Origin of the sequence: Rhizobium sp. BK008 (assembly GCF_014197345.1) — a bacterium.
Lineage (GTDB): Bacteria > Pseudomonadota > Alphaproteobacteria > Rhizobiales > Rhizobiaceae > Rhizobium > Rhizobium anhuiense.
This window is the reverse complement of record NZ_JACIFK010000007.1, coordinates 276515-333641: the sequence shown is the minus strand read 5'-3', so window position 1 is coordinate 333641 and position 57127 is coordinate 276515. Positions and strand designations below refer to the sequence as shown.

Annotated in this window: 52 protein-coding genes, 2 tRNA genes, 1 pseudogene and 1 riboswitch; of the genes and pseudogenes, 27 read left to right on the top strand and 28 right to left on the bottom strand. The window is 61.4% G+C overall.

The genetic code is table 11. The features are described 5' to 3' along the window. Positions 1-219 precede the first annotated feature (219 nt). Positions 220-498 carry a hypothetical protein gene (locus FHT69_RS25760; RefSeq protein ID WP_003556229.1) on the top strand — a complete coding sequence of 93 codons (279 nt, stop codon included), beginning with the start codon at positions 220-222 and terminating at the stop codon, positions 496-498. Between the two features lie 136 nt (positions 499-634). Here FHT69_RS25760 and FHT69_RS25755 read toward each other — a convergent pair whose 3' ends face one another. After that, a complete protein-coding gene (locus FHT69_RS25755) occupies positions 635-1783 on the bottom strand; it encodes a helix-turn-helix domain-containing protein (RefSeq protein WP_183903791.1) in 1149 nt (382 codons plus the stop codon). A gap of 353 nt (positions 1784-2136) precedes the next feature. Between FHT69_RS25755 and FHT69_RS25750 the strand changes: the two genes are divergently transcribed. From FHT69_RS25750 to FHT69_RS25730, 5 genes are read left to right on the top strand one after another with little or no spacing between them, the layout of a single operon-like run. Further along, positions 2137-3183: a UDP-glucuronic acid decarboxylase family protein gene (locus tag FHT69_RS25750; RefSeq protein ID WP_183906141.1), complete on the top strand. Its 1047-nt coding sequence runs from the start codon at positions 2137-2139 to the stop codon at positions 3181-3183. Next, positions 3183-4169, top strand: coding sequence for a UDP-glucose 4-epimerase GalE (gene galE / locus FHT69_RS25745; RefSeq protein WP_047617040.1), 987 nt, complete (start codon positions 3183-3185; stop codon positions 4167-4169). The genes FHT69_RS25750 and galE overlap by 1 nt, the downstream gene beginning before the upstream one ends. After that, positions 4166-6073: a glycosyltransferase family 2 protein gene (locus tag FHT69_RS25740; protein WP_183906140.1), complete on the top strand. Its 1908-nt coding sequence runs from the start codon at positions 4166-4168 to the stop codon at positions 6071-6073. Before galE ends, FHT69_RS25740 begins: the two co-directional genes overlap by 4 nt. 19 nt (positions 6074-6092) lie before the next feature. Further along, complete coding sequence (locus FHT69_RS25735) at positions 6093-7031, top strand: glycoside hydrolase family 26 protein (protein WP_183906165.1); 939 nt, start codon at positions 6093-6095, stop codon at positions 7029-7031. 17 nt (positions 7032-7048) lie between these two features. After that, on the top strand, positions 7049-7558 hold the full coding sequence (locus FHT69_RS25730) for a DUF995 domain-containing protein (protein WP_063474739.1): 510 nt from the start codon (positions 7049-7051) through the stop codon (positions 7556-7558). A 232-nt stretch (positions 7559-7790) separates the two neighbouring features. Here the strand turns inward: FHT69_RS25730 and FHT69_RS25725 are convergent, their stop codons facing one another. The 6 genes from FHT69_RS25725 to FHT69_RS25700 form a co-directional block, all read right to left on the bottom strand. Next, on the bottom strand, positions 7791-8612 hold the full coding sequence (locus FHT69_RS25725; protein WP_097594932.1) for an oxidoreductase: 822 nt from the start codon (positions 8610-8612) through the stop codon (positions 7791-7793). A 257-nt stretch (positions 8613-8869) separates the two neighbouring features. Next, positions 8870-9616, bottom strand: coding sequence for an NADPH-dependent F420 reductase (locus tag FHT69_RS25720; protein ID WP_183906139.1), 747 nt, complete (start codon positions 9614-9616; stop codon positions 8870-8872). Positions 9617-9652: 36 nt separating this feature from the next. Next, positions 9653-10096 carry a MarR family winged helix-turn-helix transcriptional regulator gene (locus FHT69_RS25715; RefSeq protein ID WP_097594934.1) on the bottom strand — a complete coding sequence of 148 codons (444 nt, stop codon included), beginning with the start codon at positions 10094-10096 and terminating at the stop codon, positions 9653-9655. A gap of 76 nt (positions 10097-10172) precedes the next feature. Next, a complete protein-coding gene (locus tag FHT69_RS25710; RefSeq protein WP_028757375.1) occupies positions 10173-10832 on the bottom strand; it encodes a TetR/AcrR family transcriptional regulator in 660 nt (219 codons plus the stop codon). Beyond that, entirely contained in the window at positions 10832-13960 is a 3129-nt protein-coding gene (locus FHT69_RS25705) for an efflux RND transporter permease subunit (RefSeq protein ID WP_183906138.1), read from the bottom strand. The genes FHT69_RS25710 and FHT69_RS25705 overlap by 1 nt, the downstream gene beginning before the upstream one ends. Beyond that, positions 13960-15075: an efflux RND transporter periplasmic adaptor subunit gene (locus FHT69_RS25700; protein WP_127430983.1), complete on the bottom strand. Its 1116-nt coding sequence runs from the start codon at positions 15073-15075 to the stop codon at positions 13960-13962. The genes FHT69_RS25705 and FHT69_RS25700 overlap by 1 nt, the downstream gene beginning before the upstream one ends. Before the next feature lie 98 nt (positions 15076-15173). On the opposite strand from FHT69_RS25700, the gene FHT69_RS25695 reads away from it, so the two are divergent. From FHT69_RS25695 to FHT69_RS34360, 3 genes are all read left to right on the top strand, one after another. Beyond that, on the top strand, positions 15174-15761 hold the full coding sequence (locus FHT69_RS25695; RefSeq protein WP_127430984.1) for a TetR/AcrR family transcriptional regulator: 588 nt from the start codon (positions 15174-15176) through the stop codon (positions 15759-15761). A 165-nt stretch (positions 15762-15926) separates the two neighbouring features. Further along, complete coding sequence (locus FHT69_RS25690; RefSeq protein ID WP_246780760.1) at positions 15927-16631, top strand: hypothetical protein; 705 nt, start codon at positions 15927-15929, stop codon at positions 16629-16631. After that, entirely contained in the window at positions 16573-16956 is a 384-nt protein-coding gene (locus FHT69_RS34360; RefSeq protein ID WP_312862884.1) for a helix-turn-helix domain-containing protein, read from the top strand. Before FHT69_RS25690 ends, FHT69_RS34360 begins: the two co-directional genes overlap by 59 nt. A 52-nt stretch (positions 16957-17008) precedes the next feature. Here FHT69_RS34360 and FHT69_RS25685 read toward each other — a convergent pair. Together FHT69_RS25685 and FHT69_RS25680 are read right to left on the bottom strand one after the other, a co-directional pair. Beyond that, a tRNA-Gly gene (locus FHT69_RS25685) sits at positions 17009-17082 on the bottom strand. A gap of 59 nt (positions 17083-17141) precedes the next feature. Next, complete coding sequence (locus tag FHT69_RS25680) at positions 17142-18236, bottom strand: 2'-deoxycytidine 5'-triphosphate deaminase (RefSeq protein WP_183906137.1); 1095 nt, start codon at positions 18234-18236, stop codon at positions 17142-17144. Between the two features lie 73 nt (positions 18237-18309). Further along, positions 18310-18388, top strand: a riboswitch (SAM riboswitch). Positions 18389-18430: 42 nt separating this feature from the next. Here FHT69_RS25680 and FHT69_RS25675 point away from each other — a divergent pair. Together FHT69_RS25675 and apaG are read left to right on the top strand one after the other, a co-directional pair. Continuing rightward, on the top strand, positions 18431-19615 hold the full coding sequence (locus tag FHT69_RS25675; RefSeq protein WP_132573625.1) for an O-succinylhomoserine sulfhydrylase: 1185 nt from the start codon (positions 18431-18433) through the stop codon (positions 19613-19615). Between the two features lie 266 nt (positions 19616-19881). Beyond that, entirely contained in the window at positions 19882-20274 is a 393-nt protein-coding gene (apaG, locus tag FHT69_RS25670; RefSeq protein WP_183906164.1) for a Co2+/Mg2+ efflux protein ApaG, read from the top strand. A gap of 135 nt (positions 20275-20409) precedes the next feature. On the opposite strand, the gene FHT69_RS25665 is transcribed toward apaG, so the two are convergent. From FHT69_RS25665 to FHT69_RS25650, 4 genes are all read right to left on the bottom strand, one after another. Next, positions 20410-20949, bottom strand: a complete 540-nt coding sequence (locus tag FHT69_RS25665) for a hypothetical protein (RefSeq protein WP_409527535.1) — start codon at positions 20947-20949, stop codon at positions 20410-20412. 180 nt (positions 20950-21129) lie between these two features. Next, positions 21130-22122, bottom strand: coding sequence for an Hsp33 family molecular chaperone (locus FHT69_RS25660; RefSeq protein ID WP_028756984.1), 993 nt, complete (start codon positions 22120-22122; stop codon positions 21130-21132). An 89-nt stretch (positions 22123-22211) separates the two neighbouring features. Further along, entirely contained in the window at positions 22212-23126 is a 915-nt protein-coding gene (argF, locus tag FHT69_RS25655; protein ID WP_028756221.1) for an ornithine carbamoyltransferase, read from the bottom strand. 40 nt (positions 23127-23166) lie between these two features. Continuing rightward, a complete protein-coding gene (locus tag FHT69_RS25650) occupies positions 23167-24366 on the bottom strand; it encodes an aspartate aminotransferase family protein (RefSeq protein WP_048338255.1) in 1200 nt (399 codons plus the stop codon). Between the two features lie 423 nt (positions 24367-24789). On the opposite strand from FHT69_RS25650, the gene FHT69_RS25645 reads away from it, so the two are divergent. Continuing rightward, positions 24790-25323, top strand: coding sequence for a GcrA family cell cycle regulator (locus tag FHT69_RS25645; protein ID WP_028756986.1), 534 nt, complete (start codon positions 24790-24792; stop codon positions 25321-25323). A 260-nt stretch (positions 25324-25583) separates the two neighbouring features. Here FHT69_RS25645 and phoB read toward each other — a convergent pair whose 3' ends face one another. From phoB to phoR, 7 genes are all read right to left on the bottom strand, one after another. Next, positions 25584-26267, bottom strand: a complete 684-nt coding sequence (gene phoB / locus FHT69_RS25640) for a phosphate regulon transcriptional regulator PhoB (RefSeq protein WP_003545181.1) — start codon at positions 26265-26267, stop codon at positions 25584-25586. Between the two features lie 147 nt (positions 26268-26414). Continuing rightward, positions 26415-27128, bottom strand: coding sequence for a phosphate signaling complex protein PhoU (gene phoU / locus FHT69_RS25635; RefSeq protein ID WP_028756987.1), 714 nt, complete (start codon positions 27126-27128; stop codon positions 26415-26417). 44 nt (positions 27129-27172) lie between these two features. Further along, positions 27173-27988, bottom strand: coding sequence for a phosphate ABC transporter ATP-binding protein PstB (pstB, locus tag FHT69_RS25630; RefSeq protein ID WP_003556197.1), 816 nt, complete (start codon positions 27986-27988; stop codon positions 27173-27175). Positions 27989-28003: 15 nt separating this feature from the next. Next, the gene (gene pstA, locus FHT69_RS25625; RefSeq protein WP_047617053.1) at positions 28004-29323 is read right to left on the bottom strand and encodes a phosphate ABC transporter permease PstA; all 1320 of its coding nucleotides are present in this window, start codon (positions 29321-29323) and stop codon (positions 28004-28006) included. Continuing rightward, a complete protein-coding gene (gene pstC / locus FHT69_RS25620; RefSeq protein WP_028756989.1) occupies positions 29320-30801 on the bottom strand; it encodes a phosphate ABC transporter permease subunit PstC in 1482 nt (493 codons plus the stop codon). The genes pstA and pstC overlap by 4 nt, the downstream gene beginning before the upstream one ends. Before the next feature lie 162 nt (positions 30802-30963). Beyond that, complete coding sequence (locus FHT69_RS25615) at positions 30964-31998, bottom strand: substrate-binding domain-containing protein (protein WP_028756990.1); 1035 nt, start codon at positions 31996-31998, stop codon at positions 30964-30966. 361 nt (positions 31999-32359) lie between these two features. Continuing rightward, complete coding sequence (gene phoR / locus FHT69_RS25610; protein WP_028756991.1) at positions 32360-33583, bottom strand: phosphate regulon sensor histidine kinase PhoR; 1224 nt, start codon at positions 33581-33583, stop codon at positions 32360-32362. Positions 33584-33825: 242 nt separating this feature from the next. Between phoR and ppk2 the strand changes: the two genes are divergently transcribed. After that, a complete protein-coding gene (gene ppk2, locus FHT69_RS25605; protein ID WP_028756992.1) occupies positions 33826-34707 on the top strand; it encodes a polyphosphate kinase 2 in 882 nt (293 codons plus the stop codon). A gap of 19 nt (positions 34708-34726) precedes the next feature. Here ppk2 and FHT69_RS25600 read toward each other — a convergent pair whose 3' ends face one another. Continuing rightward, positions 34727-35914 (bottom strand): regulator, encoded by a 1188-nt coding sequence (locus FHT69_RS25600; protein WP_183906135.1) that lies wholly within the window; start codon positions 35912-35914, stop codon positions 34727-34729. A 287-nt stretch (positions 35915-36201) separates the two neighbouring features. Here FHT69_RS25600 and FHT69_RS25595 point away from each other — a divergent pair, with 287 nt between their 5' ends. The 4 genes from FHT69_RS25595 (at position 36202) to FHT69_RS25580 (ending at position 39887) form a co-directional block, all read left to right on the top strand. Further along, on the top strand, positions 36202-37161 hold the full coding sequence (locus FHT69_RS25595) for an NAD(P)H-dependent flavin oxidoreductase (RefSeq protein WP_028757465.1): 960 nt from the start codon (positions 36202-36204) through the stop codon (positions 37159-37161). Positions 37162-37282: 121 nt separating this feature from the next. After that, positions 37283-37358 (top strand) — tRNA-Thr (locus FHT69_RS25590). Positions 37359-37534: 176 nt separating this feature from the next. Continuing rightward, positions 37535-38008: a hypothetical protein gene (locus FHT69_RS25585; protein WP_028757466.1), complete on the top strand. Its 474-nt coding sequence runs from the start codon at positions 37535-37537 to the stop codon at positions 38006-38008. Between the two features lie 388 nt (positions 38009-38396). Beyond that, positions 38397-39887, top strand: coding sequence for an MDR family MFS transporter (locus FHT69_RS25580; protein ID WP_028757467.1), 1491 nt, complete (start codon positions 38397-38399; stop codon positions 39885-39887). Between the two features lie 149 nt (positions 39888-40036). On the opposite strand, the gene FHT69_RS25575 is transcribed toward FHT69_RS25580, so the two are convergent. Next, positions 40037-40414, bottom strand: a complete 378-nt coding sequence (locus FHT69_RS25575; RefSeq protein ID WP_028757468.1) for a nuclear transport factor 2 family protein — start codon at positions 40412-40414, stop codon at positions 40037-40039. Positions 40415-40541: 127 nt separating this feature from the next. Here FHT69_RS25575 and FHT69_RS25570 point away from each other — a divergent pair, with 127 nt between their 5' ends. Further along, positions 40542-41003 carry a MarR family winged helix-turn-helix transcriptional regulator gene (locus FHT69_RS25570; RefSeq protein WP_028757469.1) on the top strand — a complete coding sequence of 154 codons (462 nt, stop codon included), beginning with the start codon at positions 40542-40544 and terminating at the stop codon, positions 41001-41003. A gap of 22 nt (positions 41004-41025) precedes the next feature. Here the strand turns inward: FHT69_RS25570 and FHT69_RS25565 are convergent, their stop codons facing one another. Together FHT69_RS25565 and FHT69_RS25560 are read right to left on the bottom strand one after the other, a co-directional pair. Beyond that, positions 41026-43023, bottom strand: coding sequence for an ABC transporter ATP-binding protein/permease (locus tag FHT69_RS25565; RefSeq protein WP_063474750.1), 1998 nt, complete (start codon positions 43021-43023; stop codon positions 41026-41028). Positions 43024-43089: 66 nt separating this feature from the next. Next, positions 43090-44055 carry a GlxA family transcriptional regulator gene (locus FHT69_RS25560; protein ID WP_097543248.1) on the bottom strand — a complete coding sequence of 322 codons (966 nt, stop codon included), beginning with the start codon at positions 44053-44055 and terminating at the stop codon, positions 43090-43092. A gap of 74 nt (positions 44056-44129) precedes the next feature. Between FHT69_RS25560 and FHT69_RS25555 the strand changes: the two genes are divergently transcribed. Further along, the gene (locus FHT69_RS25555; protein ID WP_168332503.1) at positions 44130-44807 is read left to right on the top strand and encodes a DJ-1/PfpI family protein; all 678 of its coding nucleotides are present in this window, start codon (positions 44130-44132) and stop codon (positions 44805-44807) included. A gap of 82 nt (positions 44808-44889) precedes the next feature. Here FHT69_RS25555 and FHT69_RS25550 read toward each other — a convergent pair whose 3' ends face one another. Next, a complete protein-coding gene (locus FHT69_RS25550) occupies positions 44890-45789 on the bottom strand; it encodes a GntR family transcriptional regulator (RefSeq protein WP_047617273.1) in 900 nt (299 codons plus the stop codon). Positions 45790-46129: 340 nt separating this feature from the next. On the opposite strand from FHT69_RS25550, the gene FHT69_RS25545 reads away from it, so the two are divergent. The 7 genes from FHT69_RS25545 (at position 46130) to FHT69_RS25515 (ending at position 54143) form a co-directional block, all read left to right on the top strand. After that, positions 46130-47632, top strand: a complete 1503-nt coding sequence (locus FHT69_RS25545) for a UxaA family hydrolase (RefSeq protein ID WP_132573635.1) — start codon at positions 46130-46132, stop codon at positions 47630-47632. Between the two features lie 94 nt (positions 47633-47726). Then, positions 47727-48746 (top strand): aldo/keto reductase, encoded by a 1020-nt coding sequence (locus tag FHT69_RS25540; protein WP_127430993.1) that lies wholly within the window; start codon positions 47727-47729, stop codon positions 48744-48746. Between the two features lie 9 nt (positions 48747-48755). Continuing rightward, on the top strand, positions 48756-49202 hold the full coding sequence (locus tag FHT69_RS25535; RefSeq protein ID WP_063474752.1) for an RbsD/FucU family protein: 447 nt from the start codon (positions 48756-48758) through the stop codon (positions 49200-49202). A gap of 208 nt (positions 49203-49410) precedes the next feature. Beyond that, positions 49411-50400 (top strand): ABC transporter substrate-binding protein, encoded by a 990-nt coding sequence (locus FHT69_RS25530; RefSeq protein WP_048338243.1) that lies wholly within the window; start codon positions 49411-49413, stop codon positions 50398-50400. Positions 50401-50504: 104 nt separating this feature from the next. Further along, a complete protein-coding gene (locus FHT69_RS25525; protein WP_048338242.1) occupies positions 50505-52058 on the top strand; it encodes a sugar ABC transporter ATP-binding protein in 1554 nt (517 codons plus the stop codon). A 27-nt stretch (positions 52059-52085) separates the two neighbouring features. Further along, positions 52086-53060, top strand: coding sequence for an ABC transporter permease (locus FHT69_RS25520; protein WP_028757718.1), 975 nt, complete (start codon positions 52086-52088; stop codon positions 53058-53060). 63 nt (positions 53061-53123) lie between these two features. After that, a complete protein-coding gene (locus FHT69_RS25515) occupies positions 53124-54143 on the top strand; it encodes a zinc-binding alcohol dehydrogenase family protein (protein ID WP_047617080.1) in 1020 nt (339 codons plus the stop codon). 159 nt (positions 54144-54302) lie between these two features. Here the strand turns inward: FHT69_RS25515 and FHT69_RS34705 are convergent. Next, positions 54303-54386 (bottom strand): annotated as a pseudogene (locus tag FHT69_RS34705) (copper homeostasis protein CutC); the annotation flags it as partial. Between the two features lie 126 nt (positions 54387-54512). Here FHT69_RS34705 and FHT69_RS25510 point away from each other — a divergent pair. Continuing rightward, on the top strand, positions 54513-54890 hold the full coding sequence (locus FHT69_RS25510) for a hypothetical protein (RefSeq protein WP_183906163.1): 378 nt from the start codon (positions 54513-54515) through the stop codon (positions 54888-54890). 71 nt (positions 54891-54961) lie between these two features. Here FHT69_RS25510 and FHT69_RS25505 read toward each other — a convergent pair whose 3' ends face one another. Together FHT69_RS25505 and FHT69_RS25500 are read right to left on the bottom strand one after the other, a co-directional pair. Then, entirely contained in the window at positions 54962-55687 is a 726-nt protein-coding gene (locus FHT69_RS25505) for a copper homeostasis protein CutC (RefSeq protein WP_063474755.1), read from the bottom strand. Next, positions 55684-56928 (bottom strand): LysR family transcriptional regulator, encoded by a 1245-nt coding sequence (locus FHT69_RS25500; protein ID WP_183906134.1) that lies wholly within the window; start codon positions 56926-56928, stop codon positions 55684-55686. Before FHT69_RS25500 ends, FHT69_RS25505 begins: the two co-directional genes overlap by 4 nt. Positions 56929-57127 lie beyond the last annotated feature (199 nt).

Sequence of the window (57127 nt, the reverse complement as noted above, 5' to 3'; positions counted from 1 at the left end):
AGCAGACAGCACCGGTTTCAGCAATGGATGGGTCGGCGCGTCTGGAGGAACGGGATTCTCACCCTATTATCCATAGGTGGACGTCGCGTCCGGCCGCTCGATCACGACGTCCCCCGGGGTGCTTCCCAAAGGATTGAAGAGCGGCATGGGCATTCGTGTCGGGAACTCTCTCCGGCAAGGGGTAGAGTGACACTATTCACGGCATTGGGAGGGATGGACATGAAACCTGCAATCATCGGCCTTGTTGGCACGCTCGTTCTGGCGGGATGCAACACGGTCAGCTACAGCGGACCGGGCCTCGAACCCATCCCCGGAAGCATCACCTATAGCGGCCAGCCGCGCACCAAACTCACCAAATCGCCGGTTGGTTCCGCCTTTCCGCATGATTTCATCGACCAGTACGGCCGGCAGGTGGAGGAAACCTACATCATCCAGCCCGACCGGAGCCTGATCATCGCGCACCGGCAATATAAGCCGATCCGCTTTTTCGGGGATTAGGCTTGGTCGGCGTGGTCTAGATACATCGCCCAGACGGTTTAGAGGCCATGGGTCTGGATCAAGTCCGGGGTGTCTTCGGCAAGCGCGCCGACCGCCGCTTGACGGACTTCGAGTCTGGATTTCAGTCCGAGCCGGATCAACCCGTCAGGGCCAGCCAATCACCGATCGTTTTTCCGTAACGCCGCGTGGAGCGGATGGCCGGAGCCGGCCGCTGTTGGGTTGCCACCGTCCTTCGGATTTCACGCGGGCTCAGCTTGAATTCGTGGATGAAGGCGCGCGTAAAATTGGCGGCGACCTCGAAACCGGCGGCTTCCGCGATTTCTGAAATCGGCCTGTGGTCGGCCGGATTGCTGAGATCCGCATAGGCCTGCAGCAATCGCCGCTTGCGAATATAATTGAGCACGCCTCCGTTCGCCTCAAACAGCTGGTAAAGCCGCGTACGCGATATCCCCAGCGCGCGGCACATCATGTCCGGTGTCAAGTTTTCCGAATGGAGATTGACGTGAATGTAGCGGTGCGCCCGCTCCATCAGTCCCATGTTGGCCTGGTTTTGACCGGTATCAGTCCTTGTGGACGATGCGGCGCCCGCAACGACCATATCGCCGATAGTTTGGATGATCCGGGGCACTTCCTCTATCGTCAGATTGCCGAGGTTCGTTTCGAGGCCCGTGAGATAGCCCGTGAGCAACTCGGCGTGGCTGCCCGAAAAAACCGTGTTGCCGGCGCTCTGGAGAAGGCCCGCATCGCGAGCCAGCAACTCATACGGCAGGAACACGAGCAAAGCTTCGGTATCGGTCATCCGTCCGCGATAGGGGCTGCCGAGAGACATGAAAAAAATCTCGCCAGCACCGGTCTCGGTGACACGACGGTTGACCTCGGTCCAGGCTTGGCCGCTGCGCTGCAGGCCGACGTTCCAATGGTCGATGGGGCTCGATCGAAGCATGGCCTGATCGCGGATATATCTGTGGGCATGCGCACGCTGCTGGACGACGAGGATATCGCCGAGATGCCAGCCGATCTGCTCCGCGAGGAACCCGTCTTCCGGTGATTTTCCCTCCGGCAGATGAACATCCACGAGCGGCGCCATATGTGCCCGCCAGGCCTCGAATTGTTCTGCCGGCGGCAGGTCCTGCGTCGAGAATCGCAGCGGCACGAGTGCAGGGGAGGCATGGAGTGGGCGTTCCTTGCGCATGGCCGGTTCACGCGGCCAGCGCCGCCGCTCCATATGCGCCGGCCGTTCCTGTTCGGCGGCAGCATCATCGTCGGTTTCAGACCCTGTAGCCATCCAATTCCTCCAGCGCATAACCCGACCCGAGCCATGGAAACTGAGAAAAGCAATTGTTTTTGCGGCTGAAATCTCCGCAGAACTACGTCTGAAAAAGCGGAAGCGCTCGAAAAGTATCCTCCATAAGTTGTTTACCATATTCCTTTTCGCTCTGAAATGTACGGAGCGATAATTTCCAGGACGCGAGGATAACGACAATTGCCTCCCTTAGCTGTATCTAAATAAACATCGGTTCTCTCCAGAAGAAAAACCGGATGAATAAAATATTCGCATGATCGAACGACTTAATGTCGCGGTATGTCGAAGTAAAAATCGAAGATTTCACAGCAAAATCTGAAACACGGGAGGTGGTCGTGAACTATCTTGGTAAGATTCGTGCGCGCTCTGTTCTAACTTCGGCTCGTGATGCAAATGATCCATGCGGAACATCTCGTACTCCCAAGAGAATTCTTGTCACCGGTGGTGCAGGTTTCCTCGGATCCCATCTGTGCGAGACGCTTTTGGCCGCCGGACACCAGGTGATCTGCCTCGACAACTTTTCCACCGGCATGCGGCGCAATATCGCCCATCTGAAGGGGGTCGATCGCTTCAACGTCATTGCCCACGATATCGTCCACCCGCTCGACCTGGAAGTCGACGAGATCTATAACCTCGCCTGCCCGGCATCGCCGCCGCATTATCAGGCCGATCCGGTCCATACGACAAAGACCTGCGTGCTGGGCTCCCTCAACCTTCTGGAACTGGCCGCGCGCACCGGCGCACGCATCCTTCAGGCATCCACCTCCGAAGTCTACGGCGACCCGAACGTCCACCCGCAGGTCGAAAGCTACTGGGGCAACGTCAATTCGTTCGGGCCGCGCTCCTGCTATGACGAGGGCAAGCGGTGCGCCGAGACGCTGTTCTTCGACTTCCACAACACGCACGGCGTCGAGATCAAGATCATCCGCATCTTCAACACCTACGGCCCGCGGATGCGTCCGGACGACGGCCGCGTCGTCTCGAATTTCATCGTTCAGGCCCTGACGGGGCAAGACATCACGATCTATGGCGACGGTTCGCAGACCCGCTCGTTCTGTTTCGTCGATGATCTCATCGGCGGCATGGTCCGCATGATGGCCTCACCGTCGTCGCTGACGGGGCCTGTCAATCTCGGCAATCCGGGCGAATTCACGATCCGGGAGCTGGCCGAGCAGGTGATCGGATTGACCGGCTCGCGGTCGCAAATCATCCATCGCGCTCTGCCGGTTGACGATCCGCGTCAACGTCGCCCCGATATTTCGCTTGCCATGCAGGAACTCGACTGGCGGCCGAAGATCGAGCTGTCGAGCGGCCTGCGTCAGACGATCGACTATTTCGATGGCCTTCTCACCCGTCCGGCACGCGAACTGGAGGCGGTCTGATGGATGCGCCCCGGGTCCTTGTCACGGGCGGTGCCGGCTATATCGGCAGCCACACCGCCAAGCTCCTCCGCTCGGAGGGGATTGAGCCTGTCGTCTACGACAATCTCACGACCGGAAACCGTTCCTCCGTGCGCTGGGGCCCTTTCGTCGAAGGTGACGTCCTCGACTCGTCATGCCTGATCGAGGTCATCGAGAAATATGCTCCCGATGCCGTCATCCACTTTGCCGCCTCGGCCTACGTGGGCGAGTCCGTGCAAAACCCAGCGAAATATTACAACAACAATGTCGGCGGTGCGTTGTCGCTTATCGATGCCTGCCGGCAGACCGGGCTTCGGAACGTCATCTTCTCATCGAGTTGCGCCGTCTACGGCGTCCCCTCGGTGCTGCCGATCGATGAGACGTTGCCGAAGGCTCCGATCAATCCCTACGGCAAGACCAAGCTTATCGGCGAGCATATGCTCGCCGATTATGCGGCGGCCTACGGCCTGCGGTATGTTGCCCTGCGTTACTTCAATGCCTGTGGCGCCGATCCGGACGGCGATCTTGGCGAATGGCACGTTCCGGAAACTCATCTCATTCCGCGGGCGCTGCTGGCCGCGGCCGGCCGGATTCCGCATCTGGAGATATTCGGCGATGATTACGATACTCCCGATGGGACCTGCATAAGGGACTATATTCACGTCGCAGATCTCGCGCGCGCCCATGTTCAGGCCTTCACCCATCTCGCCAAAGGCGGAGCAAACCTCGCTGTCAACCTCGGCACCGGGCGGGGTTTTTCCATCAGGGAAGTCCTGCGCGTGATCCAGGAAACGACCGGATGCGCAGTCCCGGTCGTCATCCATCCGCGCCGGCCGGGCGATCCACCCAGCCTCTACGCCGACGCCAGCCTGGCCCGCGAGACGCTCCGCTTCCAGCCTCGTTATTCCGACCTCCAAACCATCGTGCGGACAGCGGCTCCGTTCTTCGGACTGGAGGCGCGCGCGTGACCGAACTTGCGATTACCCAAGCGACGCATGCTCCGGAACTCTCCCACGAGCCGCTTCTTGTCCCGGTTCTGACCGGACATCGGCGGGCCGAATATCTGTTCTCGGCGGCCGTATGGCTCTGCGCCTTCGCCTATTTCTGGATCTGGTGGCTGGAGCCGCGCCATCACGTCGATGCTTTCGGGACAATTACGGTGAGCCTCGTTCTTGCCTGGGTGACCGCTCTGCCGGCCTATTTCATCGTCGTTTTCTATCGGGCGGCAAGACCGAACGGCCCCTTGCGCCTGCCGGCGGGCAGTCGCGTGGCCATGGTCGTGACCAAGGCGCCGGCGGAACCCTTCTCGGTCGTCAGTGAAACCCTGCTGGCAATGCTTGCCCAGGAGGTGGAACACGACACCTGGCTTGCCGACGAAGACCCTTCCCCCGAGACTCTCGACTGGTGCTCCAGGCACGGGGTCTTCGTCTCGACCCGCAAGGGGCGATCCGATTATCATCGGACGTCGTGGCCCCGACGCACGCGGTGCAAGGAGGGCAACCTCGCCTTCTTCTACGACCAATGCGGCTACAACCGCTACGATTTCGTGGCGCAACTCGATGCGGATCATGTTCCCGCGCCCGACTATCTCTTCCACATGCTGCGTCCGTTCGCCGATCCAAAAGTCGGCTATGTCTCGGCCCCCAGCATTTGCGACAAGAACGCTTCCGAAAGCTGGTCGGCACGTGGAAGGCTCTATGCCGAGGCCAGCATGCATGGCTCGCTCCAAGCCGGTTACAATGGCGGCCTGGCGCCGCTGTGCATAGGCTCGCACTACGCGGTGCGTACCGTCGCCCTCAAACAGATCGGCGGCCTCGGTCCGGAGTTGGCTGAAGACCATTCGACGACATTGATGATGAATGCCGGCGGCTGGCGGGGTGTGCATGCGCTGGATGCCATCGCCCATGGTGACGGCCCCAGAACCTTCAGCGATCTCGTGACGCAGGAATTCCAGTGGTCGCGCAGCCTGGTCATGGTGCTGTTGCGGTACTCGCCGAGCCTGGTCGGCCGGCTGCCGCGGCGGCTCCAGTTCCAGTTCCTCTTTTCGCAACTCTGGTATCCGCTTTTTGCGTTCTTCATGTTGCTCATGTTTGCGCTGCCGATCATCGCGCTCGTGCGCGGCCAGAACTTCGTGACGGTGACCTACCCCGATTTCCTGGCGCATTTCGCACCGCTTTCCATCGCTCTGGTGGTGATGGCTTATCGCTGGCGCGCCAGCAACTCGTTCCGCCCCTACGACGCCAAGATCCTGAGCTGGGAATGCATGCTCTTTCTCTTCGCGCGCTGGCCCTGGGCGCTCGCCGGCACGCTGGCTGCGGTGCACGATTTTGTGACAGGCTCCTTCGTCGATTTCCGCGTCACGCCGAAAGGGCGGTCCGAAGTCGATCTGCTGCCGGTGCGTGTCCTGGCGCCCTACGCTTTGCTGGCGCTCATGGCGGTATTGCCCGCCCTGGCAATCGACGATGCCGGCGCCTCCAAGGGGGGTTACTTCTTCACCGTCCTGAACGCGGCAATCTACTGCGCGCTGCTGTTGGTCATCGTCGGGCGCCATTCGAAGGAAAATACGGTTGCGGCGGCCCCGCGTTTCTACCGTCCGGCGATGGCGACCGCGCTTGTTGCGCTCGTCGCGCTGCCGGGGGTTGCCACCATCATGCGCGGAAAGGATGCGACCGAGGCACTCGCCTGGGGCAGCGGCCGCCTTCAGCTGTTCGAAGAGCGCTATGCCGTCTCCGGTGCAGGCCGGGGCGGGACCGCGCTGCGCACGATCTTTTTCAAACCACGATGGATTTCCGATCCGGAGGAGATCCAACTGAGAACCGATGCCGCTCACCCGGACGTGCGGCCGAGCGTGGAGGAACTACACAATGCATAGCCCATCCAAAATAGCCCTGTTGTCGTTAACCGGCCTGTTGCTATCGGGAGTCGCGGTGCTGCCGACCGCTCTGGGCAGTTCTGCCGAAGGGCAGCCGCTTGCCATGACGACATCGTCCATCGCGCCGCCGACCAAAATGCCGGTTGTCACGAAGGAGTCGATCACGTTCGGCGCCTATGATCCGCACGGAGATTTGGGCGCCTCGCCCGATTCGAAGATCGAACACCTCTTCCTGCCCTGGGAAGATGTCGATCTGCGCACGCTCGTCCTCGCCGACAATTATGCGCAAGCGCGTGGTCGCACCCTGCTGATCTCGGTCGAGCCCTGGACCTGGTCACGCGATTGGCGCCAGACCTCGCAGGAACTACTGCACAGCATCCTGGACGGTTCGCGCGATGCGAACATGGCCGCGGTCTGCTCGACCGCTGCCACGCTGAAAAGTCCGGTCATCATTCGCTGGGGACAGGAAATGGACGAAACCGACAGCCAGTTCTCCTGGTCGCATTGGCAGGGCGCCGATTATGCCAAGGCCTATCGCCGGATGGTGGAGGTCTGCAAGGTCCACCTGAAGACGGCCAAATACATGTGGTCACCGAAGGGCAATGAGGGGCTTCAGGCCTTTTATCCCGGCAGTGATGTCGTCGATATCATCGGCCTCTCGGTCTTTGGCCTGGAGCAATACGACAGGGACAAGACTGGCCGTGACCAGACGTTTGCCGAGCACCTTGCGCCCGGATACGCCCGTGTCGCGGGTTACGGCAAGCCCATCATGGTTGCCGAACTCGGCTACGAAGGCGACGATTCCTTCGTGCGAAACTGGGCCGAGAGCGTAACGAAACGCTATCCGCAGTTCCCGGCGCTCAGCGCCGTCATCTACTTCAACGACCGTGAAGTCTATCCGTGGCCGGACGGTTATGGCCGCCCCGACTGGCGGCTCGTCCACGAAAGCATCAATTGAACAGAAGGAACCTGAACATGTCCATGCTTCAAAAAATGTTCCTGGCCGTCGCCCTGACCAGCGGTATCGCTACGGCTGCGTCCGCTGCCGCAACCAATGAGCCTGCGGGGATCGAGACGGCAAAGCCGATGAGCAGCGCGGAAATCTATCAGCTCTACAACCAGAATTCCTGGATGTGGAAAGCCGGCGCCGGCTACTTCTCCGCGAAGGCGCGTCGCTTTACCGCCTGGTCGCGGGAAAATGGCTCGCCATCCTTCGGCATGGGCCGCTGGTTCGTCACGGAGTCGGGCAAACTCTGCTTCAACGCCGACTGGCACGCCAAGACCGGAACGGCGACGGCAATCACCTGCTTCAGCCACCGCAAGAAGGGCGGCCTGATCTATCAGAAACGCGAACCGGACGGTCAATGGTACGTGTTCAAGAGCAGACGGACACAAGCCACCGACGAATTCGCAAAGCTTCGCCACGGCGACTACGTGAGGTCTCAATTGGGGAGAATTGAGACGAGCGTCAGTAAGACCAAATAAAGGCGAAGCTAGGGGTTGCGCGCGGCCGAGGCGCCATCTGTTTCCTTGTAGGAGCCGGTGCCTGCGCGCAACCCTTTTCATAAAAGATCGCGAAGCGCCTTCGGCGCCGGCAGCAGCACGTCGCCGAGCCAGGATCCCGACTGATGCTCTGCAATGCGCCGGCACGAATGCGACAGCGAGATTCGCGGAAACGAAGCTGTGAAACCGACGACGTTTGGAAATTTAGGCAAACTCAGGTTGCGCTACGCTTTCCGAAGCCGAATGTCTTGCGCAGACTGCTGTCGACCGCGCTTGCCGGCATAAACCTGCGTAACCGGCTTAGAAGCGTCGCCTGGCCACCGGTCGGTTGACGCATTTTGTATGGACCGTTGATTGCAGCCAGGATTTTCTCCGCGACAACCAGCGGCGACGGCGCGGTTTTGATCTGGGCCTGTACCGTCTTGATGGTCGCATCTGCCTGTGCTGCGTAAGCGCCGAGGGGCGCGTCGGTTTGGGCCGCGTTCACATCGAGCTTGGTATTGGTGAAGGTCGGCTCAACCAGCACGACGCGCACGTTGAACTCACGAATCTCATGGTCCAGCGACTCCGACAGTCCTTCGAGTGCATGCTTGCTGCTGGCATATATTCCCATGAACGGCGCCGGCAGGAAGCCGAGGACCGAGCTGATATTGATGATCAGACCGCTGCGAGCGGCGCGCATGGAGGGCAAGGCAGCGCGGATCATGCGCAGAGGGCCGAAAACATTGGTATCGAAGACCGCCTGGGCTTCGGCAGGCGACGTGTTCTCGACCGGGCCGACCAGCGAAACGCCGGCATTGTTGATCAGGATGTCGATTCTGCCTGCCTCGGACAAAACCCATTGAACAAAATCGGAGACCGAGGCGTCATCGGTGACGTCGGCAGTCCCATAGCGCACGCCGGGAATGGCATTGACACGCTGCGGGCTACGCACGCCGCCAAAGACCTGAAAACCGTTTTGTGCAAGAAGGCGGGCCGACGCTTCGCCGATTCCGGAGGATGCTCCGGTGATGACGACGACTTTATTTTGAGACATGGAGGCTCCTGGCTGGGCGCGAGTGGTTGAATACGTGCTTCAATTATAGGGTCAGACTTTTCACCCTGTCGCCAAAGGACAGTGTCTCAGAACCTGGCATCCAAGCACGTAAGATTTCGATCAACATCTATCCTTGCTTTAGATGTCAATCGAAATATAAAATCAAGCACTTTTTGCTTTACGGCGATTTTTTCGATGATCGCGCCTGCAAACGTGCCGGGGCATGTCGGCAGGGAGCGGCATGAGCCTCAACGGGTTCAGGATTTCGGAGCGACAGTCCCCGCTCGGTTTCGAGCGACGATTTCGTCGTGGGTCAGGCTGGTGCCTGCCGCGAAGAATTCCTTGATCAGCGCGTCGCGATTATCGGCTGCGCGGGATCGATCCGCCGATCGCAGCGCTTCTTCCAGCTCATCTGCTGCAAGCTCGGTGCAATAGGCCGGGGTGCCGGGCTGCTGACGCCAGGACGCCGCCAGCCCTCCTGCATCCAGAGCATCAAAACCGGTGGCCTCGACCAGATCTATGGCAATCGCCTTTGCTTGCGGAGCATCGCCTGCAACCGGGATGGCGATGCGTCCATCCGTGTCGTCAGGCCGCCCCTTCTCCGCCAGCGTTGCCGCCAGCACGGCATTCCACGCCTTGACGACGGGTCGGCCGATCTGCCCGCTCACCCAAACGCTTTCGGGCATGCCGCCATCGACGTCGGCGATCGCGCCGTCGCGAAACGGATAATAATTCGACGTATCGATCACCACGACGTCTTCAGGCACGCCATTGAAGAGCCGACCGAGATCGCGACAGTTTGCGAACGGGATCGAAAGAACGATCGCCTCGACGACCCGGACGGCTTCCTCTTTCGAAACGGCGGTCGCTCCGATATCGCCGGCAAGATCGCGGATGGTGTCCGGCCCCTTCGAATTGGCAAGCTTGACCTCATGGCCGCCGGCGGCAAGTTTTCTCGCCAGCGTCGCGCCGATATTTCCGGCGCCGATGATTCCGATCTTCATGGGATGTCCTTTCTCTGATGTGGAACTAAGCCCGCCTCAATCGCGGGCGGGACGCGCGAATGCGTGCAGCGTGTCGCGCAGATCGGCCAGCCCCTCGTCCGTGAGCTGACAGGCGGTTTTGATTTTGTCGGTGACGGCCCAAAGCGCCTCACGCAGGGATTCACCGGCTTTGGTAAGATGGATGAGCACCCGCCGCTCGTCGTTACGATCGCGCGTCCGGGTCACCATGCCGGCCGATTCCAGGCGCTTCAGCAGCGGCGTGATCGTGCCGGTGTCCATATCGAGCTTCAAACCCAACTCTCCAACGGCGCGGGGCGTACCGCCGTAAAGTTCAAGCATCACCAGGTATTGCGGGAATGTTAGACCGAGCGGCTGCAAAAATGGCTTGTGAAGGCGCGCCATCCGGTTGGCCGCGCCATAGAGCGCAAACGAAAGTTGGGTGCCGACCGCGCGGCGGGATGCGATTTCGTTGTTCGACATGGTTTCATCTAGTGTGCTTTTATCTAGTGCACTAGATAATGCCTTTGTCGAAGAGAACAAGGTCGGCAGCGCTAAATTAGGCGCTTATCGCGTTCAGGGAGGTCTCGCGGTCCGACGTGCCGAGCGCTTTCATGATGAAGCGGATTTGGGCATGGAGGCCGACTGCGGTGGCCCCTCCCTCCTGAACCCGCTGCTCGACCAGAACCGGACGGAAGAACGGCAGGAACGCAGTGATGATACCGCGCGCGGCTTCATCGGCGTCTTCGACCTTGAACTCGCCTGTCTGCAGACCCTCGCGGACAAGCGCTTTGAGGATTGCCAGGATCTGCTCATTATGCGCGTTGATGGTCGCCCAACTTCCGTCCGTGGCGGCGACGAGCAACTGGTGCATCGGTCTGTCCTCCACCAGCATTCTCGTGCTGTGCCGGTGGATGGCGGTCAAAAGATCCGCCAGCTTTTTGCTCGCCGGCGCATCCGTTCGCGCGATCGCCAGAGCGATTTCAGCAACGTCTTTGACAACCAGTCCGCAGACCGAACTGTTGATCGCCGTCCTCGAGGGAAAGAAGCGATAGATATTGGCGCGGCTCATGCCGAGTTCGGAGGCGATGTCGGCGACCGACGTCTTATGATAGCCGATCCGCCGAAAATACCTTTCCGCCACCTCGAGTATCCGCGTCCGCGCCTGCTCAAGGTCACTTCCGGACCCGCAAAAGTCGTCGCCGCCGCCGGAGAACATCACTCGGCAGCCATTGACGTCGGCAACTCCACCTCCTTGGGTAACTCTACCTCCTTCGGAGAATTTTCATGGCTTTCGTTTTTCGTCGGCTTGATGCGGAACCAGGTAGCGTAGAGGGCCGGAAGGAAGAGCAGGATCATCACCGTGCCGACCGCCGTTCCGCCGATCAGCGTGTAAGCCATCGACCCCCAGAACACCGAGTGCGTGAGAGGAATGAAGGCAAGCACAGCGGCAAGGGCTGTCAGAATAACCGGACGCGTCCGCTGCACCGTCGCCTCGATGACGGCATGATAATCGTCGAGTCCGGCTGCCTTATTCTCCTTGATCTGTTCCGTCAGAATCAAAGTGTTGCGCATCAGAATTCCCGCCAGCCCGATCAATCCGAGAATGGCATTGAAGCCGAAAGGCTTATCGAAGAGCAGCAAGACCGGAACCGCCCCGGCAAGACCGAGCGGCCCTGTCAGCATGACCATGGTCATCGTCGACAGGCTACGGACCTGCAAAACGATTACGATCAGCATGGCGGCAATCATCGCCGGGAAGATCTTGACGAGGGCGTTGTTGGCCTTCAGTGATTCCTCGATGTTTCCGCCCATCTCGATGCGATATCCCAGGGGAAGCGAGGCAATCAGCGGCTGAAGCGCCTTCATAACCTGCGCTGAGACCTCCGGCGGCTGTGTCGCTTCGTTGATATCGGACCGGATCGTAATGACAGGCATTCGATCGCGGCGTTTCAGGATCGGCTCTTCAAACCGGATTTCCGAGTGGCCGATCTGATCGAGCGGAACCTGTCGCCCATCCCGGCTCATCAGCGAGAAATCTGCCAATCGTGAGGGATCAAGCCGGTTGCCGCCGGCACTGCGTGCAACGACAGGCACGTTGCGGATATTTTCGCGAACCTCGGTGATCGGAATTCCGCTCAGCAGCAATTGCATCTGCTGGGCTGCCTCGGCCGGCGACAGACCGATCAGGTTCAGCCGATCCTGGTCGGGAACGAAACGCAGCACGGGCGTGCGGTTGCCCCAATCGCGGTTTGCCTGGCGAACATCCGGCACGCTCTTCATGATAGCGAGAGCTTTGTCGGAAATCTGGTACAGTTGCTCCTGATCCGGGCCCGTGATCCGGAACTCGACCGGAAACGGCGTGTAAGGACCGAAGACGAGCTGGGTGACGCGGACATAGGCTTCAGGGGCGAGCCCATCCGAAATGGCCGCGCGCAGCCGAAGCTTCAGTACCTCGCGTGTGTGAGCGTCAGGGGTCAGCACGACGATCTTGGCGAAAGACGGGTCCGGCAATTCCGGCGCCATGGCAAAGAAGAAGCGGGGAGCGCCCTGCCCGACATAGCTGGTGACGGTCTTTGCCTCCGGCTGTTTCTGCAGCCAACCTTCGAGCTTCTCGACCGTTGCCGTCGTCGTCTCGATGCTGGTGCCTTCGGGCAGGCGGACTTCGACGAGGACTTCGGGACGGTCCGACGTCGGGAAGAACTGCTTTTTCACCCCGCCCATTCCAACGACGGAGATCCCCATGACGATGGCGACCACCGCACAGGTGACGAACTTGTGGCGCACTGTGAATTCGATAACCCGCCGCAGGCGCCGGTAGTTCGGGGTGTTGTAAATGGCGTGATGGCCACCTTCGACCGGCTTGATCGCCGGCAGCATCTTGACGCCGAGATAGGGCGTGAAGATCACCGCGACAATCCACGAGACGATCAGGGCAAAGCCGACGACCCAGAAGATGTTGCCGGCATATTCGCCGGCGGTCGACCGGGCAAAGCCGACCGGCATCAGCCCGATGATCGTCACGAGGGTGCCCGACAGCATCGGTGCTGCCGTGTGGCTCCAGGCATAGGCGGCCGCCTTGATGCGATCCATCCCCTCTTCCATCTTCACCACCATCACCTCGATGGCGATGATGGCGTCGTCGACCAGAAGGCCGAGCGCCAGGATGAGCGCACCAAGGGTGATGCGATCGAAGAACCGGCCGGTTTCCAGCATGATGAGGAAGACGACGGCAAGGGTAAGCGGAACGGCCAGAGCCACGACGATGCCGACACGCCAACCGAGGCTGACGAGACTGACGAACAACACGACGCCGAGCGCCATGGCGAATTTCAGCATGAACTCGCCGACGGCTTCGTCGATGTTGACGGCCTGGTCGCTGACCTTGGCGAGGGTCATGCCGAGCGGCAAGGTCTTTGCGATCGCGGCGGATCTTTCTTCCAGCGCCTTGCCGAGTTCCAGACCGTTCCAGCCCTGTTGCATCACCGCGGCAAGCATGATGGCGGGCTCGCCGTCATGGCGAATGAGATAGGTGGCCGGATCTTGATAACCGCGCCGCACTTCGGCAAAATCCGAGAGCTTCAAGGTGCGTCCGGCGGCGACGATCGGCGTGTCGGCGATCGCCTGGATGCTGTCGTAGGCGCCATCGAAGCGAATGAACACCTGGGGCCCACGCGTATCGATCGATCCGGCCGGCGTCACGGTGTTTTGCCGCTGCAAGGCGGCCGCGATGTCCTGTGACGAAATGCCGAGGGTGGCGAGCTTGGCATAGGAGAATTCGACGAAGATCTGTTCGGGCCGCTCTCCGAGGATGTTGATCTTCTTGACGCCGGGCACATGCAGAAGATCCTGGCGGATCACCTCGGCCTGGCGCACAAGCTCGCGCATCGGCATGCCCTTGGCCTTCAGCGCATAAAGCCCGAAGCTGACATCGGCGTACTCGTCGTTGACAAAGGGACCGAGCACGCCCCCGGGCAGGTTGCGGGCCTCGTCTCCAAGCTTCTTTCGAGCCTGATAGAATTCCTCCTCGACGGCCGTGGCCGGCGTGCTGTCCTTCAAGGTGACGGTCAAAAAGGCATAACCGGGCCGCGTCGTCGTCTCGACACGATCGTACCAGGTGAGTTCCTGGAGGCGCTTTTCGAGCGGCTCGGCGACCAGATCCTGCATTTCGCGCGCTGTCGCGCCCGGCCACACCGTTGTCACGGTCAGGGTCTTGATGGTGAAGGACGGGTCCTCGGCGCGCCCGAGCTTGACGAAGGCATAGGCGCCGGCGGCGGCCAGCAGAACGATGAAGAACAGGGTGACGGCCCGCTCGCGAACGGCGAGCGCGGATAGATTGAAGTTCATCAGTTTGCCGCCTCTGCCTGTTCTACCGTGGCGCGCACGCTGGCGCCGTCCTGCAGCAGATGGGCGCCGAGAGCGACGACCGGCTCGCCTGCATTGACGCTGGAAACCACCGCAACCTCCTCACCCATCTGTTCGATTTTCACTTGCCGGAAGTGGACGATCGACGATGCCTGGTCGAAGACCCAGACGCCGGTGCGCCTGCCATCGTCCAATACGGCGCCGACCGGCACCGCGGCATGCGATTGACTACCGCCGTTGGCGATTCTGATCGTCACCGTCGCGCCCAGCGGCGCCGACGCTGCGGCGCCATCCAGAACCCAGCGTGCCTCATAGGTGCGGGTTTGCGGATCGGCAGCGTCGGAGATCTGGCGAAGCCGGGCCTTGTCCTGCCGGCTTTCGTTGCCGTAGATGCTGGCATCGGCGATCTCGCCGAGCTGCGGCCTGAGAAATTCCGGAAGCCAGACCAGCGCTTCACGCGGGCCGGCCTGTGCGAGCCGGACCACGGTTTGTCCCGCGGTCACGACCTGCCCCGGCTCGCCCAGCGTTTCGACAACCGTTCCATCGGTGTCGGCAACCAGGACGGAATAGGCGGCCTCGTTTTCCGCGACCTTGGCGTCCGCTTGCGCCGCGGCAAGCTGCGCGGTAGCGGTGTCAAGCGCTGCCTTTGCCTGCTCATAGCGCTGCGGCGTCGCGGCCAATCCGTTTTTCACCAGAGCGGCGTAGCGTGTCTCGTCTGCTTGCGCCTGGGTCAGCACAGCCTCGGCTGCGGCGACGGCGTTTCGTTTCGCCGTCAGGGCGAGACGCAGATCGGTTTCGTCGATGCGCATCAGCGGCTGACCGGCCTTGACCTGCACGCCGACGTCGACATAACGCTGCACGATCTTGCCGGGCACACGAAAACCGAGATTGCTTTGCACCCGGGCGGCGATGGTGCCGGTGAAGCTGCGCTCGGCGGTCTCCGGCCTCTTTGCCTCAACCAGTTTGACGAATGGCGGTGTAGTGCGGGGATCGGCGGCTTGTGCGCTTCCTTCCGAGGACACCCCGACAAAGAAGAATGCCGTGGCGCCGGCGGCTGCCAGGAGGCCGAATGAGGCGAGGAGGATTTTGCGGTTCATGTCAGTAAGCCTTCTTGACGGGCGCAGCATTTAAATTAGATTGCGATCTAACTCTAATTCTGATATAGATGTCAAATGAAATCTAACTGGAGATCGCTATGAGAGTCAGTCGCGCTCAGGCCGAGGCCAATCGTGAAACGGTGATCAATGTCGCAAGCCGGCTCTTCCGGGAGCATGGCTTCGACGGCATCGGGCTGAAGGATTTGATGAAAGGCGCCGGTCTCACCCAAGGCGGGTTCTACAAGCAGTTCGAATCGAAGGATGATCTTGTGGCACTGGCATCCGGGCGAGCGATGGAGAACGCCATCCGCAGATGGTCTAGGGTTGCCGCCGGAAGCGCCGATCCCTTCGACGCGGTTGTCGGCATGTATCTCTCGGCCGGGCACCGGGAAGAGAAAGGCGATGGTTGCCCCCTCGCCGCACTTGGGGCCGACGCGGCGCGTCAGAGCGAGGAGGTGCGGGCTCCATTCCAGCACGGCATAGAGGCTCACCTCCAGATTCTCGACGAATTGATCCCGGCATCGGACGGCACGGAACCTTATGACAGGGCCATGGTCATCCTCTCCCTCATGGTAGGCGCGGTGACGATCTCCCGCATCATGACTGACCGGGGCATGTCGGAGCGCCTCCTCGAAGCCGCGTCCGATGCGGTCAAGCACATTGCGAGCGGCACAGACGAAGAATGAGATCTCGGCTCCGTCGGTGGGATGTCTCTTCCACCTCGCAGATCGCCGCATCCTGGAGTTGACCATTAGCCTCACCCTCGCTCGGGCGTATGGAACGATTCACCGCCGGAGAACGCGTGCGTCGCATCGTCATCACACTGCCACCCGCGAATTCAGCAGGCTCGCATGATTCATAATTCCGCATTGACCTCACGATGGACCGGCGCAGACTTCGACGGAATGTTAGAAACATTCCTCGGATCTGCTCCCTTTGACGCATCGCCGGTTCATACGCTTCTAGGCTTTAATTGGTCCGCTGATGCACGTTCTCACGGTGCGATGACGGTTGTCGATCTCGCATGCAATGGAGAGTGGAACCTTTGGGCTACCTCGGACACACCGGAATGGCTTACCATCCATGTGCCGCGAGACGGCATTTCCGGCATGACGCGACGGCAAACCACGACAACAGCGTCACCGGGCCAGATGCTACTTGGGCAAAGCCGCGAGGCGGATCGCTTCCTCGTGCGGGGAACGCTCCATCGATCGCAGAAACTCTTTTTACATTGGGGCCAGATCTGCCAAGCGTTCGGGGAGCTGTTTGAAGCCCCTCTTGTCGGATCGTTAGACCTGTCCCCCCTCGTTGATGGATCAAGCGCCTCCGCACATCTCATCAAGAATCTCGTCGAGACTATAATGGATGGTATGCTTGGAGCACGCCATCTTGCTTCATTCGCCGATAGCAATGGTCAATCTCAATCAAGCACTCACTCATTTGCTCATTCGATTGATACCCCATCGTTACTCTCAGCGACTGGAACGGAGTCCGTTTATGCCCGCTCCACGGCACGTTCGTCGGGCTATAGATTTCATGCAGGCGAATATCGCTAAGCCGATCACCATCTCGATGATCGCTCAATCTGCCAACGTCTCAGTTCGCACCTTGGAAAACGGCTTCCGGACCTTCAAGGAAGCTACACCAGCAAGTTACTTGAGAACTCTACGACTACGCGCCGCTCGATTGGACCTTCTGGATCGGTCGAACCAACAGAGCATCCGGGATATCTGCCTGAAGTGGGGATTCTTGCACGCCGGCCGTTTTTCTGCGCTGTACGGGTCCGTTTACGGGGAAAGTCCTCGGGAAACCCTCAGGCGGAAATCTGAGGTCGTCTCATCTCGCTCCGCAGCAGCCGATATAAGGCGAGGCAGGCTCTAAGCCGACTTCTGGGTCTTCGCATTTCTATCGATGACGGTGGGATGGATGTAGCTGGAGCGGGTGAAGGGAATCGAACCCTCGTATTCAGCTTGGGAAGCTGCTGCTCTACCATTGAGCTACACCCGCGATGAAGCGAGATTTCCAACAGATAGGGGCCGCTGTCAAGTCGTGGCCGCCGGGAAGGCTCAGATGCGGAAGTGCTTCGAGAGCTTGAGGCCCTGGGCCTGGTAGTTCGAGCCGAGGCCGGAGCCGTAGAGGCTTGCGGGCTTTTCCTGCATGTGTTCGTAGACGAGGCGGCCGACGATCTGGCCGTCTTCGAGGATGAAGGGCACTTCGTGGCTGCGTACTTCGAGCACGGCGCGGCTGCCGCGCCCGCCGGCGGGCGCATGGCCGAAGCCCGGATCGAAGAAGCCGGCATAATGGACGCGGAATTCGCCGACCAGCGGATCGAAGGGGGTCATCTCGGCAGCATAATCCGGCGGCACATGCACGGCCTCGCGCGAGACGAGGATATAGAACTCGTCGGGATCGAGGATCAGCTCGTTGCGGCCGCGGCTGTAGAGCGGCTCCCAGAAATCATAGATGTCATGCTGGGCCTTCTTGTCGACATCGACAACGGCGGTGTGATGTTTGCCGCGATAGCCGATCAGGCCGTCCTTGTCGCCGGCCAGATCGATCGACAGCGCGATGCCGCCGCCCGATACGTTCGGCCGCTTGCTGGCGACCAGCGTCTCGCTTTCATGCAGCTTCAAGAGTTCCGGCTCGCCGAGCAGGGAATGGCCAACGCGGAAGCGGATCTGCGACAGGCGCGAGCCGCGGCGCACCACGATCGGGAAGGTGCGCGGGCTGATTTCGAGATAGAGCGGGCCGGAATAACCGGCCGGGATCTTGTCGAATTCCTGGGCGTAATCGGTGATGACGCGGGTGAAGATATCGAGCCTGCCGGTCGAGCTCTTCGGGTTGGCCGAGGCCGACATGTCGGCCGGCAGCGCCAGGCTCTCCATCAGCGGCACGATGTAGACGCAGCCGGTCTCGAGCACCGCGCCCTCGGAAAGGTCGATCACATGCAGGCTCAGCCGGTCGAGCTTGTCCGACACCAGATGCGAGGGGCCGGGCATGAAGCTGGCGCGAACGCGAAAGGCCTTGGCGCCCAAGCGCAGGTCGAGACTTGCCGGCTGGATCTGGTCGCGGTCCAGCTCCCGTTCGGAGATCAGACGCTCCGTTTCGAACAGCGCGGAGATCGCGCGATCCGCCAGAATTCCCGTTTCACGAGCCATCATGCCTCATCCATCATTTGCCGCCGACAAAACCAAACTCGGGGAATTGACGCAAGCAGCTAACAGCAGTATTGCAGAATTATCCCGTGGTGATTTGGCCGGTCGGCTTGCAGCCACGTTAAACAAGTGGCTAAAAAGACCGGGTTGAAACCGGTCTGCTTTTGCGACCGGTTTTTTTGTTATGTGAAGGTGATGGCATGAGCAAGTCCTGGCGCCCCGCAACCCAACTCGTTCACGGCGGCACGCTGCGTTCGCAATATGGCGAAACGTCCGAGGCAATCTATCTCACGCAGGGTTTCGTCTATGAGACCTCGGAAGCGGCCGAAGCCCGCTTCAAGGGCGAGACGGAGGGCTTCATCTACGCCCGCTACGGCAGCCCCACCAACGACATGTTCGAAAAGCGCATGTGCATGCTCGAAGGCGCGGAGGATGCCCGCGCCACCGCTTCCGGCATGGCGGCCGTCACCGCGGCGATCCTCTGCCAGCTGAAGGCCGGCGATCATATCGTCGCCGCGCGCGCCCTGTTCGGCTCCTGCCGCTGGGTGGTCGAGACGCTGGCGCCGAAATACGGCATCGACTGCACGCTGATCGACGGCCGGGATCTGGCCAACTGGGAAAAGGCGATCACGCCGAAGACCAAGGTGTTCTTCCTGGAAAGCCCGACCAACCCGACGCTCGAAGTGATCGATATCGCAGGCGTGGCCAAGCTCGCCAACCAGATCGGCGCCAAGGTCGTCGTCGACAACGTCTTCGCCACGCCGCTGTTCCAGAAGCCGCTGGAGCTCGGCGCCCATATCGTCGTCTATTCCGCCACCAAGCATATTGACGGCCAGGGCCGCTGCCTCGGCGGCGTCGTGCTTGCCGACAAGGAATGGATCGACGAGAACCTGCACGACTATTTCCGCCATACCGGCCCGGCCATGTCGCCGTTCAATGCCTGGACTTTGCTGAAGGGCATCGAGACGCTGCCGCTGCGCGTGCGCCAGCAGACGCAGAATGCGGCAAAGATCGCCGATTTCCTCGCCGAGCAGGGCAAGGTCGCCAAGGTGATCTATCCCGGCCGCAAGGACCATCCGCAGGCCGATATCATCGCCAAGCAGATGACCGGCGGCTCGACGCTGGTCGCCTTCGAGCTCAAGGGCGGCAAGGAAGCGGCCTTTGCCCTGCAGAACGCGTTGGAGATCGTCAAGATCTCCAACAATCTCGGCGACAGCAAGAGCCTGATCACCCATCCGGCAACGACGACGCACAAGAACCTGACGGAGGAGGCGCGCGCCGAACTCGGCATTTCTCCGGGCACGGTGCGGCTTTCGGCCGGCATCGAGGATACCGACGATCTGATCGAGGATTTCGCGCGGGCGCTTGCCAAGGTTTCGGCCTGATCGACGACAATGGCAGCCGGACCTCACTCGGGGTTCGGCTCGCCGGATCTCACTGGGGTTCGGCTCGCCGGATCTCACTGGAGTTCGGCCGGGGGAACAACTACGGCCGTGCCGGCGTTCCGAACTGGAATTAACACTGACAATTAGGCTTAACGATCGAAAAACCCTTCGATCATGACTGTTTCAGTGACGATCAACGTTCCGTTTCTTGACGGACAGGGCCTCTTATAAGATACGGGTAACATATCTTGACTAAGGTGCAAGGCATGTATCGCGCCCTCACAAGAGATATCGAAGTTGTGGTCGAACCATTCTATCTGGAGGAGCAATCCGATCCGGATGACGACCGCTATGTTTGGGGTTACCGGATTGTCATCAGCAACAATTCCGGCGTAGCCGTTCGCCTGGTCAACCGTTACTGGAATATCACCGACCAGAACGGACTGGTGGACGAGGTGACCGGCCCGGGCGTCGTCGGCGAACAGCCACGGCTCAGCCCCGGCGACACCTACGAATATTCCTCCGGCTGTCCGCTCGACACCCCCTCAGGGCTGATGTTCGGCCATTACCAGATGGAAACGGACGATGGCGAGATGTTCGATGTCGACATCCCCGCCTTCTCGCTGGATTCACCGGGGCTGCTGCGGGTGCTCAATTGAGAGCGTAGGTTCGCGGTCGTTTCGTCAGTGCAAGCACTGCGCGTGGATCCGGCCGGCTGCAGCCTTCCAGTCAGTACCAACATGGACGCCGTACCCTCGGTCGTAGATCCTCGGCCTTGCCCAGTCATCAATCTACTAAAGGTCAAAAGGATCCAATGCCTGGGTGCCTGGCTTTGCTTCGAACGGATCTTTTGATTGTGGCGGCGCCGGATGTTTTGCGACGGCATCGTTTACCGCCTTTTGGCAGGCGAGCAACTCATCCGCTGCCCTGGCGGAATCTTTCAAACCGAGGGCAACAATCTGCTTTCCTCTAAGGCTGGCGCGGAAACTCAGTTTACCAGCGAACTCCTCAATCAAGTCGGGATCATTGAAATCAATCCATAATGATTTGAAGCCGGGGAGATCCAGACCTCTCGCATCAGCCGTCCGCTTAGACTGGTCGAACGAGAATTCGATGGGATAACGCTTACCTTTCTCCAAGGATTTCCAGTTTGGATTTCCGAGCAGAATGTAAAGAGGGTTGTCCTTTTTGCGGAAATTGAAGCCAAGACGAAAAATGGTGTCGTCATCAAAGGAAGTCAGAACAAAACAGCCATTGTCTAAAGTCGGGTCGACAGCCACGCTCCAGCCCCCGACCTCTTTCCATGGGACTGTCTCGTCATCAGCCAAGCTCATTCGGGGCATCGCAGCTATGAGTGCGAGTACAAAAAACAAAAGTCGCATCAACGCCCCATCCCGCTTTCTTAGGCCACAACCAAGAAACAGAATAGGTGCACAGTGACTACGCAAAGTCGAGTCACCGTGCTGCATCATCGCTAATCTTTTATTGTTCGCTGTGCGTGTCCTTAACCGTGCCTACTCCGCTGGCTGAAGCTCGGCCGGCTCGAAGCGGTAGGTGGTCGAGCAGAATTCACAGGTCACGGCGATCTCGCCGTTTTCCTGGCTGGCTTCGATCTCCTCGGCCGAAAAGCCCTTCAGCACGCCCTTGATCTTCTCCCGCGAGCAACTGCAGCGGTCGAAGACGGCGCGCGGTTCGTAGACGCGGACGCCGCGCTCATGGAACAGGCGGAACAGCAGCCGCTCGGTCCCGACCAGCGGATCCGTCAGTTCATCGGCGTCGATGGTCTCGACCAGCGAACGGGCTTCGACCCAGGCATCGTCCTCGCCATGCGGGCGGTTGCCGGTGTCGCCGTCGCCGCCGTGGAGATCCGGCTGGCGCATGCGCTCCGGCGCCTCCGGCAGGAACTGGGCGACAAGGCCGCCTGCCCGCCAGCGATGGCGCGGCTTGCCCGCCTCGTCACGATCGAAGAGTTCGGCCGCGGCCAGGCGCACGCGCGTCGGGATCTGCTCCGACTGGCGGAAATAGACGCCGGCGATCTCCTCCAGCGAGGTGCCGTCGAGCGCGACGATGCCCTGATAGGGCTGGCCGAACTTGCCCTGGTCGATGGTGAAGGCGAGCACGCCCTTGCCGAGCAATTGCTCCGGCTCGGTTTCACCTGCTTCAATCGCCTTGTTGAGCAGCGCCTGATCGAAACGGGCATAGGCGCGGACATTTTCCGGCGTCGAGAAATCGGCGACGAGAAGATCGACCGGGCCATCGCCCTTGGTCTGCACCGTGAACTTGCCGTCGAATTTCAGCGAGGTGCCGAGCAGCACCGTCAGCACGACGACTTCGGCAAGCAGCCGGGCGACGGGGGCGGGGTAATGATGGCGCTCGAGGATCGCATCGAGCATCGGGCCGAGCTGGACGGCGCGGCCGCGCACATCCAGACCCTCCACCTGAAAAGGGACGACATGGTCATCGCCGGCGAAATCAAACTGGCCGAGGGCGGCTGCAGCTTCTGCCATGGCTTTCACTCCTAGTTTTCAAGCGACTGCCCAGCGTGGCCTTCGCTCGCGCGGTCGCGAGTTTGTGACTCGCGACACCAGATTATGGTTCAGATCGCGCCCAGGCACCAAGCAAGAATCGACTTCTGCGCATGAAGGCGGTTTTCCGCCTCATCGAAGACTACGGATTGCGGACCGTCGATCACTTCGTCCGTCACTTCCTCACCGCGATGAGCAGGCAGGCAATGCATGAACAATGCATCATTGCCGGCCTTCGCCATCAAAGCCGCGTTGACCTGATAAGGCTGGAAGACATTGTGACCCCGGGCCCGATGTTCCTGATTCATGGAGACCCAGGTATCGGTCACCACGCAATCGACGCCGGCGACCGCACGGTCGGCATCATGGCAGAGCATGATTTCGGCGCCCTCATTGCGGGCCCAGTTCAGATAGTGATCCTTGGGCTCCGAGCCAAGGGGCACGGCCATGTTCATGCGATAGCCGAAGCGCGCCGCCCCTTCGACCAGCGAATGCAGCACATTGTTGCCGTCGCCGGTCCAGGCGATGGTCTTGCCCTTGATCGGGCCGCGATGCTCTTCGAAGGTCATGATATCGGCCATGATCTGGCAGGGATGGGTGTCATCCGTCAGCGCATTGATCACGGGCACGGTCGCATGCTCGGCAAGCTCCAGCAGCCTGGAATGCTCGGTGGTGCGGATCATGATCGCATCGACATAACGCGACAGCACCTTGGCGGTGTCGCCGATCGTCTCGGCGCGGCCGAGCTGCATCTCGGTGCCTGACAGGAACAGCGTTTCGCCGCCGAGCTGGCGCATGCCGACATCGAAGGAGACGCGGGTGCGCGTCGACGGCTTCTCGAAGATCATCGCCAGCATCTTGCCGGCGAGCGGCTTGTCGCCCGTGCCGGCCTTGAAGGCCTGCTTGCGGGCGAGCGCATCGTTCATGATGGTTCTGAGATCGGCTGACGTGACCGCCGAAAGATCGAGGAAATGTTTAGGAGCCATAGTCTTGTTACCTGTGCTGCGCCCGCAGGCGGCAATCCCTTCAAGCCGTCTTCTTGACCTTGGAGGCGCGAATGCTCTCGGCAGCGCGCTCGATGCGGGCAAGGCCCTCGCGGGCTTCCTCGGCGGTGACCACGAGGGGCGGAAGAAGGCGGATGACATTGTCGCCGGCGGGCACGCCGAGCAGATGGGCGGCGCGGATCGCCTGCAGCAGTTCGGCTGAGGGAATGGCGGCCTTGACGCCGAGCAACAGCCCCTCGCCTCGGATATCCTCGATCACATCGGGATAACGGTCCTTCAGCGAGGCCAGGCCCTGGCGGAAGACAAGCGCGACGTCGCGCACCTGCTGGAGGAAGCCATCGGCGAGAATGATGTCGAGCACGGCGCTGCCGACGGCCATGGCGAGCGGATTGCCGCCATAGGTCGAGCCGTGCGTGCCGGCCTTCATGCCGGAGGCAGCCTCTGCCGTGGCAAGGCAGGCGCCGAGGGGGAAACCGCCGCCGATGCCCTTGGCGACCGCCATGATGTCGGGGGTGACGCCCGACCATTCATGGGCGAAGAGCCTGCCGGTGCGCCCGACCCCGGTCTGGACCTCGTCGAGGATCAGCAGCAGGCCATTTTCGTCGCAGATCTGGCGAAGCGCCTTCATGAATTCGGGGGTGGCCGGACGCACGCCGCCCTCGCCCTGCACCGGCTCGATGAGAATTCCGGCCGTGGCATCGGTGATCGCGGCGCGCACCGCTTCGATGTCGCCGAAAGCCACCTGATCGAAACCGGGCGCCTTGGGGCCGAAGCCCTCAAGATATTTCTCCTGGCCGCCGGCGGCGATCGTCGCCAGCGTCCGGCCGTGAAAGGCGCCCTCGAAGGTGATGATATGGAAGCGCTCGGGATGACCCTTGGAATACTGATAACGGCGCGCCGTCTTGATCGCGCATTCGAGCGCCTCGGCGCCCGAATTGGTGAAGAACACCTTGTCGGCAAAGGTGGCGTCGGTCAGCCGTTTGGCCAGGCGCTCCTGGCCGGGGATCTCATAGATGTTGGAGAGATGCCAGACCTTGTCGGCCTGCTCCTTCAGCGCGCCGACCACATGCGGATTGCTGTGGCCGACCGAAGTGACGGCGACGCCGGCGCCGAAATCGAGATATCGCTCGCCGCTTTCGGTGATCAGCCACACGCCCTCGCCTCGCTCGAACCGCAACGGGGCACGAGAATAGGTGTCATAAAGCGGCGCGGCTTCAGCCATAGCGCGATCTCCCATCGATGTTATCAAGCTCCGGACTCCGGCTAAGAAAACCAGGCCCGAAAAATCAAAAATGCCGCCTTGCGGCGGCGACTGGCACTATTTCCTTTTCGCGCTGCAATGTCAACAAAACTGCGCCCTTAGCGCATGCAGCAAGCTTGTACAGCAGCATTATCCGTCCTCAACAGGCATTATTGCAGAAATGCCACGCCGGGGCAGCAAGTTGGGGAAAACTTGAAATTCGATTCATCCGGATTCATGCGACTCTTGTCACGGAGTCAGCCTCACACTAGGTTAAAGTTCAATTACTAGACTGCATGCGGCGGAACTAGTCACCAAAATTGATCAAGCGTTTCTTGTTTCGGAGCCTTCCGGGACAACGGTGAGGGATTCTGCCATCACCAACGCAAAAGGTGGAGACAGGGCATGAACTGGACAGACGAGCGGGTCGAGAAACTCAAGAAGCTCTGGGCCGAAGGACTGAGCGCCAGCCAGATCGCGGCACAACTTGGTGGCGTCAGCAGAAACGCGGTCATCGGCAAGGTGCATCGGCTGAGCCTCCCCGGCCGTGCCAAGGCCGGCGGTACCGCCAATGCCGCCCGAACGCCGAAACGCAATACTTCTGCGCCGCGCGCGCCGAACTACGCCTCACGGGTCGCCACTCGCACCGTTACCCGCCAGCAGGGCGCGACGATGCTGAAGGAAGAGATCGAGATCGAAACGATCGAGGAAATGGAATACGTGCCGAGAGGCAACGTGGTCGTTCCGATTTCCCGACGCCTCGGCCTGACGGAACTGACCGAACGCACTTGCAAGTGGCCGGTCGGCGATCCGCTGAAGGACGACTTCCACTTCTGCGGCTGCGAATCCCCCGACAATTCGCCCTATTGCAGCTATCACCAGAAGCTTGCCTACCAGCCGGTCAACGAACGCCGCCGGGCAGCAGCGCGGGCCAGCTGAGCGGGTAACATCGCCGCACATGAGAAACGGGCCGACTGGCCCGTTTTTTTGTGGTTATTGGTTCGCGCGGATGGCTGCCCCTCATCCGCCTGCCGGCACCTTCTCCCCGCTTGCGGGGCGAAGGGGATATGCCGCGACCTCTCCGTTCCCCGCTAACCTGTCGCAGGGCACGTCCCCTCGCCCCGTTTTACGGGGAGAGGGTTAGGGTGAGGGGCAGACGCTAGCTCGAGCGACGTTGTCAGCAATCAGAATGGAGGCCCTCAGGCTTCCATCGAATAACCGGCGCCGCGGACGGTGCGGATGACGTCCTGCATGTTGGAGAAATTCAGCGCCTTGCGCAGGCGGCCGACATGGACGTCGACGGTGCGTTCGTCGACATAGATATCGTGGCCCCAGACACCGTCGAGAAGCTGCGAGCGAGAGAAGACCCGGCCCGGCGACGACATCAGGAATTCCAGCAGGCGGAATTCGGTGGGGCCGAGGCGGACTTCGCGGGTCTTGCGATGGACCCGGTGGGTTTCGCGGTCGAGTTCGATATCGCCGCATTTCAGCACCGTCGACAGCACCTCGGGACGGGCGCGGCGCAGCATCGCCTTGACGCGGGCGACGAGTTCGGGGGTCGAGAAGGGCTTGACGACATAATCGTCGGCACCCGTCGAAAGCCCGCGGACGCGTTCGCTCTCTTCGCCGCGCGCCGTCAGCATGATGATCGGCAGGCGCTCGGTTTCCGGCCGCATGCGCAGGCGCCGGCAGAGTTCGATGCCGGAGACGCCAGGCAGCATCCAATCGAGGATGAGCAGATCGGGCGTGCGCTCCTGAAGCCGCATTTCGGCTTCGTCGCCACGAAGGATGGTATCGACCTCGAAGCCTTCCGCTTCGAGATTGTAGCGAAGAAGCACGCTCAGGGCTTCCTCGTCTTCAACAACTGCAACTCTCGGGATCATGCGTGTCGGTCTCCTCGCGCATGATCCCTGAACCGGGGATGGTTCAAGCAATGCATCCTGCGCAAATTCAGAATTGGCTGCGACCTCTTTGCGCGCCCCGGATGGGCGCGCACGCAAGCTTCTAGCCCGGCCGTCCGGCCCGGGCGGTTATTCGGTTACCGCGCCGACGGTGTTGGCGCTGTCGTCTTTCGGACGATCGCCTTCCGGCTGCGCACCTGTCGCCATGTAGAAGATCGTCTCGGCGATGTTGGTGGCGTGGTCGCCGATGCGCTCGATGTTCTTGGCGCAGAAGAGAAGATGCGTGCAGCTGGTGATGTTGCGCGGATCTTCCATCATGTAGGTCAGGAGTTCGCGAAACAGCGAGGTGTACATCGCGTCGATCTCGTTGTCGCGTTCGCGGATCGCGTTCGCCTTGTCGGCGGAGCGATTGGTGTAGACGTCGAGCACTTCCTTGAGCTGGACGAGCGCCAGCTCGGAGAGATGCTCGAGACCGCGGGCGAGCTTGCGGGGAACGCCGGTGCTTTGGACGGCGATGACGCGCTTGGCGGTGTTCTTGCCGAGGTCGCCGACGCGTTCGAGATCGGCGGCGATGCGGATCGAACCCATGATTTCGCGCAGGTCCGCGGCCATCGGCTGGCGGCGGGCGATGGTGACGATCGCCTTGTCGCCGATTTCGCGTTCGGCGTGATCGAGGATCACATCGTCGGAGATGACCTTCTGCGCCAGCGCGGTATCGCCGTTGACCAGCGCCCGCACGGCTTCGGCGACCATCTGCTCGGCCAGGCCGCCCATTTCGGAAATCCGCCTGGACAGGAACTTCAGATCATCATCATAGGCAGAATAAATATGTGTCGATGCCATGGGGCTTTATCCTCGAATAACGGAAAGGCTTGGTGACGGCAGGATCAGCCGAAGCGACCCATGATGTAATCCTGGGTGCGCGGATCGTCCGGATTGGTGAACATCTTGTCGGTGTCGTTCTCCTCGACGAGATTGCCGAGGTGGAACATGGCGGTGCGCTGCGAGACGCGCGCGGCCTGCTGCATGGAGTGGGTGACGATGACGATCGTGTAGTTCTCGCGCAGTTCGTGGATCAGTTCCTCGACCTTGGCGGTGGCGATCGGGTCGAGCGCCGAGCAGGGCTCGTCCATCAGGATGACCTCAGGGCTGACGGCGACGGCACGCGCAATGCAGAGGCGCTGCTGCTGACCGCCGGACAGGCCGGTGCCGGATTCATGCACGCGGTCCTTGACCTCGTTCCAGAGGCCGGCGCGCTGCAGGCTGGTCTCGACGATCTGATCGAGATCGGCCTTCGACTTGGCCAGGCCATGGATGCGCGGGCCGTAGGAGACGTTTTCGTAGATCGTCTTCGGGAACGGGTTCGGCTTCTGGAAGACCATGCCGACGCGGGCGCGAAGTTCGACGACGTCGATATCCGGATCATAGATATCGTCGGTGTCGAGCGTGATCTTGCCGGTGACGCGGCAGCCGTCGATCGTGTCGTTCATGCGGTTGAGGCTCCGCAGGAAGGTCGACTTGCCGCAGCCGGACGGGCCGATCAGGGCGGTTACGGTGTTTTCGCGGATGTTCAGGTTCACATCGAAAAGCGCGCGCTTTTCGCCGTAGTAAACCGAGACATCCTTTCCGATCATCTTATACGGGACGTTGCTCATCTTGTGATCCAGCGCCTTTTCAACTGCAGCTTCCGTCAACATGTTCATGATGTTTAACTCCGTTTACCAGCGGCGCTCGAAGCGACGACGCAAGAGGATGGCGCCCATGTTCATGACGATCAGGAACAGGAGCAGAACGATGATGGCACCCGAAGTACGCTCGACGAAGGCACGTTCGGCCTCGTTGGCCCACATATAGACCTGTACGGGCAGAGCCGTCGAGGGATCGAGCGGCGTCGTCGGCGCGTTGGCGACGAAGGCGACCATGCCGATCAGGAGCAGCGGCGCGGTTTCGCCGAGCGCATGCGCCAGGCCGATGATCGTGCCGGTGAGGATGCCGGGCATGGCGAGCGGCAGAACGTGGTGGAACACCATCTGCATCTTGGAAGCGCCGAGGCCGAGGGCTGCGGCGCGGATCGACGGCGGCACGGCGCGAAGAGCGGCACGCGTGGCGATGATGATCGTCGGCAGGGTCATCAGCGTCAGCACCAGGCCGCCGACCAGCGACGCCGAGCGCGGCAGGCCGATGAAGTTGATGAAGACGGACAGACCGAGCAGACCGTAGACGATCGAGGGAACCGCGGCGAGGTTGTTGATGTTGACCTCGATCAGGTCCGTCAGCTTGTTCTTCGGTGCAAACTCCTCGAGATAGATCGAGGCGGCGACGCCGATCGGCAGCGACAGCACCAGCACGATCAGCATCAGATAGAGCGAGCCGATGAGGGCGACGCCAAGGCCTGCGGCCTCCGGACGGCTGGAGTTGCCGTTGACGAAGAGGCCGGTGTTGAACTGCTTGTGAAGAGCGCCGCTCGCCTTCAGCTCGTTCATCCAGCCAACCTGCTTGTCGTTGACCTTGCGGTTCTTCTCATCGACCGAAAGATCGATCTGGCCCTTGTTGGCGCTGTCGACATTGGCGTCGGCAAGCACCGTGACATTGACCGTCTTGCCGATGATCGACGGGTCTGACATGACCATGTCGCGCAGCTGGATCGGGGCGCTCTTCGACAGCATGGCCGAGGCATCGCGCACATCAGGGCGACTTGCGGCATTGATGTTCAACTGCTTGACGATCGCGTCGCGCAGGAGAACCGGATAGTTGGCGGCGATCAGCACCGAAGGGTCGGTCGCACGCTTGTTGTTCGGGTCGATCGTCTTCTCGGCGAATTCGATCGGCAAGGTGATCGCCGTCTGCTGGAAGGCGGTGTAGCCCTTGCCGATCACCGTCCACAGCAGGATGAAGAGGAAGACGAGACCGAAGGTGATGGCGGCAATGCCATAGGCCTGGAACCGGCGCTCGGCGGCATAGCGGCGCTTGATGCCGATATCGCGGCGCGGTGGCGCCTTGGAAACGGTGACGCCGGCGGGAGAAACAATATCCGTCATTCGTACTGCTCCCGGTATTTGCGCACGATGTAGAGCGCATAGATGTTGAGGCAAAGCGTGATGCAGAACAGCGTGATGCCAAGGGCAAAGGCAACCAGGGTCTGCGGCGAAGTGAACTCGAGGTCGCCGGTCAGCTGGTTGACGATCTTGACGGTCACCGTCGTCATCGGCTCGAAGGGGTTGATCTGGATGCGGGCGGCAACACCGGCGGCCAGCACGACGATCATGGTTTCGCCGATGGCGCGCGAGGCGGTCATCAGCAATGCGCCGACGATGCCGGGAAGGGCTGCCGGCAAGACGACTTTCTTGATGGTTTCGGAGCGGGTGGCGCCAAGACCGAGCGAACCGTCACGCAGGGCCCGCGGCACGGCGGTGATGATGTCGTCTGACAGCGAGGAGACGTAGGGGATCAGCATGATGCCCATGACGATGCCGGCCGTCAGAACGCTCTGCGCCTGGATGAAATTCGAATAGCTGCCGGACAGAAGACCGCTGATCTGGGCGGAGAAATCGCGCAGGAACGGGCCGACGGTGACGAGCGCGAAGAAGCCGTAGACGATCGTCGGAATGCCGGCGAGCACTTCGAGAAGCGGCTTGGCGACCCCGCGCACCTTCGGCGAGGCGTATTCGGCCATGTAGATGGCGGCAAAGAGGCCGACCGGCACGGCGACCAGCATGGCGACCAGGCCGATGTAAACCGTGCCGAGCAGCAGCGGGATCAGGCCGAACTGACCGAAGGACGAGCTGCCGGCGCCGGCAAAGCGCGGATCCCAGACGGTGCCGAAGAAAAAGTCGGCGGCGGGTACCACGGCAAAGAAGCGGGCGGCTTCCGACAGCATCGAAAGCACGATGCCAATCGTCGTCAGGATGGCGATCGAGGAGGCGAGCAGCAGGCCCCAGAGCATGACGCGCTCGACCCGGTTGCGGGCGCGGAAGCGCGGGGCGATGGAACGCAGCGCATAGAAGGCGCCAGCTACAGCCAGAATGAAGACGACGGCGGTCATGGCGAGGCGGCTCGTCATGCTCTTGGCGTTCAGCGTCTTGGCGGCATCGACCATGTAGGGCTGCGGCTGGCCGGCAAGCGGCACGCCCTTTTCGAGGAGCTTGGCCTGCAGGGCGGCCGGATCGTTGGCGACTGCCGCAGCTTCATCCGAAGTCAGCATCGTCAGGCCGCGGGCGACCGTCGCCACCATCGAATAACCAAGATCCTGCTCGACCGAGGCCTGAGCCTTGACGTCAGCAGGGAAGGCGCTGCGAACCGAGGACTGGATGATGCCGGGGCTGACGGAGAGCCAGACGCAGAGGACGATGAGGGCGGGAAGAACAGCCCAGATCGCGGCATAGGCGCCGTAATAGGCCGGCCGTGAATGCAATGCGGAGGACCTGCCTCCGGCAAGCGCCGTGGCCCGGCTTCGCGCGACCAGATAGGCGGCGGCACCGATCACCACAAGGCACAAAAGTATGATGGATGTGCTCATTCGTTACGTCCCCAAGCCCGTGGCCCCAAAGCCCGGCAGCTTCACAGCCTGCCTTCAGCTTCCAATCATGCGGAATGAATTTAACCCGCAGCACCGAAAACGCCGGCGCGAGGGATAAGGCAATGCCGGCGCGGGCCTGAAGGCACCGCGCCGGCAAAGTGATTACATGGACTTGCCGGCTTCGACGTCCTTGCGGATCGCTTCGCGCTCGGCATCCGGAGCGGCAACCAGGCCGTATTCGACGAGCGGGCCGTCAGGGCCGATCATCTGGTCGGATACGAAGAAGTTGACGTATTCCTTCAGGCCCGGAACGGCGCCGAGATGTGCCTTCTTGACGTAGAAGAACAGCGGGCGGGAAACCGGGTAGGTGCCGTTAGCGATCGTTTCCGTCGAGGGAACGATGCCGTTTACGCTGGCAACCTTGAGCTTGTCGGCGTTGTTTTCATAGAAGGAAAGGCCGAATACGCCGACGCCGGTCTTGTTGGCGGCGATGCGTGCCAGGGTTTCCGGATAGTCACCGTCGATGTCGACAGCAACGCCGTCCTTGCGGACTGCGACGCAGGCCTTGCCCTGGGCAGCCTTATCGGAGATTTCCTTGGCGATGACGTCGATTGCGCCAGAGGCCTTGCAGCCGGCGGCGAGAACGTTCTGTTCGAAGACTTCGCGCGTGCCGTGCTTTTCGCCCGGGATATAGGCAGCGATATCAACAGCGGGAAGCTTCGGGTTGACTTCCGACCACTTCTTATAGGGGTTGGCGACGAGCTTGCCGTCCACGACGACCTGGGCTGCGAGGGCCTTGTAGATGTCGGCAGGAACGTAGGCAACGTCAGGGTTGGAAGCGTCGGTTGCGAAGACGATGCCGTCGTAGCCGATCTTGACTTCCTGGATATCCGTCACGCCGGCAGCCTTGCAGGCTTCGGCTTCGTTCTTGTTGATCGGACGCGAGGCGTTTGCAACGTCGATGGTGTCTTCGCCAACGCCCTTGCAGAACTCCTTCAGGCCAGCGCCCGTGCCGCCGGATTCAACGACCGGCGTCTTGAAGTTGGTGAAGGTTTCGCCGAAGGACTCGGCAACGATCTTTGCGTAAGGCAGGACGGTGGACGAACCAGCAACCTGAATCTGGTCGCGGGCGACGGCAGCGCCAGCGAAAGCAGCAGTTGCAGCGAGCGCGGCAACGGTGAGCTTGAAGGTGTTCATGTAAATCTCCCGGCATTGGGCTTGTGTGAGTGCGGCCTGTAGAGAGGCCCTCGCAGTGCCTTTTTTCATCGGCGAGACTCTCTTAGCGGTTTAAGCACCGTCCTTTTATGTCAAAGCGATGAAACATTTGTGACAGCTTAAGCTTCTGATTTATAAGAGAAAATTTTGAAGACCCCGATCAATCGTGTCGGGGAACTGCAAATTCCGGCCAGCAATCCACCTTGCGTTGTAGAAATCGGCTTCATATCCTGATGGGGAGACGGCGGCTTTCCGCACTACATCCTTTCACTAAGGTTGTTCCGTGTGATTTGCCCCTCACCCTAACCCTCTCCCCGTAAACGTAGCGAGGGGACATGCCCTATCAAAAGCGCACGGTGAAATCGGTGCCCTTGCCGACTTCGGATTTGACGATCAGCCGTGCGCGGTGGCGGGTGAGGATGTGTTTGACGATGGCCAGGCCGAGGCCGGTGCCCTTCTTCGAGCGGCTATCCTCGATGCTGACGCGATAGAAGCGCTCGGTCAGGCGCGGCACATGCTCGGCCGGAATGCCCGGACCCTTGTCGACGATACTGACCTCGACCGGCTGGCCGGTGCCGTTCTTCAACCAGACGTCGACGATCTCGCCCTCCTGGCCGTATTTGCAGGCGTTTTCCATCAGGTTCTCGAAGACTTGGACAAGCTCGTCGCGGTCTCCCAGCACCTCCACCTTGCCCTCGGGCAGATGCAGGTTGATGTCGACGCCGACATCCCTTGCCAGTGGCGCCAGGGAATCCCTGACATGGCCGAGCAGCGGCACCAGGTCGATCTTCTCATCCGGCGCGATGTGCGATTTCAGCTCCAGGCGGGAGAGCGACAGCAGGTCGTCGACCAGCCTGCTCATCCGCGTCGCCTGGTCGAGCATGATGTTGAGGAAGCGCGCCTGCGCCTTCAGATCGTTCTTCGCCGGCCCCTGGATGGTCTCGATGAAGCCGCGCAGCGAGGCAAGCGGCGTGCGCAGCTCATGGCTGGCATTGGCGACGAAATCCGAGCGCATGCGGTCGATGCGGCGGACCTCGGAAATATCGCGGAAGGAGAGGATGAAATAGCGCTCATGCGGCCCGTCCCCGGCCGCAAATTCAATGGGCGCGCTGCGGACGATATAGACGCGCTCGGAGGGCAGCCGCTCGGAATGCTCGATCTGGTTCGGCGCGTTGGTGGCGATCGTCTCACGCACCATGTCGAGCACGCCGGGCGAGCGCAGGCGGGCCGATATATGGGCCCCGAGCGCCACCTCGCCGAAGGCCTTTTCGGCGGCGCGGTTCTGGAAGAGCACCGAGGCATCGTCCGACAGCAGCATGACGGGGAAATCGAGGCCGGAGAGCGTGGCGGAAACCTCCGGCAGGCGGCTTGGCGGCAGCTCCGGCTTCATCTCCACCGGCGGGGCGGGTTCGGCCTCGATGATGGGCGCCTCGTTGAAGAGCGCGGTGAGGATCATCACAAGCAGAAGGACAAGCACAACCCACTTGTTCATGCCGGCGGCAAGCGCGATCAGCGCGCTGAGGATCGCCGCAAGCAGCACCGGCCGTTCGCGCCTTATGCGTGCCAACAGGCTTTTTCTCCATGGAGTTTCGTCTGGCAAGTACCCTCGCGGCGTCGATTCGTTTTTCTTTATATTGGAACTCTGCCTGATAGCGGCAATTCATGACAGAAGTTTTCGGGCTGCCGCCTAGAAGCGAAAGGCCGCCACCGAAACCGACGAAAAAGTGCCGGCCATCCGCGAAAGATTTGATTTTCAACGGCAACTATGTTCGCCTGCGCCAAGAGAACAATCAGGCTGAGGAGGAACATATGGACGAGGACGTCGAAAACAGGGCCGTCGAGCTGGAGATCCGCGGAAAGAAACGCATCTTCGATGTCGACGATCCCGTCCTGCCGGACTGGGTGGAGGAAAACGCACTGGAATCCGGCGATTTTCCCTACAAGAAGAAGCTCAAGGAAGAGGACTATCTGGAGCAGCTGGAAAAGCTGCAGATTGAACTCGTCAAGGTGCAGTTCTGGCTGCAGGCGACCGGCAAGCGGGTGATGGCGCTGTTCGAGGGACGCGATGCTGCCGGCAAGGGCGGTGCGATCTCGGCCTCTTCGGCGCATATGAATCCGCGCCTTGCGCGCGTCGTGGCGCTGACCAAGCCCACCGAGCGCGAGCAGGGGCAATGGTATTTCCAGCGTTATGTCGCGCAGTTTCCGACGGCTGGCGAATTCGTGCTGTTCGACCGCTCCTGGTACAACCGCGCCGGCGTCGAGCCGGTCATGGGTTTCTGCACGCCGCAGCAATATGAGGATTTTCTCAAGCAGACGCCGCAGCTCGAAAAGATCATCGCCCATGAGGGCATCTTCTTCTTCAAATTCTATCTCGATATCGGCCGCGAGATGCAGCTCAAGCGCTTCCACGACCGCCGCCATGATCCGCTGAAAGTCTGGAAACTGTCGTCGATGGACATCGCGGCGCTGACCAAATGGGGCGATTACAGCGATAAGCGCAACCGGATGCTGAAGGAAACCCATACGGATTTTGCGCCCTGGACGGTGATCCGCGCCAACGACAAGCGGCGCGCCCGCCTCGAATTGATCCGCCACATGCTGAACGCGATGGATTATGACGGCAAGGATAAAAAGGCGCTCGGCACAGTCGACGAAGAGATCATCGGCTCGGGGTCTGGGTTTCTGAAATAAGGCTTTCGGAAATAGGAGTTCACTGCCCCGGCAGGATGCGGATGGCAAAGAGGTTGATGCCGCGCGCCTTGCCGTCGAGATCGCTGTTGATCGTCAGCGTGCCCGGCGCATTCGGCGCCAGCGAGCGATCGAACTTCACCTGCAGCAGCGCATCCGACTTTTCCCGGGTGACGTTGAAGCGATGGCGGGCGCAATTGCCGAGCGACTGGAAATCGCATTCGACGGTGACCTGGGTCGGTTCGTCGGTGGTCGACTGCAGCGTCAGCGCGATCGTCGAGGATTTGCCGGCAAGCTGCTGCAGCACCGATGGCGGCACGCTGATCGAAATATTGCCGTCGGCCGTGCCGCTCTCGGAAATCAGGCGGATGGCGGGGCCGTCATTCTCGGCGATCTTTTCGGTGCGCGCCCTGGGACCGCTCTTAATCTTGTCGGCGTCCTCAGGCTTGAACAGCGGGATCCAATCGGCCGAAAAGCTGTTCTGCGGATCGATGGTCACCGGCTGATCGGCGGGGGAGGCCGTATTGCCGGCGCTGTCGTCATTGCCGGTGAAATCCTCGGGCTGGGTGCTTGCCGGCGGATTGGCAACGCTGGTGTCGCGCTCGGCTGCGGTCAACAGCAGGCCCGACGTATGCGCCCACCAGGCGCCGATGCCGATAAAGGCCAGCAGCACGCACCAGACGAGCAGCCGCGAAAAGAATTTGCGCGGCTTGCGGCGGCCGGCCGCCCGCTCCGGGCGGAAATCCATGTTGGTGGCGCGCTGGCCGCGGGCAAGGCGCTCCTCGCCGACCGGCGCGGCGGCCAGATGATCGGCGCTGCCGGCATGCACGTCGTCGAGGCTCGCTTCATCGCGACGGCCGAAGCTCACTTCGGGGGCGCGGGTCTCGCCCGACACGGCGGGACTGTCGATATCATCCACCTCGTCGCGGTGGACCGGAGGTGCCGGCATTTCCACGACCGGCGGCACGGGCACCTCAGGCGGCCTCTGGCGGGGATGCAGGCGGTCACGCTCCTCGCTTTCGATGGCGTGAATGGTGCTTTCCAGGCGATGGCGATGATGGGCAACAACCTCGGTGTCGGTGATATCCTGCTTGCGCAGACCGGCTTCGAGCGCCTGGCGGGCCGACTGGTAGATCCTCGCTCGAACCTCCGGATTGTCGCGATCGGAGTTTTCGAGCGCTGTTCTGATGGCCGTTTCTAATCCGCTCACATCCAGTCCTTCACCATGAACTCGGCATCGGACTGCAATCCCCGCCGTTCTCTCTCAAAATTCGGTAGCGTCAAGTGCGGCAAACCGCAAGCCTTGCAGGCCTAGCCGCGGTTGATCGGCGGGGATAATCGGCAGCTTTCAGCACATGCGGACCTTATTCTATCAGCCTTCTCAGACCTATATATTCGGGGTGAAATCGACGAAGGCATGGCAGCCGCTCTTTTATCGCCTTTTCATCTCTGTTATGAGATTGACGTTTTCGTAAACGTCAATGGAAGTGATGAACCATGGCCCTGCCCGCGATCCTGAGGGATAAACTGAGACTGCCGGTCATCGGCTCGCCGCTGTTCATCATCTCGCATCCGGCGCTGACGCTGGCGCAATGCAAGGCGGGCGTCGTCGGCGCCTTTCCGGCGTTGAACGCTCGGCCGGAAAGCCAGCTCGACGAATGGCTGGCCGAGATCACCGAGGAGCTTGCCCGCCACGACGCCGCCCATCCCGAGCGGCCGGCCGCCCCCTTTGCCGTCAACCAGATCGTCCACATGTCGAACAAGCGGCTGGAGCACGACCTCTCGCTCTGCGTCAAATACAAGGTGCCGATCGTCATCTCCTCGCTCGGCGCCGTGCCCGAGGTCAACGCCGCCGTCCATTCCTATGGCGGCATCGTGCTGCATGACATCATCAACAACCGCCACGCCCATTCGGCAATCCGCAAGGGGGCGGACGGCTTGATCGCGGTTGCGGCCGGCGCCGGCGGCCATGCCGGCACGCTGTCGCCCTTTGCGCTGATCCAGGAAATCCGCGAATGGTTCGACGGGCCGCTGCTGCTCGCCGGCGCGATTTCCACCGGCGGCGCGATCCTCGCCGCAGAAGCGATGGGCGCCGACATGGCCTATATCGGCTCGCCCTTCATCGCCACGCAAGAGGCGCGCGCCGCCGACGCCTACAAACAGGCGATCGTCGAAGGCGCCGCTGGCGACATCGTCTATTCCAACTATTTCACCGGCATACACGGCAACTACCTCAAGCCCTCGATCGTGGCGGCCGGCATGGACCCCGACAACCTGCCGCTGGCCGATCCCTCGAAGATGGATTTCGAGCAGGCGACCGGTGGCGCCAAGGCCTGGAAGGACATCTGGGGCAGCGGCCAGGGCATCAGCGCCATCAAGGCCGTCGAGCCGGTGGCAAACCTCGTCGACCGGCTGGAGGCCGAATACAAGGCGGCGCGCGCCCGGCTGGCGCTCTGAGCCGCGCCTTCTCGGCCCTCCCCTCTTTTTTGCCAAAGCCATGACAGGGCGCTTGAAATCTTCGAACAATGGCTGTATCAGCGCCATGCAAATCGCGGGCCGCATGCTTCGGCCGTGAAATGCCGCTTTAGCTCAGGTGGTAGAGCACATCATTCGTAATGATGGGGTCGCAGGTTCGAGTCCTGCAAGCGGCACCATTTCTTTATAAGCCTCTCTTAAAATCCTGCGTTTGCCTTGAGCTGCATTTGGCCGCTCTGCAGGCAAAATTTCAGCAATTAGAGCCTCTTCACTCATGGCGGCTGGGCTGCCCTTCATCTACATATGCGCGACCGATATCGATCGTACGAGGGCAGGTTAGCGATTAGGAGGACCTATGAGAACTTCGCTTTTAAGTATCGCGCTTTTCACATTTAGCTTGTCCGCTGCGCAGGCAGCAGACTTCCCTCTCGCCTCATGTGCCGGATGGAACGGAACGCTGGTCAGTAAGACCGGTACCGATTCAAGCACTGCAGTTATGGAAGGAAAGGTCACTCGGGCCGACTTCCAGGAATATTGCAAGCGAGACCCAGGGCATGAGACAACAGCTCATGGCGGCAAACTGACTGTAAAGCAGTGCGTGGCGGAGTACACAAAAACGAATGGAAAAGACACTTTCCGTTCCACCGCCAATTGCAGCGAAGGCACCCTATCGTTCGAACCTTCTGCGGGAGAACCGCTGCGCGTCACTTTCCCATTGCGAGAGAATTCAGACGTATCGTGTGCTTCTGGTATGCCGCCGCTGATCGAGCAGTTCAGGCTTCTCTGCCCTCAGGCGGCGCGGGAGTTTCATTTGATGGATGACGAATGAGAGGATGGCTGTTTCAACCGCCAACAGACTGGTCAGCTATCGGGCGGGCGCCAAAATCCGGACAGCCGACGCCGGGTTGCACCGCCGGTTCCGCGGAGAGCGGGACGACCGGCGAGGCCTGCCCGCAATGAAGATCGGGCCGATTGCCGCCTGACTGCCTGATGGAATGAAGGGCTCCGGGCGAGGTGGCACTCCGATCGAAGTGGCACCGGGGCCTTCGCTTCGGCCGCTCCCACCTCGGACGAAAACAACAGCTGCCGCGGGAACGGCTTTACGACTCGCGACTGCGGACGTAAAACTACCCATCACTCCGCAAGCGGCGCATCGCCCCACACCCAGCCAGCCCGCCGACATTTCCGGCCATGCGGAGCACCCGAAGAGGATCGTCATGTCGAATGCAGCGCAACGCTCGAACCGCGTGCTTATCGTCGCCACCATCATGCTCGCGACCTTCATGGTGGCGATCGAGGCGACGATTGTGGCGACCGCGATGCCGCGCATCGTCGGGCAGCTCGGCGGCTTTTCCTATTACAGCTGGGTGTTTTCGGCCTTCCTGCTGGCGCAGTCGACGACCACTGTTATCTACGGCAAGCTTTCCGACATTTTCGGGCGCAAGCCGGTGCTGATCGGCGGCATCCTGATCTTCCTCGTCGGCTCGCTGCTTTGCGGGCTTGCCTGGTCGATGATGTCGCTGGTGCTGTTCCGGCTGCTGCAGGGGCTCGGCGCCGGCGCCATCCAGCCGGTGACGATGACCATCATCGGCGATCTCTTCAAGCTCGAGGAACGCGGCCGCGTGCAGGGCGCGATGGCGACCGTCTGGGCGACCTCGGCCGTCGTCGGGCCGCTGGCCGGCGGCATCATCGTCGACAACATCTCCTGGGCCTGGATCTTCTGGATCAACCTGCCGATCGGCATCATCTCGATCATCGCCTTCATGATCTTCCTGAAGGAGGACGTGGCGCACAAGCAGGCAAAGATCGACTACCTCGGATCGGTGCTGTTTTCGATCTCGATCGTCGCACTGCTCGTCATGCTGACGGAAACCGATGCCAGCGCCTGGATTCTGATTTCGCTTTTTTCCGTCTTCGTGGTCACGGGCCTTCTCTTTCTCGCCCAGGAGAAGCGGGCGCCGGAGCCGATCATTTCGATCCCGCTCTGGAGCCGAAGGCTGATCGCGACCAGCAATGCGGCGACGCTGCTGGCCGGCATGGCGCTGATCGGGCTTTCGACAATCCTGCCGATCTATGTGCAGGGCGTGCTCGGCCGCTCGCCGATCGTTGCAGGCTTCACACTCACGATGCTGGTTGTCGGCTGGCCCCTGTCGGTGATGCTCTCCAGCCGCTTCTACAAGGCCTTCGGCATCCGCCGCACCTTGCGTGTCGGCAGCCTGCTGTTTCCGTTCGGCGCCTGTTTTCTTCTGTTCCTGACACCGGAGAGTTCGCCTGTTATTGCCGGCGCCGGCTCCTTCTTCATGGGCTTCGGCATGGGTCTCATCAGCCTCACCAGCATCGTGCTGGTGCAGGACAGCGTCGAATGGTCGATGCGCGGCAGCGCCACCGCCTCGATCATCTTTGCCCGCAGCCTCGGCAATACGCTCGGCGCCACCGTGCTCGGCGCCATCCTCAATGCCGGCATCAATCACTATGCGAGCGGCGAGGCGGCGGCGGGCCTGCATGAGGCGCTGAACCAGCCGACCGGGCTTTCGGCGCTCGCCGCCGATCCGGCCATCCGCGCCGTCTTCAATGCGGCGCTGCACTGGAGCTTCTGGGGCGTGGTCGTCGTCGCGGTGCTGACCTTCTTCACCACCTGGCTGATCCCGGTCGGGCCCGGCCGGAAGCGCGAGGGGGCGGCTGTCGCAAGCGAGGCGGCCTCGCATTAGGCGGTTCAGTTATTCACGGAAGGGCTCCGGGCAAACCGCTTCGCACGTCTCCTGAATCTCGTTGTCGACGAGATTGTCTCGAAATGCAGAGGTGATTTTCCGGACATGGCGGCCGCAACGCGCCCGGAGCGAACCTCCGGCATAGTTCCTTACAGGGCATCCCGAATATCGAAGCGGACGATCTTGTCGCCTTCGATGCGAAAGATATGCGTGACGGTCTTGTCCTTCAGGCCGTGGCTTTGCCCTTCCAGCGGCCGGCCGTCGAGGTCAAAGACCAACTGGATCACCTCGACAGCCACAGTGCCATCGTCCGTTTCCGCAAAGGCGACCGGCTCGACATGTGGACTGATGACAGCCCATTGGCGTGTCCAATAGTCGCGCACGGCCTCACGACCATGAACATGGCCGCCATCCATGCCGTTGGCCCAGGCGACATCGTCGGAAAGGACGGCGAGGACAGCGTCGATGTCCCTGGCGTTGAAGCCGGCATAGACGCGCTTGAGCATTTCGACGTCATTGTTGGACATGTCATTTCCTCAATGGAGTTTGAAAGATCAGCTTGGCGGCATCAAACGATATTGCCGAATGCCGCGCATCAATATACATATGTACGTATATATCTTATGATCAAGCGCAGGCAAGAGGTCAAGCGGAATGGATGAAGACGTGCTTTCGACGCCGGGGCATCTCATCAGTCTTGCGGCGCGCGGATTTGCGCGCTTGAGCGAAACACGCCTCAAACCGCTCGGCTTCGGTGTCGGCCAATTGCCTGTGCTGGTGGCGCTGCAAGATGGCAAGGCAAGCACGCAGCGCGATCTCGCCCGCTTTGCCAGGGTCGAGCAACCGCCGATGGCGCAGATGCTCGCCCGCATGGAGCGGGATGGCTTGATCGAGCGGACACGCGACCCGGCTGATGGTCGCAGCAGCCGCATCGTGCTGGCCAAGGCCGCGCGGGACGGCATGCCGGAGGCGATTGCGGCCTTGTTCCAGGGGAATGAAGAGGCATTGGCCGGGTTCACCGACGCGGAAGCAGGACAACTTGTCGGTCTGCTCAAGCGGCTGATCGACAATCTGGATCAGATGGCGAGCGCAGAGTCGGCGTCAGGCGATTGCTGAGTTTTGGCCAGGCGGAGAATTTCTATTCTGGGACTGTGCTGTCCTTATGCGAACTCGTGCCCTCTTTCAGCACGGATGGGTTCTTCAAAACCCGTACAAGCAGGTTCGGTTTTCGCCTGCGCGGGATGAGATCGATATCGCTGACAAGCTTTGCGCCGCCCTTGCGCCGCTCGAGCGTGATCTTGCGGCTATGGAAGGCCTCCAGTTCAGCCCGATGCGCGACGCTGATGATGGTCACGTCGGGCAATTCATCGATCACCATATGCATCATCTTATCCTGGCTCTTCTCATCGAGTGCCGAGGTTGCTTCATCCAGCACGATGATATCGGGATGGTGGAGCAGCAGGCGCGCAAAGGCGAGACGCTGCTTTTCGCCGCCCGACAGCGTCTGGTCCCAGGGCGCCTCTTCCTCGATCTTGTCGTTGAGATAATCGAGCCCGACCTTGTCGAGGGCCGCCTTGATCTTATCCAGCGTCCAGCTGTCGGCGGCGCCGGGATAGGCGACGGCACGGCGAAGCGTGCCGGACGGGATATAGGGTCGTTGCGGCAGCATGAACAATCGTCTGTCGGCGTGGAAATTGACGCTGCCGCTTCCCCACGGCCAGAGACCTGAGATCGCCCGCACCAGCGTGCTCTTGCCGGACCCGGATTCGCCGGCCACAAGCACCCGTTCGCCGGGCTCGATCTCGACCCGCGTTTCCGTGACCACGGCGGTGCCATCGTCAAGCGATACGGAGAGATCGTTGAGGCTGAGCATCGCCTCGCCTTCGGTTTCACCATGCTTGATGCGCCCGAGCGAGTCGCTCTGTTCGGCGCGCTCCAGCCCGTCGAGCGACATCATCAGCGAGGCGATGCGCCGTGCACAGGCGTTCCAATCGGCAAGACGCGGATAGTTATCAACAAGCCAGCCGAACGCCCCCTGAACGATGGCGAAGGCAGAGGCAGCCTGCATGACCTGTCCCAGCGTCATGCTGCCTTCGAGAAATTTTGGCGCGCACAGCAGGACCGGGACGACTGGCGCAATCAGCATGGATCCATGCGACACAAGCGTCGTGCGCATGTGCTGGCGGGCAAGGAGCGCCCATTGCCTGAGCACATTGGCGAAGGTCTTATCGAGGTCATTACGCTCCTCCTCTTCGCCGCCGAGCAAGGCGATGCTCTCGCCGTTTTCCCGCACATGCGTCAGCGTGTAGCGAAACTCGGCTTCTGCTTGATTTTTCGCCTCGGAGACGTGGACGAAATAGCGGCCGATGACCGCCATCGAGCTGGAGGTGATCGCGGCGTAAAGGACCGCAGTGATGACGAGAAAGCCGGGAATGGTGACGGTCCAACCTGCGATCGGCAGAGTGAGAGCCCCGCCGATCGTCCAGAGCACGACGATGAAGGTCGAGGCCGCCAGAAATGCGGAAATGACACCGGCGATGAAATCGACGGGTGCTTCGGTGGCAATCCGCAAATCCTCGGAAATGCGCGCTTCGGGGTTCTTGTGGTCGCCGCCGATGAGATTCAACTGATAGTAACGGCCGTTTGCGAGCCAGCGCGCGATGACTGCGCTTGTCAGCCAGGAACGCCACCGACGCTGGATCATCATGCGAACGGCGACTTGTACAGTGACAATAGCCACAGTTCCAAGCACGAGCGGCACGAATACAGCGCTCAGGAAATAGACGGTGCCCGCATCGTGCCGCTCTATGGCGTCGAATATCCCGCGGTTCCACAGATTGATTCCGTACTGGAAGCCGACATTCATGCCGATCAGGGCCAATAGCCCGATCGAGAAGGGCCAAGCGAACTTGTCGCCATCGCGGCTCCAGTAACGGCGCGCGCTGATCCAGAAACGTTTCAGCAAATAGCGCTTGCGCGCCTGCTCGGTCTCTTCAGGCGTTAGCTCCGGATCGGGTTGGATGGCATCTGGCGGCAGCGCGACTTCGACAGTCGATGCCTTCTCCTGGCGCGACTTCTCGGCACCGTCCGGCTCGGTGCCGTCGACCGATTTCGGTTTCAATTTAGCGTCGGTCATGTCAGCGATAACGGCTTACAAATCAAAAGGTTTCATGATGCCGGTACCGAGGATGGTATCCGGCGTCTACCCGGCAAACCGCTCGCGGTAGGCTTTCGGACTGGTACCGAAGTGGCGCAGGAAGGCCCTTCTCATGGTTTCCTCCGATCCGAAGCCACAACGCCTGGAGACCCGGGCAACAGACTGGCCTTCATCCAGCAAGCGTCGGGCGGTTTCGATCCTGATGTCTTCGATCGCCCGGGCCGGCGTCAGCCCTGTTACCTGCCGATAATGCCGCGAAAAACTGCGCGAGCTCATGTTGACCCGTGCGGCAAGAGCCGCCAGCGGCAATGGGCGGCTCAAGTTTTCCATGATCCATGCGTGCAGTTGGTCGAAACGCCCGTCATTTTCCTGCAGTGAGAGGGCCGTGCTGAATTGCGACTGTCCGCCCGGCCGCTTCAGAAAAACCACCAACTGCCTCCCGACAGCGAGCGCCGCCTTCCGACCCAGGTCGATCTCGATGAGCGCCAAGGCAAGGTCGATGCCCGCTGTCACGCCGGCGGATGTCCACATGTCGCCATCACTAACAAAAATGGGGTCAGGATCGAGGCGCACCAACGGAAAGCGTTTTGTGAATTCAGCGCAACGCTGCCAGTGCGTGACGACACGCCGTCCGTCGAGCAATCCTGCTGTCGCCAGCAAAAATGCACCGCTGCAAACGGAAGCGGTGCGCCGCGCCGCCTTTGAGCGGCCTCTGACCCATTCCACCAGATCGCGGTTTTCACAAGCCGCATTGACACCCCAGCCTCCCGCCACGACGAGCGTGTCCAGCGGCGCATCCGGCGACGGCAACGGGGAGGCTGCCAAGGCGAGACCCGACGATGTTCTTACCTGAGCGCATTGCGCCACCACGACAGTCTCATAGGGCCTCGCTTTGTCAGCAAGCGCAGCCAGATCGTTTGCCGTTGCAAAGACCTGCAAAGGGCCTGCCACATCAAGAAGCTGGCTGTCGGGGAAGGTCAGGATTTCGATACGGCGAGGGTTATTTGGCATGAACGGAGGGATGATTGGCAAACACGCCAATCATTGCTCCACTAGGATTGGGAAAGTCAATCAGGAGTTTCCCCATGCCTCTTTCTTTCGGAATCCTCGTCTTCCCCGATGTTCAGCAACTCGACCTCACCGGCCCTTACGAGGTTTTCGCCTCGGCTGAAGGCACAGAGGTTCATCTGATCTGGAAGGATTTGCGGCCCGTTCTGGCCTCTACCCGGCTGTCTTTGACGCCGACCACGACCTTTGCGGAATGCCCGCCACTCGACGTTCTCTGCATTCCGGGCGGAAGCGGTATCAACGCATTGTTGCTCGACGAGATGGTGCTCGCTTTTGTTCGGGAGCGGGCGGTGAAGGCGCGCTACGTCACGTCTGTCTGCACGGGCGCGCTGGTGCTGGGGGCGGCGGGGTTGCTCAAGGGAAAACGCGCGACGACCCACTGGAATGCGCTCGATTTCCTGCCGCGCTTTGGCGCCACGCCCGTCGAGGAGCGAGTCGTACAGGATGGCAACCTGATCACCGCAGGCGGTGTCACCTCGGGCATCGATTTCGGACTATCCGTGATTGGCGAGCTTCTGGGGCAGACAGAAGCCGAAACGGTCCAGCTCGCTCTGGAATATGCTCCCGCACCACCATTTTCTTCCGGCACGCCGAAGGAAGCTTCAGCAAAAGTGCTGGGAGATACGAGGCAGCGCCTTTCCGCATCGCGCGCCGCGCGCGAAAGGATATTGTCGCAATTGCCGGGAGATATTTGAAAGGGAATTGAGCAGCTGAAGACGCCGGCCGGTTTTTGCAGGCACCCAATGCGGCACTTTTCCCGGAATAACTCTCCCCGCCTCACGCAGTTTCACTGGCAATCTGCGGCAGGGATTGCAGCAGGGTCTGGCGGGCGGAGTGCAGATGCGCGCGGCAGGCGGTTTCGATTGCCGCCTGGTCGCCGGATTCCAGGGCTGCGATATAATCCAGATGTTCGTGGATGGCGCGTTCGTTGCGCTGGCGGGCGGCGGTCTTGTTCCACTGGTAGTGATAGTGGAAAACGATGGCGATGGCGTCGTAGAAATCGGCGATGAAGCGGTTTTTCGAGGCGCGATGGATCAACAGGTGGAAGCGCTCGTCGAGGACGGAGAAGTCCTTGAAACGCTGGTTGATGTCGGCAAGCATGGCGTGATGTTCGTCGCGCATGGCGGCGAGATCGATCCAGGCCTGGTGGTCGCGCGGAAGCCGGCCGAACTCGGCGGCGGAGTGCAGCTCGAACATCTCGCGCACATCGGCGAGCTCGAGGGCGAATTCGCGGGTGAAGCCCTTGAGCGTCCAGTGGCTGTTCGGCCGTTTCTCGATGAGGCCGAAGCGGGAGAAGCGGATCAGGAATTCGCGCACGCTTGTTGTGCCGGTGCCGATCTCGCGGGCTAGCTCCAATTCGTTGATCTGCATGCCGGGTGCTGCATCATCGGCAAGGATGCGCTGCATGAAGCTGCGCTCGATGATGTCGTGCAGGGAATCGGTTTCTTCCGAGGGAAAGAGGTCGCGGTCCGTCGGCTGGCGCAGCACGATCTTCTGGCGCTTGTTCCAGCGGATGATGCCTTCTTCGCTGAGCCGCGTCAGGATGGCGCGCGCCGTCGAGCGGCTGACGCCGAGCTGGGCGGCGATCTCCGGCTCCGAGGGCAGTGCGGTATCCGTGCGCAAGGCTGCAGCATACCTATTGTAGGCTTCCTTGAAGACCGTATTCTGCCGTGCCACCAGACCCCGCTTTCCGCCCTCGTGAGCGCCTTCCCGCTTCACAGCAGGACAGAGCGGACCGGGGCTTGTTCAAACGACCTTTAGCTTATTTCCGGTCGCCTGCGGCTCATTGCCTCCCTCGTCCACAGGATCAATATTCCCGTTGACTTGAAAATGTTTATTGTAGATAAAAAACAAAATCAATGCGCATTCGCCGATGCAGCGAGTGTTTCCTTAGAACAGGATGATTTTAGGCCGGGTCGGCCAAAAATCTGAATCCTATTCTAAATTAAAGAGTTAGAGCATGATGTCGTCCGAAAACCGCTCACAGTTTTCGGCATCATGCTCTGGGGAGAATAAATTGGACAAACTGCCTTGGATCATCCTTTCGGCCGGAGACAATGTCGCGGTCGCAACGGCGGCAATCGCGCCGGGTTCGACGGTTGCCGGCATCGAAGCCCGTCAGAAGATCGACCCCGGCCACAAGGTGGCGATAGCGGATATTCCGCTCGGGTCGCCGGTGGTGAAATACGGACAGGCGATCGGCCGCACCACTGAAGAGGTCAAGGCCGGCGACCATGTGCACAGCCACAACCTGCATTTCGAAAACGACCGGCTGGCGGCGACCGCCAATTCGGCGCCGGAGACGGCGACGGCCGACGACAAGGCGCGCACCTTCATGGGTTACCGCCGCGCCGACGGGCGGGCAGCGACCCGCAACTATATCGGCATCATCGCCAGCGTGAACTGTTCCACCACGGTCTGCCGGGCGATCGCCGACGAGGCGAACCGGACGATCTTGCCGCATTATGAGGGCATCGACGGTTTCGTGCCGATCGTGCATGACCAGGGCTGCGGCATGAGTTCGACCGGCGACGGCATGAACGTGCTGCACCGGACGCTCGCCGGCTATACCAGGCATGTGAATTTCGGCGGCGTGCTGATGATCGGCCTCGGCTGCGAGGTCAACCAGCTGACGCTGTACGGCCAGAGCGGTGCGGGCGCTTCGAAGCGGCATTTCAACATTCAGGATGCCGGCGGTTCCCGCCGCGCGGTCGAGCGGGCCATGGGCATGCTGCGCGAGATCGCTGCCGATGTCGGCAAGGAAAAGCGCGTGCCGATGTCGGTGAGCGAGATCATCATCGGCCTGCAATGCGGCGGCTCGGACGGCTTTTCCGGCATCACCGCCAATCCGGCGCTCGGTGTCGCAGCCGATCTGCTGGCGGCGGCCGGCGGTACGGCGATCCTGTCGGAGACTTCGGAAATCTATGGTGCGGAGCACCTTCTGCGCAGCCGCGCCGTCAGCGACGAGGTGGCAAAGAAGCTCGACGAGAAAATCGCCTGGTGGGAGGATTATGTCGCTCTGCACGGCGCCTCGCTCGACAACAACCCGTCGCCCGGCAACAAGCGCGGCGGGTTGACCACCATTCTGGAGAAGTCACTCGGCGCGGTTGCCAAGGGTGGGCGCTCGCCGCTGACGGCGGTCTATGGTTATGCCGAGCGGGTCACGGCCCCCGGGCTCGTCTTCATGGACACCCCCGGCTACGACCCGGTCTCGGCGACCGGCCAGGTGGCCGGCGGGGCGAATATGATCGCCTTTACCACGGGCCGCGGCAGCTGCTTCGGCTGCCGGCCGGCACCGTCCCTGAAGCTTTCCAGCAATTCGGCGCTCTATGCGTCGATGGAAGAGGACATGGACATCGATTGCGGCACCATCGCCACCGGCGACGCGACGATCAGCGGCAAGGGCCGCGAAATCTTCGACCTCATCGTCGATACGGCTTCGGGCAAGAAGACGAAGAGCGAGCTCTTCGGCTACGGCGATAACGAATTCGTGCCCTGGCATCTGGGCGCAACGCTCTAGCTTTTTGTTTTACGCAAGCCCTTGGAAAACAGCTTCACACTTTTCCCGGGATTGCTCCGGATAGACAGTTTCAGCTTCTTCGCGAGGAGGAATGATGAAGACGAGAAAGATCGGCAAGACCAAGCTGGAGGTGACCGAAATCAGTTTCGGCGCGGCAGCTCTCGGCGGTCTCTACCGTGCCTGCCCGCGCGAGCAGGCGATGGACACGCTGCAGGCGGCCTGGGATAGCGGCATCCGCTATTTCGACGTCGCGCCCTGGTATGGGCTGGGTCTCGCCGAACGGCGGGTCGGCGATTTCCTGCGCGACCAGCCGGATGGCAGCTACGTGCTTTCCACCAAGGTCGGCCGGCTGCTGCGGCCGGTGCCGACCGGCACCGTGCCCGATTACAGCTATGTCGATCCGCTCTCCTTCGACGCCGATTACGACTATTCCTATGACGGCATCATGCGCTCGGTCGAATTCAGCTATGCACGCCTCGGCCTCAACCGCATCGACATTCTCTATGTGCACGATATCGGCGTCTATACGCATGGCGCGGCGAAGAATGCGGTCCACCAGAAGCAGTTTCTCGATTCCGGCGTGAAGGCGCTGGAGGAACTCAAATCCTCGGGCGCGATCTCCGCCTTCGGCCTCGGCGTCAACGAAGTGCCCGTCTGCCTCGACGTCATGCACCATGCCGATCTCGACTGCATCCTGCTTGCCGGCCGTTATACGCTGCTCGACCGTTCGGCCGTTGCCGAACTCCTGCCGCTCTGCCGGCAGAAGGGCACGTCGCTCGTCGTCGGCGGCGTCTTCAATTCCGGCATTCTCGCCACCGGCCCGGTGCCGGGCTCGCATTTCGATTATATGCCGGCAACCGACGATGTGCTTGCCAAGGTCGGCGCCATGGAGGCGATCGCCAAAAGCCATGGGGTGCCGCTCGCGGCTCCCGCCCTGCAGTTTCCGCTGCGCGATCCGGTCGTCGCATCGGTGCTGATCGGCACGGCCAAGGCTTCGAGCCTGAAGCGCAACATGGAGATCGTCGAGCCGCGGCTTACCGACGAGATCTACGGGGAATTCGAGCCCTATACGCTGGTCGCGCCGCCGCTCGGCGCCGAAGCGGTGCGGGTCTGAGGAGACATTATGCTCAAGGGTATTCATCCATTGCTCGGCCCCGACCTGCTTCATGCGCTGAAGACGATGGGACATGGTGACGACATCGTCATAGCGGACGCCAATTTTCCCTCGGGCTCGATGGGCCCGCCCGTCATTCGCGCCGACGGCGTCAGCGCCACTGACATGGCCGAGGCGATCCTCACCCACATGCCGCTCGACACTTTCGTGCCGGAAACGGCGTGGCGGATGGAAGTGGTGGGCGATCCCGATGCGATGCCCGAAGTCTGCGCCGAGTTCCAGCAGATCGTGTCTAAGCGTGCCGGCGATTTCCGCATCGTGCCGGTGGAGCGCTTTGCCTTCTACGCGATGGCCCGCAAGGCCACCTATATCGTCGCGACGACGGAATTCCGGCTGTACGGTAACCTGATTTTGAAAAAGGGTGTCGTCCATCCGCATGAGGTTGATCTGGCCTGAACCCTATTTTAGGGTATCGTACTATTGGAATAAAATCAGTTGCTTGGGTGGAGTTTAGCAAAGCAAAAAAGCCAGATTGACGCACTTGCAATTTGATTGCGCCTCGGCTAGCTTCTCCCTGCAAATGTTTTTTATCGATAAAAATCGTCCGCCTGCGTTCAGCGGCCGATTTATTCGGAGGAGAACGCACCCTGAGAGGAGAACCCTTATGAGTATCGTGAAATCCCTTCTGTCCCGTCGCGCCTTTACGGCGCTTGCGGGTGCCGCGGTCATCGCCACGGCGATGCCGGCAACGTCGTTTGCCGCCGACGTGACGATCCCGATCATCGTCAAGGACACGACGTCCTTCTACTGGCAGATCGTTCTGGCCGGCGCGCGCAAGGCTGGCAAGGATCTCGGCGTCAACGTGCCGGAACTCGGCGCACAGGCCGAATCCGACGTCAACGGCCAGATCAGCATTCTGGAGAATGCTGTTGCCGGCAAGCCGGCCGCCGTCGTCATTTCGCCGACCGAATTCAAGGCGCTCGGCAAGCCGATCGATGAAGCCGCCAAGTCGGTTCCGATCATCGGCATTGACTCCGCTGCCGACTCCAAGGCGTTCAAGTCGTTCCTGACGACCGACAACGTTCAGGGCGGCCGCATCGCCGCCGACGGTCTTGCCGCCGCCATCAAGGGCGCCACCGGCAAGGAAGAGGGCGAAATCGTCATCCTCACCAATCTTCCGGGCGTCGGCTCGCTGGAACAGCGCCGCGAAGGCTTCCTGGATCAGGTGAAGACCAAGTATCCCGGCCTGAAGGTGATTGCCGACAAGTACGGCGACGGCCAGGCAACGACCGGCCTCAACATGATGACCGACCTGATCACGGCAAACCCGAACCTCGTCGGCATCTTCGCCTCGAACCTGATCATGGCGCAGGGCGTCGGCCAGGCGATTGCTGAAAACAAGCTCGGCGACAAGATCAAGGTCATCGGCTTCGACAGCGACGACAAGACGGTCGGCTTCCTCAAGGATGGTGCGATTGCCGGCCTCGTCGTTCAGGACCCCTACCGCATGGGTTATGACGGCGTGAAGACCGCTCTTGCCGTCTCCAAGGGCGAGAAGGTCGAAGCCAATGTCGACACCGGCGCAAACCTCGTCACCAAGGCGAATATGGCCGATCCGAAGATCGACGCACTGCTGAACCCGAAGATCAAGTAACAAAGACAGACAGGCCGCGCCGGCTTCAAAAACCGGCGCGGCCTTTTCCATCCATGGTATGGTTACCGGGGGTGGAGCAGACGTGACACAAGGAGGAGAGGTCCATGATCGGACTGGAAGAGGTCAGTCATCGCCATGATGACAGCGCGACGCTGAAAGAAGCCAATCGAATTCCCGCCGGATCGCCTATCCTCGAACTCAAGGGCCTGCAGAAGAATTACGGTCATGTGCAGGCGCTGAAGCCAGCGACGCTGACCTTCCTCGCCGGTGAAATCCACGCCATCGTCGGCGAAAACGGCGCCGGCAAATCCACCCTGATCAAATTGCTGACCGGCGTCATCACCCGTACGGCCGGCGAAGTGCTGTGGTGCGGCCAGCCGGTGGGGCTGTCGACGCCGAACGAGGCGATCGCCCGCGGCATCAACGCCGTCCATCAGGAAGTCGTGCTCTGCCGGCACCTGACGGTCGCCGCCAATCTCTTCCTCGGCGACGAGGTCAACCGCTACGGCCTGATGCGCAAGAAGCAGATGGAGAAGATGGCGCAGGCCGTGCTCGACGATCTCGGCTTCGGTCTGCCGGCCGGTGCGCTGCTGAGCTCGCTGACGATCGGCCAGCAGCAGCTGGTGGCAACGGCGCGCGCGGCGATGCGCGGCACGCAGTTCCTGATCTTCGACGAACCCACCGCCTATCTCACCCGCCAGGAATCGGCGCAGCTCTTCAAGCTGATCCGCCGCCTGCAGGGCGAAGGCGTCACCATCGTCTATATCAGCCACCGCATGGAGGAAGTCTTCGAACTTGCCGACCGTGTCTCGGTGCTGCGCGACGGCACGCATGTCGGCACGCGCCTGATCGGCGAGACCAACGATGCCGAGCTGATCGCGCTGATGATCAACCGCTCGATCGAACAGATCTACCACAAGGAAGAGATTGCGATCGGCGAGACGATCCTTGCCGTCAACGGCCTTTCCGGTCCGGGCTTCGAAGATGTGTCGCTCAGCGTCAAGGCGGGCCAGATCGTCGGGCTCTACGGCCTGATCGGCGCCGGGCGCAGCGAATTCGCGCTCGGGCTCTATGGACGCCAGCCGACGACATCAGGCGATATCCAGTGGATGGGCAAGCGCGTCGACATCAAGAACGAACGCACCGCGATGGAGCTCGGCATTGCGCTGGCGCCGGAAAGCCGGCGCGACCAAGGGCTTTGCCTCAACCTGCCGATCGGCCTCAACATCAATCTGCCGGTGTTCGGACGGCTGAGCCACGGACCTGTGATCAACCATGCGCGCGAGTCGGCCAATGCCGACAAGCAGATTCGCGATCTCAGCATCAAGACGCCGAGCCGGCGCGTTCCGGCCTCCAGCATGTCGGGCGGCAACCAGCAGAAGATCGTCATCGGCAAATGGCTGAGCCATGGCGCCCGGCTCTTCATCTTCGACGAACCGACTGTCGGCGTCGACGTCGGCACCAAGGCGGAAATCTACCGGCTCTTCGCCAAGCTTCTGAAGGACGGCGCGGGCATCATCCTGATCTCCTCCTACCTGCCCGAAGTCTACGAACTGGCCGACCGGCTGCACGTCTTCCGCGCCGGCAAGATCGTCGCCAGCCATGATTTCCACGCGGCGACGCATGAAGAAGTGCTCAGCGAAGCGATCGGCGTCTGAGCCAAAAGAATAAGAGGGAGAAAATTCATGACTGCCACCCCTACTGAGATCGTCGCACCGCCGCCGCGCCGGAAAATGAACATCCTGTTCGGCCTGACGCTGATCGGCCTGCTGATCTTCCTCTGGATCGTGCTCGGCGTCGTCACCCCGAGCTTCTGGACGCCGCTCAACATTTCGAACCTGCTGCGTCAGGGCGCGATGACGGCGATCCTCGCACTCGGACAGACCTTCGTCATCATCACCGCCGGCATCGATCTTTCCGTCGGCGCCATCGTCGGCTTTTGCACCGTCATCATCGCCTGGCTGCTGCAGGCCGGCGTGCCGCTCTGGGGGGCGATCGCGCTGACGCTCGCCATCGGCGTGGCGATCGGCGCCTTCCATGGCTTCGGCATCGTCCATATGGGCCTGCCGCCGTTCATCATCACGCTGGCAACCCTGACATCGCTGCGCGGCATCGGCCTGCTGATCACCAACGGTTCGACGATCAACATCACCAATGAGGGCTTCAGCAATTTCGCCCGCGCCGATCTGCTCAGCATTCCGAGCCTGTTCTGGATGGTCATCCTAGTGGCGGTCCCCTCCTTCATCTTCCTGCATCTGAGCCGTTGGGGCCGCTATCTCTTCGCGGTCGGTTCGAACGCCGAGGCGGCGCGCCTTTCCGGCGTCAACGTCAAGGGCATGATCTATCTTGCCTATATCCTCTCGGCCTCCTTCGCCGCCTTCGTCGGCGTGCTGCTCGCCTCGCGCATCGCCATCGGCAATGCAACGCAGGCCGACGGCTGGGAACTGCAGGCGATTGCCTCGTCCGTCATCGGCGGCACCAGCCTGTTCGGCGCGGTCGGCTCGGTGCACGGCCCGCTGATCGGCGCCTTCATTCTCGCCACCATCAACAACGGCGCGAACCTTCTGAACGTCAACTCCTTCTGGCAGCGCATCATCACCGGTCTGCTGATCATCGTGATCGTGTTCTTCGACCAGCTGCGCCGCCGCCGGAGCAATTGAGCGACATGAGACAGCCGGCTTGAACGAGCCGGCTTCTTCCATTCAAGGAATGCGAGACCCGTCATGAAAGCAGTTCTTTGCCGGGAGCCCGGCGTGCTCGATATCGTCGAGCGTCCTTCGCCAGCGGCTCCCGCCGCCGGCTGGGTGCGGCTTGCCGTCAGCCATGTCGGCATCTGCGGCACCGACTACCATATTTTCGAGGGCAAACATCCCTTCCTCGAATATCCCCGGGTGATGGGGCATGAGATCTCGGCGACGGTGCTGGAAGCGGGCGACGGTGTGGCGATCGCGGTCGGCACGCCCGTCATCGTCAATCCCTATCTCTCCTGCGGGCAATGTGTCGCCTGCCGTCAGGGCAAGCCGAATTGCTGCACCAACATCAAGGTGCTCGGCGTCCATACCGACGGCGCCTTCTGCGAGGAGATTTCGGTTCCATCGGGCAATCTCTATCCCGCCAAGGGCCTGAGCCTCGAGGCGGCGGCAACGACCGAGTTCCTGGCGATTGGCGCCCATGCGGTGCGCCGTTCGATGACCGGCCCCGGTGCGCGGGCGCTCGTCATCGGCGCCGGGCCGATCGGGCTCGGGGCGGCGATCTTCTCGCGCATCGCAGGCCATGAGGTGACGCTGCTCGACACCAGCACCGAGCGGCTGCAGATGGCCTCGGAGCGCTTCGGCTTCACCTCCGGCATCGTTGCCAACGAGGCGACAGCGGAGAGCGTTCGCGCCAAAACCAACGGCGACGGTTTCGACGTGGTCTTCGATGCAACGGGTTACGGCCCTTCGATGGAAAAGGCCTTCTCCTTCGTCGCTCATGGCGGCGCGCTGGTGCTGGTCAGCGTCGTCAAGGACGATATCCGCTTCTCCGATCCCGAATTCCACAAGCGCGAGATGATGGTGATCGGCAGCCGCAACGCCACCCGCGTCGATTTCGAGCATGTCGCGGATTCGATCGCCAAAGGCCTGGTGCCGGTGGAGAAACTCATCACCCACCGCACGACGCTTGCCGACGCGCCGCGCGATCTCGCCCGCTGGGCGCATGAGAAGAATGGGTTGATCAAGGCTGTCATCAGTATCGGGGGTTAGGCAGCGTCGGAAAAGTCCTGCAGAGTTAGGCGCTTATTTTGTCATGTTCGCGGTCCTTGCTGCTTAGGTTCCCCCCACACTCGTCATCCTCGGCCTTGAGCGGAGGATGACGAAACGGGGTGCAATCGACAAAATGGGGGCCCCTGTCCCCATGCTCCGTTATCCCGCGGCCGCCTCGATCGCCCTGCGCATCTCCCTCACAACGGCGACATCCGTTTTGTTGGTACTCTTCGCCTCCAACCGGCGCGCAAGATGTCGCGCAACATTTCTCAATCAAAAAGCACACAGACGAATACGGAAGTGTCCATAAGTGGGGCCGCCGGATAGCCGGCAGATCTTCGTCGATTGAGTGATGGAAAGGGTCGAGCGATGAAAATGCGAATTGCTTCCTTGGCAATGGCTGCGGCGCTGACAATGCCATTTGCGGTGCCGGCCCGCGCGCAGGTGGTCATCCAGGAAGGCCAAGGATCGGAGTTCTATTCCGATCCCGACGATAACCAGACGGAAACGGATTTTCTGCAGCGATGGAATCGCCACCACGACCAGCGAAGCGGATGGCGCTCGGGTCGGGACAATTTCGGGCCGGACGATGCGGTTCGCCTCCTTGAGAGACGTGGTTACCGCGTCAGAGATGTGAAGGACGTGGGTGAACGATATCTGATCCGAGCATGGCGAGACGGGGACGATCTCCTGGTGAGCGTCTCCCGCAGGGGCGATATCATGGGCGTCGTGCACGATCGCGAGTGATGGGCCGTCTTTGCTGTCCCTCACGCCGATGGGATGAGGGGCTGTCTCGATGCTGGCGCGGGCTACAACTTCTAACCCACCGCCTCGATCGCCCTGCGCATCTCCCTCACAACCGCGACATCCGTCTTGTTCGTGCTTTTCGCCTCAAACCCGAAGGCCACCGCGCGCGGATCGGCGCTTTCGACCGGTGAACTGCAGGAGCCGTGGACCTCGCGAGCGCCGGTCGCCTGCAGGATCTCCCCGACATTTGTCGGGCGGATGCCGCTGCCGGGCATGATCGAGATGCGGCCGGCAGCCTTGGCCGAAATGCGCTTCAGCGCCTCGAGGCCGTCGGCCGCCTTCAGCGCGCAGCCGGAGGTCAATATCCGCTCGCAACCGAGCTCGACCGCCTGCTCCAGCGCCTGATCGGCATCCGGCACCAGATCGAAAGCGCGATGCAGCGTCGAGCCGAGGCCGGCCGCATGCGCCTTCAAGCGGTGGATCAGCGGCATGTCGAGCGTCCCGTCCGGCCGGTTGGCGCCGATGACGACGCCGGCGAGGCCTGCTGTGCGCACCGCGTCGATATCGATCATCATCGCTTCTTCGTCCGCCTTGTCGAAGATGAAGGGACCGGCATGCGGGCGGATCATCGCATAGACCGGAATGGGCGCGCGGGCGGCGATCCGCATCAGGCTCGGTAGCGGCGTCAGCCCGCCGAGTTCCAACGCCGAGCAGAGTTCGATGCGGCCGGCGCCGCCTTCGATCGCGCTGGCAAGGCCTTCGGCGCTGTCGACGCACACTTCGAGCAAGATGGTCACGCTGCAGTCTCCCTGGCTCCGGCGTCCGCCTGCCTTTTGGTTTGCGCGACGGTTTCCGACGTAATTCTCGCCGCCGCCTCGATGATGACGGTGCAGGCATCGGCGGCGGCTTTGCGATGGTTGAAAGCGACGTGATAGGACATCGGCAGGTGCACGTCGAGATCGACGATGCGCACCTTGTCGGCGATCGGCAGGGCGCTGACCCGGCCGAGGAAGGAGACATAGCCGTGATTGGCGACGAGGTCGACGATCACGGGCAGCGAATCCGCCGCGGTAATATCCTGGCCGCGCAGGCGCCGGTTGGGCGCGCGCTCGTAGCTGAAGGCCATGGCCGCATGGCCGAGACCGGTGCGTGGGCTCGGCATGCAGATCGCATGGCCGGCGACGAGATCGGCGACGCTCATCTCGGTGCTGTCAGGTGGCGCGATCACCACCATGTCGGTCTGCAGCAATTCGCGATGCCGGAAACTTTCGAGGCCGAAGACCGAGTCCAGGATCGCCACGTCGATGCGACCGTTCTTCAGCGCCTCGCGCAGATCGTCGGCGGTCATCGACACCAGCGAGATCGCATTGTTGTTGCGGCGGGCATTCCATTCGGAGACCAGCACGCCCAGGCAGCGCGCCACCCAGCTTTCCGAGCCGGTCGGGATGATCGAGCCGATGCGCAGCGATCGGGCGGTGCGTCGGTAACGCTCGTCGGCCGACGATTTCAGGTCGTTCCATGCCTGGCTGATCGCCATGAAAATCTGATAGGCGCGCCTGCCCTCTTCCGTCAGCACCGAGCCCTGCGCCTGCCGCTCGAACAGCCGAGCACCCAGAAATTTCTCAAGATTGGCAAGCTGCAGTGAAAGCTGCGGCTGACCCAAGCGAAGCCGGCGGGCGGCCCGGTTGATGCTGCCCTGGTCGGCCACTTCCAAAAAACGCTCCATGGTGACGATCTTGACGGGGATGCGGGATGCCCAGGTCTCGTAGGCCTCGGCGGCGCCGTCATGGACGGTCAGTTGGCCGAGCTCGGCAATCGCAGCCATGATCGGCTCCAGCCCTTCCAGCACCCTGCCGCTCGCAATCAGCGTCACCAGCTCGCCGGAGGCGCGCTCGGTCAGTTTTATCGCCAGTTCGGTCTCGAGATTATGGATTGCGGTGGAGACAGTGGAGGGTGACAGCTGGAAGCGGCGCGCGGTCTCGCGCACCGAGCCGGATGTCAGCACATGGCTTGCAATGAACAGGGCACCAAGATGCAATGGCCACCTCCGGAAAGCGCTGGAAAAACCGGACGATATGATGTGTTCATGAAAAAAGATATCCCTGCCTCAGAATAGGCGGGCTATCGTTTCCGTCATAAAAAATCCGGGCGCCGGGAAACCGTGAAAGAGCACCGGAGCATCGTGGAAACACGCAAGGGGACAAAAACAAATCGCGCCGGCCTTGGAAAAGGGAATG

Coding starts and splice junctions, on each gene's coding strand:
- FHT69_RS25760 (WP_003556229.1), top strand. CDS start 220: ATGAAACCTGCAATCATCGGCCTTGTTGGCACGCTCGTTCTGGCGGGA.
- FHT69_RS25755 (WP_183903791.1), bottom strand. CDS start 1,783: ATGGCTACAGGGTCTGAAACCGACGATGATGCTGCCGCCGAACAGGAA.
- galE (WP_047617040.1), top strand. CDS start 3,183: ATGGATGCGCCCCGGGTCCTTGTCACGGGCGGTGCCGGCTATATCGGC.
- FHT69_RS25730 (WP_063474739.1), top strand. CDS start 7,049: ATGTCCATGCTTCAAAAAATGTTCCTGGCCGTCGCCCTGACCAGCGGT.
- FHT69_RS25725 (WP_097594932.1), bottom strand. CDS start 8,612: ATGTCTCAAAATAAAGTCGTCGTCATCACCGGAGCATCCTCCGGAATC.
- FHT69_RS25720 (WP_183906139.1), bottom strand. CDS start 9,616: ATGAAGATCGGAATCATCGGCGCCGGAAATATCGGCGCGACGCTGGCG.
- FHT69_RS25715 (WP_097594934.1), bottom strand. CDS start 10,096: ATGTCGAACAACGAAATCGCATCCCGCCGCGCGGTCGGCACCCAACTT.
- FHT69_RS25710 (WP_028757375.1), bottom strand. CDS start 10,832: ATGTTCTCCGGCGGCGGCGACGACTTTTGCGGGTCCGGAAGTGACCTT.
- FHT69_RS25705 (WP_183906138.1), bottom strand. CDS start 13,960: ATGAACTTCAATCTATCCGCGCTCGCCGTTCGCGAGCGGGCCGTCACC.
- FHT69_RS25700 (WP_127430983.1), bottom strand. CDS start 15,075: ATGAACCGCAAAATCCTCCTCGCCTCATTCGGCCTCCTGGCAGCCGCC.
- FHT69_RS25695 (WP_127430984.1), top strand. CDS start 15,174: ATGAGAGTCAGTCGCGCTCAGGCCGAGGCCAATCGTGAAACGGTGATC.
- FHT69_RS25690 (WP_246780760.1), top strand. CDS start 15,927: ATGATTCATAATTCCGCATTGACCTCACGATGGACCGGCGCAGACTTC.
- FHT69_RS34360 (WP_312862884.1), top strand. CDS start 16,573: ATGCCCGCTCCACGGCACGTTCGTCGGGCTATAGATTTCATGCAGGCG.
- FHT69_RS25680 (WP_183906137.1), bottom strand. CDS start 18,236: ATGATGGCTCGTGAAACGGGAATTCTGGCGGATCGCGCGATCTCCGCG.
- FHT69_RS25675 (WP_132573625.1), top strand. CDS start 18,431: ATGAGCAAGTCCTGGCGCCCCGCAACCCAACTCGTTCACGGCGGCACG.
- apaG (WP_183906164.1), top strand. CDS start 19,882: ATGTATCGCGCCCTCACAAGAGATATCGAAGTTGTGGTCGAACCATTC.
- FHT69_RS25665 (WP_409527535.1), bottom strand. CDS start 20,949: ATGAGCTTGGCTGATGACGAGACAGTCCCATGGAAAGAGGTCGGGGGC.
- FHT69_RS25660 (WP_028756984.1), bottom strand. CDS start 22,122: ATGGCAGAAGCTGCAGCCGCCCTCGGCCAGTTTGATTTCGCCGGCGAT.
- argF (WP_028756221.1), bottom strand. CDS start 23,126: ATGGCTCCTAAACATTTCCTCGATCTTTCGGCGGTCACGTCAGCCGAT.
- FHT69_RS25650 (WP_048338255.1), bottom strand. CDS start 24,366: ATGGCTGAAGCCGCGCCGCTTTATGACACCTATTCTCGTGCCCCGTTG.
- FHT69_RS25645 (WP_028756986.1), top strand. CDS start 24,790: ATGAACTGGACAGACGAGCGGGTCGAGAAACTCAAGAAGCTCTGGGCC.
- phoB (WP_003545181.1), bottom strand. CDS start 26,267: ATGATCCCGAGAGTTGCAGTTGTTGAAGACGAGGAAGCCCTGAGCGTG.
- phoU (WP_028756987.1), bottom strand. CDS start 27,128: ATGGCATCGACACATATTTATTCTGCCTATGATGATGATCTGAAGTTC.
- pstB (WP_003556197.1), bottom strand. CDS start 27,988: ATGAACATGTTGACGGAAGCTGCAGTTGAAAAGGCGCTGGATCACAAG.
- pstA (WP_047617053.1), bottom strand. CDS start 29,323: ATGACGGATATTGTTTCTCCCGCCGGCGTCACCGTTTCCAAGGCGCCA.
- pstC (WP_028756989.1), bottom strand. CDS start 30,801: ATGAGCACATCCATCATACTTTTGTGCCTTGTGGTGATCGGTGCCGCC.
- FHT69_RS25615 (WP_028756990.1), bottom strand. CDS start 31,998: ATGAACACCTTCAAGCTCACCGTTGCCGCGCTCGCTGCAACTGCTGCT.
- ppk2 (WP_028756992.1), top strand. CDS start 33,826: ATGGACGAGGACGTCGAAAACAGGGCCGTCGAGCTGGAGATCCGCGGA.
- FHT69_RS25595 (WP_028757465.1), top strand. CDS start 36,202: ATGGCCCTGCCCGCGATCCTGAGGGATAAACTGAGACTGCCGGTCATC.
- FHT69_RS25585 (WP_028757466.1), top strand. CDS start 37,535: ATGAGAACTTCGCTTTTAAGTATCGCGCTTTTCACATTTAGCTTGTCC.
- FHT69_RS25580 (WP_028757467.1), top strand. CDS start 38,397: ATGTCGAATGCAGCGCAACGCTCGAACCGCGTGCTTATCGTCGCCACC.
- FHT69_RS25575 (WP_028757468.1), bottom strand. CDS start 40,414: ATGTCCAACAATGACGTCGAAATGCTCAAGCGCGTCTATGCCGGCTTC.
- FHT69_RS25570 (WP_028757469.1), top strand. CDS start 40,542: ATGGATGAAGACGTGCTTTCGACGCCGGGGCATCTCATCAGTCTTGCG.
- FHT69_RS25565 (WP_063474750.1), bottom strand. CDS start 43,023: ATGACCGACGCTAAATTGAAACCGAAATCGGTCGACGGCACCGAGCCG.
- FHT69_RS25560 (WP_097543248.1), bottom strand. CDS start 44,055: ATGCCAAATAACCCTCGCCGTATCGAAATCCTGACCTTCCCCGACAGC.
- FHT69_RS25555 (WP_168332503.1), top strand. CDS start 44,130: ATGCCTCTTTCTTTCGGAATCCTCGTCTTCCCCGATGTTCAGCAACTC.
- FHT69_RS25540 (WP_127430993.1), top strand. CDS start 47,727: ATGAAGACGAGAAAGATCGGCAAGACCAAGCTGGAGGTGACCGAAATC.
- FHT69_RS25535 (WP_063474752.1), top strand. CDS start 48,756: ATGCTCAAGGGTATTCATCCATTGCTCGGCCCCGACCTGCTTCATGCG.
- FHT69_RS25530 (WP_048338243.1), top strand. CDS start 49,411: ATGAGTATCGTGAAATCCCTTCTGTCCCGTCGCGCCTTTACGGCGCTT.
- FHT69_RS25525 (WP_048338242.1), top strand. CDS start 50,505: ATGATCGGACTGGAAGAGGTCAGTCATCGCCATGATGACAGCGCGACG.
- FHT69_RS25520 (WP_028757718.1), top strand. CDS start 52,086: ATGACTGCCACCCCTACTGAGATCGTCGCACCGCCGCCGCGCCGGAAA.
- FHT69_RS25515 (WP_047617080.1), top strand. CDS start 53,124: ATGAAAGCAGTTCTTTGCCGGGAGCCCGGCGTGCTCGATATCGTCGAG.
- FHT69_RS25510 (WP_183906163.1), top strand. CDS start 54,513: ATGAAAATGCGAATTGCTTCCTTGGCAATGGCTGCGGCGCTGACAATG.